This window comes from Streptomyces sp. NPDC007917, from assembly GCF_042959105.1.
Lineage (GTDB): Bacteria > Actinomycetota > Actinomycetes > Streptomycetales > Streptomycetaceae > Streptomyces.
In genome coordinates this window covers 57,672-113,703 of the sequence record NZ_JBIBKK010000026.1, presented here as the reverse complement: position 1 = coordinate 113,703, position 56,032 = coordinate 57,672, and the positions used below count along the sequence as shown (strand labels likewise).

Below are 56,032 nucleotides of genomic sequence, written 5' to 3'. Positions count from 1 at the left end.
GTGGTGCGAGGCGTTCGACTTGCTGATGCCCAGGTCGTTGTAGATCACCGAGCACTCGGTCTCGCCGCGCTCGGCGAGCAGCGCGACGATCCGCAGGCGCAGCGGATCGCTCAGCCCGTGCATCGCCTGGGCCAGGCTGACGTTGGCCAGTTCGGCATGGAATCTGTCCCGCATGGCATCGACCCTACTGCGCCCGTCGGGGCTTCCAAAGGTTCAATGACCCTTGTACCGTTGGACCATGAACCCAAGGATCTACCTCCTGGCTCTTGGCACCTTCACCGTGGGAACCGAGGGATACGTGATCGCCGGCGTACTCCCCGACGTGGCCCACGACCTCCACTCGACGGTGGCCCTGTGCGGCCAGATGGTCACGGTCTTCGCCCTGGTCTACGCCCTCGCGGGACCGCCCCTGATCGGCCAGTTCCAGCACGTGCCCCCCAAACGGCTCCTGGTCTGGGCCGCGTTGGGGTTCGCCGCCGCCAACGTACTCGCGGCCGTCTCCCCCGACTTCGCGACGCTGGCCATGGCCCGCGTCCTGGCCGCACTGGGCGCGGCCCTGTTCGCGGCACCGGCGGCCGCTGCGGCGGCAGCGCTGAGCAAACCCGAGGAGTTGCCACGCGCGATCGCCGTCACCGCCGGCGGCAACGCGGTCGCCCTCACCCTCGGCGCCCCCATCGGCACGGTGGTCGGCGCGGCGCTGGGCTGGCGGGCGTCCTTCGGCTTCGTCGCCGCCTTGGCCCTGGTCACCGCCCTGGCCATCGTGACCTGGCTGCCTGACGTTCCCGGTACGGCGGGCGCGACGGCGGGACGCCTGAACCTGCTGCGCCGGGGCCCGGTCCGCTGGGGCCTGGTGACGACGTTCGGTCTCTTCCTCGCGGCCTACACGATGTACACGTACATCACCCCCATCGCCCACCGGGCGGCCGACCTGGGCAGCACCGGCGTCGCCGCGCTGATGGTGGTGTTCGGCGCGGGCGGCTTCACTGGTGGCCGGCTCATCGGCTCGGTGCTGGCGAAGCACGCGCTGACGAGGGTGCTGCGGACGGCGCTACTGTTGATCACCGTGTTCCTGGCGGTCCTGACGCTGCTGGCGCTGGCCCACATCCCGACGGCGGCCCGAATCATCGCCTTCCCGCTCCTGTTCGCCTTCGGCATGGCCTGGTGGTCGGGCGGCATCAGCCAGCAGACCCGGCTGGCGGGCCTGGCCCCGCAGCAGCGCTCCCAGGCCCTCGGGCTGCACTTCTCGGCCCAGTTCCTGGGCGTCGCGGTCGCCGGTGCGCTCGGGGGCGTGACCCTGTCCGCGGCGGGCGCCGCCGGAGTGCCCGCGGTGGCCGGGGCGATCGCCCTGGCGGCACTGGTGAGCGTGCGTCAGGTGCTGCCGACGGCGAGCGACACCAGCGATGACGGTACGGCGACGGCCGCGCCGGCCGGACGGGGGTCGGCACGGGTGCGGTGAGCGGGTCCGCAGTCGAAATCAGCGCTCAGTGGGCTTGTCCTGCAGTGGCGTCGTCGAGCGTGATGCAGATACCCACCGTGCCCTCCCGGCCACGGCGCAGCACGCTCCCCCACACGGTGAGCCGCCCGGTCAGGCCGTACTTGCGGCGCAGGAGCCCGCGATAGCGCTCGACGTCGGCCCCGTACAGGACCTCGGCGCGGCCGGGGACGTCGTCGCCGCGTCGGTTGCCGCGCAGATCACACGGCGCGACCAGGACATCGCCCCGACTCGTCAGGAGGGGCCGCGGCTTCACCATAGCTGTCCACTTGGCTGTCCCCCTCGGGCGCCGCCCGGCCGATGTGCTCACCACCGTCGGCCCAGGGACCGGCACCGGCGCCGGCCCCTGCCGTGCCCCCCTCGGCGGGCGGACCTCACGCCGCCTGCCTCACCGACATCACCGCCCACGGCGAGAGGTCCACATCGATCTCAAGCACGCCATTGTCAGGCACAGTCAGCGTGAAAGTGCGGAGTGCGTCGGCAACAGCGCTCAAGTAACTGCTCTCCGCCCGAGACAAATTGAGGGGAGATCCGAGCTGGTGCCACGCTTCGGCGACGTTCCCGTGCTCCCAGTCCATGATCTCGACGAGGAACGTGGTCCCCGGCTTGAGTTCACCGATCGAGTGGCGAATCCTTCGGTTCGGCCCCATCCCGGCCAGCGCGCGCGTCGCTGGATACGAGTTCGCCGAGCCGACAGCCCTCATGGCCATCTCATCGGGGTAGTTGAAGAACAGCGCTGACACAGCCGATGTGCGGCTGTCCCGGGTCACGACGCCGTCGGACGTCGCGAGGAGTAGTCGGTCACCCAGCCGTCGGAGCATGGTGAACGCGTGGAATGTCGGTTTGTGAATTCCGGCCTCGTTCACAAGGCCGAACCCGCCGTGAAACGGCCCGAGCCCGGCTCCTCCCTCCTCGAACACGTCCGTGAAGGTCCAGTAGGCGATCGAGTCGGCGAGGGTGGCACATTTCAGGTACGCCCGCGTGATGTACGTCGCCGCGAACAGCGTGTCATGGATGAAGTCGCGGGCAGACGGCGAGGTCGACCACTCCGTGATATGGATCTCCGCGTCCGGATAGGCACTGTTCGCCACGAGATCGCGGAGGAGGACCAGGTCGTCGAACGTCGCATCGGCGTATCGGGCGATGTGGACCGCCTGGCCGTCGGCGCCGTACGCAAAATCGGTCGGGTACAGATGAGTCGAGATGAAGTCGACCGGAAGTTTGCGCTTCGCGCACCAGTCGATGAAGTCTTCGATCCACACCGGGCGCCAGTCGAGGGCGTCCACGTCGGACGCGCTGGCCGTTTCGCGACTCGCCGCACGGTCCTCGACTTCGCCCTTGTAGCGGTCGTCGGGCACGAAGACGCTCGTTGCGGGCCCGCCCACCTTCAATTCGGGATCGATGTTCTTGATCGCCGTCACAGTATGTTCGTAGAGTTCGAAGTACTCCGTCTTCGTTCCCGTCCAAAAATGCGGAACCAGGTTGGGTTCGTTCCACACCTCGAATCGCCATTCACACACCTCCGCGAGACCGTACCGGTCGATCCAGTGTTCGACCGAACGCGTCACCAGCTCGACCCAGCGCGCCATGTCCTTGGGTGGGCTGCAGTGAGCACCCCACCAGAACACCGTCTCGTGTACCGTCGCCAACTCGCGTGGCATGAATCCCAGCTCAACGAAGGGACGGGCGCCGGACTCCAGGATGAAGTCGAACACCTTGTCCACGTAGCTGAAGGTGTACACCGGGGAGGCCAGGGGCGTGTTCGGGCCGAACCCGTGACCATAGGTCTCCCGGTACACGAACATGTCGTCGTGAAAGATGCCGTGGAAGCGGATGTAACGGAATCCGCAGGCGTCGACAGCCTCGCTGAACTGCTGTTGCCAGTCTGCGCGCAGTGCCTCATTCGCTCGTCCGGCGCCGACGCACTCTGCCCAGATGTGCGGCAGCGCGCTCTCGTCGCGCAGGTCGCCGTCGATCCGGAACCGAGGTTCGCTCAGAGCGTCGTTTGTCATGGTCTCATTTCTTCGCAGAGTCGTTCATGGAAAACGGTCGACTTCGCCACGGTGCCGACGTCCGAAGCGTCGCCCTTAGCCCTTGACGGCGCCGAGCGACACGCCTGACTGCCAATACCGCTGCAGACTGAGGAACGCGATGATCAGCGGTATGATCGTCAGCAGCGAGGCGGTGAGCACGAGATTCTGGACGAGAGCGCCGTTCCCCGCGGTCGATCCCAGCTTGTTCCATCCGTTGAGTCCGATGGTCAGTGGATACCAGTTGGGATCCTTGAGCATGACCAGCGGTAGGAAGTAGTTGTTCCAGATCGATACGAACGAGAAGAGCAGGACCGTCACGCTTGCCGGTGCGAGCATCGGGAGCGCGATCTGAATGAAGGTCCTGAGCTCACCTGCGCCGTCGACCTTCGCGGCATCGAGCAGGTCCGTCGGCACGGCTTCGGCCGCGTACACCCACATCAGGTACAGCCCGAAGGGGTTGATGAAACTCGGTATGAGAACGGCCCACGGGGTGTTGGTGATGCCGAGATGCGCGAACAGCAAGAACTGTGGGATCGCCAGGGCGATGCCCGGCACCGCGATCGATCCCAGAATGACGAACAGGAACACGCGCTTGCCGTTGAAGTGGAGCTTCGCCAGGGCATACCCGCCGAGGGCCGCCAGAAACGTCGACACGACCGCGCCCACGACGACGTAGATGACGGTGTTGAGCAGCCACCGGGAGAAAATGCCGTCCTGGTATCTGAACACCTCGACGATGTTGTCCCACAGGGCGAACTTGTGACCGGGCGCGAGCCCGAACGTGGAGACGAAGTCGGCCTGTGACTTGCTCGCGTTGATGACCAGCCACACGAGCGGCAGCAGACAGTACAGGGCGGACAGCCCTGCCATGACAGTGAGAGTTACGCTCTTCTTGGGGTTTTCCACGCTGTAGAGGCGACGGCGGTCGCGGTCATGACGAACCGATGTGCCGGAGGTCGCGACTTCCCTGGATTCAGCTCGCACACTAGTGATCGAAGGCATTCCTCAGTCCTCTGATTTGGACGGCGTAGGCGACCGCGATCGTGATCGCAGCCATGACGAGCGCGAGGGCTGCCGCATAGCCTTGCTGAGATCCGGTGAAGGCCAGGTTGTACGCGTACAGATTGGGCGTGTAGTCGCTAGTGATGCCGCTGTTGGCCACCATGGACGGCAGGATCTGCGGCTCGTTGAAAATCTGGAACGTGCCGATGATCGAGAAGATGATCGCGATGACCAGGGACCGTCGCAGTGCCGGTAGCTTGATTCTGCGGATTACTTGAAACTCGTTCGCCCCGTCGAGTGCCGCGGCCTCGTACAACTCGCGCGGGACGGCCTTGAGCACGGCGTAGAAGATGAGCATGTTGAAGCCGGTGAACGCCCAGGTCACCATCATCCCGATGGAGATGAGCGTGGTACTGGGGGTGAAGGGGTTGAGATCCGTGCCCAGAGCGTTGTTGAGGCTGCCGAACAGGCCATATTTGACGCCCAGCATGAATCCCCACATGAGAGTCGACACGACCCCCGGCACCGCATAGGGGAGGAAGATCGACACCCGCACGAACTTGGTGCCGTGCAGACGCCTGGAGTCCAACGCCAGCGCCAACGCCATGGCGAGGATCAACATGATCGGCACCTGGACGAGTGTGAACCAGAAGACCCGGCCTACACCGTCCCAGAACTGTGCGTCATGGAACAGCTTGGTGTAGTTGGCGAGCCCGGTGAACGTGTTGCCCCCGATAAGCTTCTGCTGGAAGAGGCTGAGGTAGCCGGCGTAGACGATCGGCACTATGTACACGAACAGGAACAGCAGTCCGAAAGGCGCGATGAACGCCAGTCCGATCTGTTTCCTGCCGCGCTTTCCGGCCGGCCCCCGGCGCTGCTTTGTATCTGACGACATCACAGCGGTGACGTCGAGACGGCCTGCGTGGCCCATTCCCGGTGTTCCTTTCGGTGCGCTGCCTACGCTGCCCTGGCGGGGAACCGCTAGTCCACCTCGAAACCCTGCTCATTGCCATACTTGGTCATGCGCTTCCTCCACTCCTCGAGGATTTCCGCGAGTGAGCCCTTTCCTGTGGTGTAGAACTTCGATACGAGGTCGGCGTAGGTCGATCGTGCCCACTCGAAGAACGGTGGGTACTGCCAGCCGCGCGCGACGATCTTCGAGGCCTTTGCCAGCACGGGGCCGACCTTCTGGTCACCGAAGTACTTGTCGACGTTGGTCCGGGAGTCCTTACTCGCCAACACCGACGTGTTCGGGACGAAGGCGCCCGCTTCGACGCGGGAAGAGAGGCCGCCGCCGTGCGTGAAGTACTCGAGGAACTTGAACGCCGCGTCCTTGTGCGCGGCAGCCGCGGGGATACCGAAGCCGCTTCCGCCGTTCTCAGCCCCGACCTCGTCGCCCTGCTTCCACTGCGGCATCAACGCGACTCTGAAGTCACCGGCGACCTTGGGTGCACGCTGAGGCAGTGACGAGGTCAGCCAGCCGCCCATGATCTGCGAGGCAAGGGTTCCGTCGTTGAGGGTGCGGTTCCAGTCGTCGGACCACGCCGTGACCTTGGTGTTGAGCAAGCCCTCGTCGAGCATCTTCTGCCAGAACGCCACGGCCTTGGTTGTGCCGGGATCCGTGAAGTCGATGTGCACCTTGGTGCCGTCCACCTGGAAGGGGCGACCGCCTGCCTGCCAGATGAGCGAGAGCAGGAAGAAGAGGTCCCCGGTGTCCTGGGCGATGTAGTGGTCACCACCGAGCGCGCGAACCTTCTTGGCGTCCTCGTAGTACTCGTCCCACGTGGCCGGAGGTTTCTTCACCCCGGCCTTTCTGAGAGTGGCCTCGTTGTAGAACATGACCGACGGACCGTAATCCGAAGGCATCGCGTAGACCTTGCCATCGACTGTCACGTCATTCCACGCGGCCTCGACGTAGTCCTTCTTGAACTTATCGGCGCCAAATTCCCCGAGATTGTCGAGCTTGCCGGGAATGGCAAAGTAGGGCACCGCGAAGTACTCGAACATCGCGAGGTCCGGCACGCCGGACCCGGCCTGGATCGCATTGTCGAGTGCCGTGTACTCGTCGTATGACGAGCCGGCGTTGACCACCTTGACCTTGATGTCCGGGTTCGCCGCCTCGAAACCGGGCACGGCCTTCGCGACCGTGTCGTCCCAGCTCCAGACGGTGAGGTTCACCCGGCCGTCGCCGCCGTCCGCCGATCCACTCGAGCAGGCGCCCAGTACGAGCGTCAGCACGAGCGCCGCGGAAGAGAGCCTTGCCTTCTTGCGGAGCGTCATGAGCCGCCTCCTCCTTGAGATGACCCGTAACTTTTTCGGAACCTTTTCGGAACTCGCGGCAACGTAATCGCCGCCATCCGCTCACGTCAAGGACTTGGACGTAATCGACACCAAGGTCGGCGCATGTGTAGCGTATGCTTGGGTTCGAAAAAGTTTCGACCACGAAACGGAGTCACGATGAGTCGGCGATCCAGTTCCGAACGAGCCACCCTCGCGGATGTCGCCCGGCTGGCCGGCGTCTCGACGGCGACCGCCTCGAAGGTCCTCAACGGGCGCAGCGACGTGGCGGCGAACACGCGCGACCTCGTCCTTGGCGTCATCGCCGAGCTCGGCTACAAGCCGACGACGGCGCGACGGGATGTGCAGCGGGAGCGCACGCTCGTCACTGTGCTCGACATCGTCGAGTCCCGCTACGCCGGGACGGTGCTCCAAGGGATCCTCGCGGCCGCGACCGCCGCACAGGCCGAGCTCCTCCTGCGCCTGCCGCCCGAAGACTGGATCGACACAAGCCGTACAGCGGCCCGTGCCTGGGTCGCGGACCTGCAGGCGTCCGGCGTCGTCGGCATCATCGTGCTCGCCGCCGCCGTGCCCGACCCGGTGCTCCTCGCCGCGGAGGACGCGGAGCTGCCGGTGGTGACGATCGACCCGATCGACACCACCGACTCGCGTGTCGTCAGCATCGGTTCCACCAACTGGGCGGGGGGTCGCTCGGCGACCGAGCACGTCATCAGGCTGGGCCACCGCAGGATCGCCTGGATCGGCGGCCCGCTGGGTTCCGCCCCCTCGGCAGAGCGCTTCCACGGGTACCAGGCCGCGCTGCACTCGGCGGGCATCACGCCGGACGGCGCGATGATCCGCCACGGCGCGTTCTCCGTCGAAGCGGGACTTCAGCACGCCCATGACATGCTGGCGCTCGACGAGCGGCCGACCGCGATCGTCGCGGGCAACGACGAAATCGCTGTCGGGGTGCTCGCTGCGGCCAATGAGCTCGGCATCACCGTCCCGGGGGATCTATCGGTTACCGGGTTCGACGACACGCCGCAGGCCCAATGGACAACCCCCCGGCTGACGTCCGTCGCGCAGCCTCTCGCCGGCATGGGCCGGATGGCCGTCGAGACCGCCCTCGGCATGGTCAACGGCGTCCAGCCCGCCTCCTGGCACCTCCAGCTGGCGACCACGCTCAATGTCCGTGACTCCACAGGCCCTGCCACATGACCTGATCCGCCCCCTCGGAGATCCATCGCGTCGCTTGCCCTCGACTCCGCCGACGATTCGACAGCGGCCCCCCGGAATCCCCGCCGGAACCCGTGGTCAAGGTCGGGGCCGGTGCGCTCACCACCGGTCCCAGTGCAGGACCTCCTCGCGCGGAATGCGGGGAGCGGGCTTGAAGTCGGTGCCGAGGGTGAAGGCCAGCGGGATGAACGCCGCCAGCATGACCTCCTCGTACGGCACGCCGAGCACCTGGGCCAACTCGCGTTCCAGCGGCCCCTGCGCGGTGGTCCACACCGTGCCCAGGCCGCGCGCCCGGGCGGCCAGCATGAAGCTCCACACCGCGGGCAGGATCGACCCCCACGCCCCCGCCTGCACGGCCACCGGGGCGCGGTCGGTCCGGCCCTCCACCCCGGGGATGACGAACGCGGGCACCCGATGGATGTTGTCGGCCAGGTGCCGCAGTCCGTCGAAGACCCGCTCGGTGGAACGGGCGTGATAGCTCATCCGCCACATGTCGCGCTCGGTCAGCGGCTGCCCGGCGGTCAGGGACAGGGCGCGCAGAAAGATATCGGCCACCGCCCGTCGCTGCTCCGGCTCGGTGACGACGAGGAAGTGCCAGCGCTGCCGGTTGCGCCCGGTGGGCGCCTGTACGGCCAGGTCCACGCACTCCTCGATCAGGGCACGAGGCACCGGGCGAGTGAGGTCCAGGCGCTTGCGTACCGCGCGGGTGGTGCTCAGCAGTTGGTCAGGGGTGAGATCCAGCGTCATGACGCTCCTCAGGAAGGTGAGGTGGTGGGTACGGAAGCGGGCGCGGGGCGGCGCAGGCGCATCGATTGACGGACAGACGATCGGACCGTATGGTCGCCAATCATCTGTTGTCAAACAATCTCTGGGGAGATCGATCTGCGGTAGGCTGACGGCTCACGGAGAAGGAGAGCGATGGCGACCACGAACAGAGCGGCGACCGACCGCACCCGGCCCGCGTACTTCGCGCGGCTCGCCGCCGAGCGGCTGGACATCGCGCTGTGCCGGGCCTCGGCCGCCGTGTCCCGCGCCGCCGACGCGCACGCGACCGAGGAAGGGCTCGGCGTCGGGCAACACCTCGTGCTCCAGATGCTCGACGCCGTCGGCCCCTGCTCCCAGCAGGCGCTCAGCGAGGAACTGCGGATCGACCGCAGCGTCATGGTCAGCATCTGCGACGACCTGGAGCAGTCGGGCCACATCCGCAGGGAGCGCAACCCCCGCGACCGGCGCTCCTACGCGGTCACCATCACCGACCCGGGCCGCCGAAGGCTCGCCGAGGCCCAGGCCTCGATCCCCACGTTCCTGGAGGACACCTTCCGCGTCCTCACCCCCGACGAGCGCGGCCAACTCGGCGCGATCCTCGGCAAACTCCTCCAGCCGGGGGACAGCGGGGAGCAGTAACGTGCCGGTCCATGACGGACGATGACGCGACGAACGCTCTGCTGATCAAGGCCAGTTCGCTGCTCCGCGACTGCGGCGAGCGGCTGATGGACGACGCGGAGACGGACGCGGTCCCGCGCCTGCTTGAGGAGGCGTCCCGCTGCTACGACGCCGTCGCGCGCAAGCTGAGCCCCGACGACGTGGAAACCGCCGTGACCGCCGCCACCGTCGCGGTCGGACGCTCGACGGTGGCGGCGCTGGCCCTGACGCGGTGCGTCCTCGACGAGCTGGACTGCGACTGGTCGTGGGAGGAGGAGAGCGACGGGCCGTACCTGGGCCATATGCGGGAGCTCGACGAGGACGGCATCAGCGAACCACTCGTCGCGCGGGCGATCGAGGCGGCTCGGGAAGCCCTGGACGCCGACCCCGGCGACCCTCTGGTGCCCCTCCAGCTGGCCCATGCGCTGTGCTGGTCCGGCGACCGGGACGGCGCGGTCGCCGCGTACGCCGAGGTGCTGCGGCGCGACCCCGAGGACCGTGTCGCGCGCGACAGGCTCGACGAGCTCGGGGAGGAGGTGCCCGAGGACGACGATTTCGACGGCACCGGGTCCCCGGACCGCTACGCGTTCGCCTTGGTCCGCGCAGAGGCCGGGAACGCGAGCTGGGGATGGTCCTCGACCGCGACCGCTTCCGGCTCGGTCGCCGCCGCGCGGAGCGACGCCGACGCGGTCCTCGGCAGCCTTGCCGACGCGGATCTCACCTGGGAAGAGCTCTCCGAAATGCTGAGGCTGACCCTCGAAATCCACCGTCCGGGCCAGCCGGTCACCCGCTTCGACCTCATCGGCCACGTCCCGGCCGAGCCCCGTAGCGGGTCATTCCTCATCGACTGGCCGGGCATCCCGGAGGGCGAGCCCTTGGACCCGCCCCTTCCGCCCGGACGGCCGGTCCGGATCGGCGGTCAGACCTGCTTCTACGGCGTCAGCGACGCCCCGCGTGGGTGAGGAAGGCGGTCCAGCCTGCCGTGTCGCGGGAGTGCGGGCGCCCCAAGGTGTTCCCGGGCTGACCGCCCGGCGGGCGCCCGCCGCACACGACACGCTTAGCTGTTCGGGCAGGTATCAGCCGAGGGCGGGTCAGCCCAAAGCGGGGTAGTCGGTGTAGCCGCGGTGGTCGCCTCCGAAGGAGGTGGCGCGGTCGGGGGTGTTGAACGGGCCGCCGGCGGCGAGGCGGGCCGGGAGGTCGGGGTTGGCCAGGTAGAGCGCGCCGTAGGCGATCAGGTCCGCCGTGCCGTCCTCCACCAGACCCAGCTCCTCCGGGCCGGTCGGGTCGGTTCCGGTGAACGGGTTGAGGATGAAGGTGCCGGGCCACTCCTTGCGCAGGCGCAGGACCAGGTCCCGTACGCCCGGGGCCTCCAGCTGGTGCAGATAGGCCAGGCCCAGCGGGGCCAGCCGCGCCACCAGGGCGCCGTAGGTCTCGTGAAGGTCGTCCTCGGCGATGTCGTTGTAGGGGTTGCCGGGCGAGATGCGGAAGCCCACCTTCTCCCCGCCGATGGCCTGGGCCACCGCGGTCGCCACCTCGACGGCGAAGCGGATACGGCCGTCGACCGAGCCGCCCCAGGCGTCGGTGCGCCGGTTGGCGTTGGGGGCGAGGAACTGGTGGACCAGGTAGCCGTTGGCGCCGTGGATCTCCACGCCGTCGAACCCGGCGGCGACCGCGTTGCGCGCCGCGGTGGCGAAGTCCTCGACGGTCCGGGCGACCTCGGCGTCGGTCAGTTCCTTGGGGGTGACGAAGTCCTTGGGGCCCTCGTGGGTGAACACCTGCCCCTGCGGCGCCACCGCGGAGGGGGCGACCGGCAGCAGCCCGTCCGGGAGCAGGCTGGGGTGGCCGATACGGCCGGTGTGCATCAGCTGCGCGAAGATCACCCCGTCCTCGCGGTGCACGGCGTCGGTCACCTTCCGCCAGGCCTCGACCTGCTCCTCGGAGTGCAGGCCCGGGGTGTCGGGGTAGCCCTGTCCGACCACCGACGGCTGGGTGCCCTCGGTGACGATCAGCCCGGCGCCCGCCCGCTGCGCGTAGTAGGTCGCCATCAGGTCCGTCGCGGTCGCCCCGGGGCCGTACGCGCGGCTGCGGGTCATCGGGGCCATCACGATGCGGTTGGCCAGGCGCTTGCCGCCCAGGTCGTACGAGTCGAATGCCGTCGGCATGATCACATTCCTTGTTCCCGGAGGGGCGCCGCACCGTGCGACACCATTGCCTGTCCGAACAAGTAAATCGAGGAAGGCCATTCCCGTAAAGCTGTGAGCTACGTCACTCATTCACCCTGTCCTGCCGCGATCTCCAGCGCACACGGGCTCAGTCCGTGCCGGTATCGAGCGCGATAGGCTCGTTCCTGCTCGAGCAGCTACACATCGCAGCGAGGGACGAATGAGTCAGCCGAAGGACACGCCCGGCAGCAAGTCCGGCAGCCAGTCCGACGCCCAGTCGGCCGCCGCCGAAGCCGCGGCGACGGCCGAGATGGCCATGCCGCCCTCCGTCCAGGCCGGCGCCATGACTCACGCGATCTTCCGCGTCGCCCGGCTGCACCGCATGCTCGCCGCGCAGCTCCTGCGCCGCGTCGGCCTCCACCCCGGCCAGGAGCTGGTCATGATGCAGCTGTGGGACCTCGGCCCCCAGCGCCAGGCCGACCTGGTGCGTCTGCTCGGCTCCGACGCGGCCACCATGACCCGCACCGTCCGACGCCTCGAACACGCCGGCTTCGTCCGCCGCCACCCCTGCGCCGCCGACAAACGCGCCTTCATCATCGAACCCACCACCGCCAGCCTCGCCCTGCGCCGCCAGGTCGAGGAGATCTGGGCCGAACTCGAAAGCTCCGTCGCCGACAGCCTGACCCCCGACCAGCAGACGGAAGCCATCGACGCCCTGACCCGTATCGAACGCAGCCTCGTCCACGCCACCGCACGGCACGCCTCCGCCGAGCAGTAACGTGCCGGGCCGGTCCACACGGTGAGACCACGCCGGCCTCGCGCAGCGATCACCGTGGCGTGTGCCGTCAGACGGCCGATGCCGCCTGGGCCCGCTCCCGCACGACACGGCGGCGCAGGGGCCGGACCCCGAACGCCGGGTTGGCAACGCCCCAGGCCGCGCCTTTGCAGATCAGCTCCTTGTAGACGGCGGCGAACCGTCCGGTCAGGGCCGCCCTGACGGCGCGGTCGTCGGCGGAGACGTACTGGATCAGGCCTTCCTTGCGGCCCAGCGAGATGCACTGGTTGAAGTAGCGGAGCGACACGTTCGGGAGCTTCCCGCCGGTCAGCCGCGCCGCGATGGCGTCGGCGGCCTGCCACGCGGTGGGGACGCCCGAGGCGCACGACATACGCAGCGGCTTGTCGCCGGGGCCCATCGCCATGGCCGCGTCGCCGATGGCGTACACGTCCGGGTGCGAGACCGAGCGCATGGTTCGGTCAACGACGATCTGGCCGGTGCCGGTGACCTCCAGGGTGGTGGCCTGCGCGATCGGATGGACCGCGAAGCCGGTGGTCCACACGGTGACCGCGGCCGGGATGGCGTTGCCGTCGGCGGTGAGGACGCGGTCGGCCTCGACGCCGGTGACGGCGGTGTGCTCGTGCGCGGTGATGCCGAGCCTGTCGAAGACCTTCCGCAGGTGCCGGCTGCCTTTGGGCGAGAGCCAGTCGCCGAGGCCGCCGCGGGCGGCAAGGGCGACGTCGAGGTCCGGGCGGGCCTCGGCGATCTCGGTCGCGGCCTCCAGGCCGGTGAGGCCGCCACCGACGACGACCACGGGCTGTCCGGCGTCCAGGCGGGCCAGGCGCTCACGCAGCCGGAGCGCTCCGGGGCGGCCCCCGATCTCGTGGGCGTGCTCGGCGGTGCCGGGGACACCCTGGTCGTTCCAGCCGCTGCCGAGGGCGTACACGAGGGTGTCGTACGCCAGCTCCTCGGCGCCGTTCTCGTCGCTGACGGCGACGGTCTTGCGGTCGACGTCGACGCCGGTGACCTTCGCGAGCTTCAGTTCGACGCCCGTGCCCGCGAACATCTCGTGGAAGGGCCGGGGCTTGAGGTCCTGGCCGACCGCCAGTTGGTGCATCCGGACCCGCTCGACGAAGTCGGGCTCGGCGTTGACGAGGGTGATGGCGACGTCCTCGCGGCTCAGCCGCTTGGCGAGGCGCCCGGCGGCGATGGCTCCGGTGTATCCGGCGCCGAGGACGGTGATGCGGTGCGGCATGTCCGTGCTCCTGTCTGTTCCTGCCTTCAGCGAGTCGCCCCTTGAACCGGGCGGCCCGCCGTTTCCTGACAGGAACGCGATGTGAAGCACCTCACACCGGATCAGAGCCGGGTCAGAACGCTATGAGCAGGGGTTCCCCGTGGTCGGCGGCCGCCCATCGCTCGGTCGCGCGTTCGAGCTTGTCGGGGTTGACCTGGTTACGGAACGCGGCGATGCCCTCGGCCGTGACCTCCAGACACAGGACACCGACGACCTGGCCGTCGACGACCCCCACGACGGCGGGGTCGCCATTGGCGGTCGTGGCGTAGACCTCCATCGATCCGCCCACCAGGTCGCGCTTGGCCTTGCCGGGTTTGAACAGGCCCCACATGAACTTCGCGACCGCGACCGCGCCCTCGAACGCCTTGGCGCGGGCCGGTACCTTCCCGCCGCCGTCGCCGATCGCGATGGCGTCCTGGGTGAGCAGCCGCACCAGCGGCTCGGTCCGGCCGCTGGTGGCGGCGGCGAGGAACTCCTCGACGATCCGCCGGGCGGCGGCCTCGTCGATCTCGGTGCGGGCCCGGCCGTCCGCGACGTGCTTCTTGGCGCGGTGGAAGATCTGCTGACTGGACGCCTCGGTGATGTCGAGGATCTCGGCGATCTCCCGGTGCGGGTAGTCGAAGGCCTCCCGCAGCACGTACACCGCCCGCTCGTTGGGGGAAAGGCGCTCCATGAGGGCGAGGACCGCGTACGACACCGACTCGCGCTGCTCGGCGGTGTCCGCCGGGCCGAGCATCGCGTCCCCGGCGAGCAGCGGCTCGGGGAGCCACTGGCCCACATAGGTCTCGCGCCGCGCGCGGGCCGAGGTGAGCTGGTTGAGGCACAGGTTGGTGAGGACCTTCGTCAGCCAGGCCTCGGGGACCTCGATGCGGTCGACGTCGGCGGCCTGCCAGCGCAGGAACGCCTCCTGCACGGCGTCCTCGGCCTCGCTCGCGGAGCCGAGGAGACGGTAGGCGATGGCCTCCAGACGGGGCCTGGATGCCTCGAACCGGTCCACGTCGCTCATGCTCAGGGGCATGGGCCCGATCCTACTCGCGGCCCTCCGGCGGGCGGCGGCGACCTGGGCCGGCTCACCCGCCCCAGGGCCGCGGAGGTCAGGCCCTCGACGGTCGGCGTCGGTCCTCGACCGTCCATCCGGCCCCCAACTCCCGGCGCAGGGCGCCCAATGCCGACATCTCGCCGCCCCGTGCCGGCAGGTCGCTGGCCTCCCGCCGGACGCGCCGTGAGTCCCGGGCGCGGGCGGCAGGGCGGCGGTCGAGGGTCAGCCGATGCGGTCGGCGGGGGCGTTGGTCAGGTAGGTGAAGCGGGCCTGAAGGGCGCCGGTCCTGGGGGCGGTCTCCGTCTCCTCCAGGAGGTCTCCCGTCTTGGGGTCGACGATCAGGCGGACGGTGGCGGACGTGGTCTTCCACTCCAGGGCCGTGCCGGTGCGGCCGGTGGCGTCCTTGGCGGGGCCGGTGACCTTGACGCCGGGAAGGCCGGCCAGGACGCGGTAGAGCGCGGCGCGCAGGTCGGGGCCGGCCGGGGACTCGCCCAGGAGGGCGGTGGCGTTGTCGAAGGTGCTCTTGGCCTTGCCCTCGGCGGAGTTGGCGGAGGGGAGCAGCGCGGCGAGGGCCTTGGGGTCGGTGGGGAGCTTGTCGAGCTGGTTCCAGCCGAGGGTCCGGTCGCCGACGGTGTACGCGCGGGCCGTGACGGCGACCTTGGTGGACCCGTCCGGGTTCACCTCGGTGGACTTCCCCTTCCGGTCCAGGTACCTGGTGTGCGTGCTCTCCTTCTCGCCGTCCGCCGGGACGGTGAGGTTGAGGGTGGTCTTCCAGTACGGGGCCTCGGTGGCGGGCGCGGAGGCCGCGACCTGAGCCATGTCGTTGAGGAACGCCTTGGCCGAGGCGGCCTGCGGGGGCCGCGCCGGTGCGGCGTCGCCGGAGGTGAGGGCCGGGTACACGACGACGCCGGCGGCCACGGCCGCAGCCACCGCCGTGACGACGACGCGGGGGCGGAGGAACAGCCCGGCGAGGCCCGCGCGGCGGCGGGGGCGCGCGGCCGAGACGGCGGCCTCGACGTCCCGCTCGATCGCCGCGCGGAGGACGGCCCGCGCCGCCGCCACCGTCTCGGCCTTCGGCGGCTCCACCCGGCCGGCGGCCATCAGGGTCTCCGCTCCGGGGAAGTCGAGGTGGTCCTGCGCGTGGTCGGAGTTGAAGGTGTCGGTGCGGGTCATGCGGATTCTCCTGTCTTGGACATCTGGGCGGAGGAGAGGAGGGCGCCGAGCCGCTCGCGCAGCCGGGTACGGGCGCGGTGCAGCCGGGAGCGGGCGGTGCCCGCGGGGACGCCGACGACCGAGGCGGCCTCGGTGGGGGTGAGCTGCTCCCATGCGATGAGCAGCATCAACTCCCGCTCGACGGCGGGCAGCTTGGTCAGCGCGTGGCGCAGCACCGGCGCGACCGCCGCGGCGTCCAGCCGCTGGTCGACGGCGTGCCACGGGTCGCTGGCGATACCCTCCGCGAACTGTGCCGAGCCGGGCGGCGCCTCCGTCTCCAGTCGGCGCCAGTGCGCCGCCAGGACGTGTCGGGCCACCCCGAACAGCCAGGCCCTGGCCGTCCCGCGCGCCGCGTCGAAACCGTGCCGGCCCTCGTACGCGCGCAGCCACAGCTCCGCCAGCAGGTCGTCCGCCGCGCCCGGGGCCCGCCGTACGAGATAGCCGTGCAGCGCCGCCGAGTGGCGGGCCACCAGCGGTTCGAACGCCGTCGGGTCCCGCTGCGAGCGCCGCAGCAGCTCATCGTCCGTATGTACTTCCCTTGTCACAGGGCCTCCGTCTCCGACCGCCGAAGTGGACGGTCACACCCCCTACTTGTCGGGCGGGGCCGAAAGCGTTCGCGCCGGGACACGGGCCTGTCGGAAGCGGGTGTTTGAATGCGGCCATGGATCCAGAGAGCACACTCTCCGCCCTTCGTGACTTCTGCGCCGAGCGCCTCGGTCCGGAGCTCGCCGGCCGGTACGTCGACTTGGCCCGGCCGGGCTTCGCGCTCACGGAGGCCGACGACCCCGGGCAGGCCGCCGGGCTCAGCCGGTTCGGGGGCAGAGCGATGCTGGAACCGGGCACTCCCTGGCCGACCTGTGACGGTTTTCCGCTGAGTCTGATCGCCGTCCTCGACGCCGACGCGCTGGCCCCCTGGCTCGGTGACGTCCTCCCCGCTTCCGGGGCGGGCCTGCTCAACTTCTTCTACCTCGACAGCGACTCCGAGCAGTGCGACCCCGAGTCGTACGACGTGGCGAGCAAGTACGGCTTCTGTGACGCGCAGGTCGGCGGGGTGATCGCGGCCCGCTTCACGCACGCCGTCGAGACCGACGCGCCCGCCCGGTCGAGCGTCTTCGAGCCGGTCCCGTGGGCGGCGAAGCCCGGGTTCGCCTTCCCCGACACCTGGGACCCGGCCTGGAAGGGCTTCGATGTGGGGCCCGACGCCGACGACATGGCCAGGGCCATGCCCGGCAGCCATGTGGAGAACTTGCTCACCGAGTGGTCGCGGCGGCCGGGCGCGCTCGATTCGGAGGACATAGCCTTCGGCTGGCCCCAGTTCCCCACCGGCAGCTCGCCGATGCTGCCGCACGACGAGGACCCCAACCGCCACCACCACCTGCTGCAGCTGTCCGGGCAGGACCAGTGGTCCATCGGCGGCGACGGCGGCTGGATGCACTGGTCGATTCCCACCGACGCGCTGCGCGTCGGCGACTTCAGCCGGGCGGTGCCGGCCCCCGACATCTGGTGACGGGAGGGTGTCCCGGAGTGTCCGGGACAGCTGTGCCCTCTGTACTGATGGCTCCCGCGTCGGTTCTTGATGGCTTCTTCATAGGTTCTTCATAGGGCCCCTCCTACGGTCAAGTCCGCCCGCACGCACCGGCGTTCGGGCGGTCACGAGTGATTGAGGGATCTGTTTCCATGAAGGCATGTGCGCGTCGGCGGTTCGCGGCCCGGGTGTGGCCGGCCGTCGTGGTGTCGGTGGTGGCACTGGGGCTGACCGGCTGCGGCGGGGGCGGCGGGGGCGGGGGCGAGGTGGCCTCGGCCCAGGGCGGCAAGCGCTCGTCGAGTGGGTCGAAGGCGGGTGAGGGCGAGGTCGCGCGGTATGTCGAGGGGCAGCGCAGGTTCGTCAAGTGTCTGCGCGAGGAGGGGCTTGACGTCCCCGACCCCGATGCGAAGGGGCACATCGACTACGGCGACGCGCGGGAGCTGAAAGCGGACCCGAAGTTCACCCGGGCCCAGGTGAAGTGCGAGGAGTTCTTGCTCCCGGTGCCCGAGGAGCTGGAGCGGCAGGAGGCGCCGGAGCTGTCCGCCGAGGAGATCGCGGCCAGGAAGCGCTATGCGAAGTGCATGCAGGAGAACGGGGTTCCCGAGGCCCCGGACGTCAACGACGACGGCTACTCCGACGAGGACTTCCAGAACGACGGGAAGATGGCGTGGGACCCGACGTCGGCACGCGCCAAACGGGCCATCCGCATCTGCGCGCCGATCATAGGAGACCCGGCCGACCCCGGTAAGGGCAAGGGCTGATGGGCGTCGGACGCAGGCCCGTCCTGGTGGCGGCGGGGGCCCTGGCGGTCACCGCCGTGGCGGTGGTCGGCGCGCTGGGGCTCGGCGGCGGGGACGGCTCGGACTCCGGCGGATCTGAGTCCGGGCGCGGTGAGAAGACGGTACGGGTCACCCGCGGCACGCTGGTCGACGAGACCGCGGTCGACGGGACGCTGGACCACGGGCCGGAGGTACCTTTCGAGACACGGGCCGAGGGCACCATCACCTGGCTGCCCGGGGCCGAGAAGACCGTCGCGCGCGGCGAGACGCTGCTGCGGGTGGACGAGGAGCCCGTCGTGCTGCTCTACGGGGACCTGCCGATGTACCGGGAGCTGGCGGTCGGCCGGGACCCGGACCGGCCCCTCCGTGGCCTGGACGTCAAGCAGTTCGAGTCCAACCTGGCGATGCTCGGCTACTCCGGCTTCACGGTGGACGACACGTACTCCCAGCTGACCGCCGACGCGGTCAAGCGCTGGCAGAAGGACCTGGGCAGGCCCAGGACCGGCAAGGTGGGTGTCGGGGACATCGCGTACGTGTCCGGGCCGGTCCGGGTCGCCCGTACGAGCGTCCGGGTGGGCGCCCAGGCCACGGGGAACGTGCTGAGCTACACGAGCACCGCCCGCTCGGTGACCGTCGAGTCACCGGCCGGGGAGACCGGCTGGGCGGAGCGGGGCCGTCAGGTGGACGTCGAGCTGCCGGACGGGCACACGGTCAAGGGCCGGGTGGCGGAGGTCGGGCAGAACGCCTCCCCCGCACAGGGCGCCGAGGGCGGCGAGGGGGACGGCGAGGGGGACGCGGCCAAGAACGCCAAGGTTCCGGTCCTCATCCGCATCAAGGACCAGGAGGCCCTGGGGCGGCTGGACAGTTCCCCGGTGACCGTCCGCTATGTCGGCCGCAAGCGCGAGAACGTGCTGACCGTGCCCGTGGCCGCGCTGGTGGCGCTCGCCGAGGGCGGTCACGGGCTCGAACTCGCCGACGGCGGCGCCGACGGCAGTGGCAGCGAAGGCAGTGGCGGCGGCAAGGGCGGTGGTGACAAGAAGGGCGGTCGCTTCGTCGCCGTCGAGACGGGTCTGTTCGCGAACGGCAAGGTCGAGGTCAGCGGGCCCGCCGTGCGCGAGGGCATGAAGGTGAGGATTCCCGAGTGAGGCCCGTGGTCGTCTTCGAGGGGGTCACGAAGACCTACCCCGGCGGGGTCGCGGCCGTCCGTGACACGGACCTGCTGATCCACTCCGGGGAACTGGTCGCCGTCGTCGGCCCGTCCGGCTCCGGGAAGTCGAGCCTGCTCCACCTGATGGGCACGCTCGACCGGCCGAGCGCCGGGCGGGTCACGGTCGACGGCCACGACGTGGCCCGGCTGTCCGACCGGGAGCTCTCCGCGCTGCGGGCGCAGCGGATCGGCTTTGTGTTCCAGCAGTTCCACCTGGCGCTCGGCGTGCCCGTGCTCGACACGGTGGCCGACGGGCTGCTCTACGCGGGCGTGCCCGTGCGGGAACGCCGGCGCAGGGCGTCGGAGGCGCTGGCCCGGGTGGGCCTTGGCCACCGGTCCGGCCATCTGCCCCATCAGCTGTCGGGCGGCGAGCGCCAGCGGGCCGCCGTGGCCCGGGCGGTGATCGGGGAGCCCGCGCTGCTCCTGGCCGACGAGCCGACCGGCAACCTCGACTCGGCCTCGGGCGCGGCGGTGCTGGAGCTGCTGCGGGAGCTGCACGCGGCCGGTACGACGGTGGTGGTGATCACCCACGACCGTGAGCTGGCCGCGGCGCTCGACCGGCGGGTGGAGATCCGCGACGGGCGGATCGTCGCCGACAGCGGGCCAGTTGCGGCAGACGCGCCGGACGCGGCGAGGCCGGCGGCCCCGGCAGGCACCGCGCACGCGACGGCCCCGGCGGGCGCAGCCCGCCCGGCGGACGCGGCTTCCATCGGCAGGCGGCCATGAGCCGGCGGCAGGGAGGGAACCGGCGGCTGCGGCCCGCCCGGCTGCGCCCCGCGGACTTCGTCCGCCTGGGCGGCACCGGGCTGCGTACCCGCCCGCTGCGCGTGCTGCTGTCCGCGCTCGGCATCGCGATCGGCGTGGCCGCGATGCTCTCGGTCGTCGGGATCTCCATGTCCGGGCGGGCCGAGGTGGACCGCAGGATCGACCGGCTGGGCACCAACCTCCTGCGGGTCGTCCCCGGCCAGGGCGGCCAGTCCGGGCAGGGGGAAAGCGTCCGGCTGCCCGAGGAGGCCCCGGCGATGATCCGGCGCATCGGGCCGGTGCGGCAGGTCTCCGCGACGGGCACGGTCGCGGACGCCAGGGTGTACCGGAACGAGTACATCCCCAGCGGGCGCACCGGCAGCATCGAGGTGCTGGCGGCCGAGCCGCGGCTGCTGGCCGCGGTGGGCGGGAAGGTCCGTACGGGCAGGTGGCTGGACTCGGCCACGGCCGAGTACCCAGGGGTGGTGCTCGGCCGGCAGGCGGCCCGGCGGCTGGACGTGGAGACCCCGGGCACCCGGGTGTGGCTGGGCGGCACCTGGTTCTCGGTGGTGGGCGTGGTGGACCGGGTGCCGCTGGCGCCCGAGCTCGACCAGGCGGCGCTGGTCGGCTGGCCGGCCGCGCGGGAGTACCTGGGGTTCGACGGCCACCCGTCGACCGTGTACGTGCGTACCGAGGACAGCCGGGTGACGGCCGTACGCGATGTGCTCGCGGCGACCGCGAACCCCGAGCACCCGGACCAGGTGGTGGTCTCGCGGCCCTCGGACGCGCTGGCCGCGCGCGAGGCGGCCGAGTCGGCGCTGACGGGGCTGCTGCTGGGGCTCGGCGGGGTGGCGCTGCTCGTGGGGGGCGTGGGGGTGGGCAACACCATGGTCATCTCCGTGCTGGAGCGCCGCCCGGAGATCGGGCTGCGCAGGGCGCTGGGCGCCACCAGCGGGCAGATCCGGGGGCAGTTCGTCACCGAGTCGCTGCTGCTGTGCGCGCTGGGCGGGGCGGCCGGGGCGGTGCTGGGCACGGGCATCACCGCCGTGTACGCGGGGGTGCGGGGCTGGCCGACCGAGGTGCCGCTGTGGGCCACCGCGGCCGGGGTGGGGGTGACGCTCGCCATCGGGGCCCTGGCCGGGCTGTATCCGGCGATACGGGCCGGGCGGCTGACCCCGACCCAGGCCCTCGCCGGGTCCTGAGCGGGCCGGGCCCTGAGCGGAGCGCCCTGATCCTGGGTTGCGGTGAGTATGGGACAGCGACACGCCGCGGCGTCGGCGTGTCGCTGTCCCGTACTCACCGCGAACTCGCTGGGCTCCCGGTCGTGGGGAGCTCGATGGTGAACGTCGTACCGACCCCGACCTCGCTCTCCACCCCTATCGTCCCCTGATGGTCCTTCACGATCTGGCGTGTGATGGACAGCCCGAGCCCGCTGCCGCCGGTGGCCCTCCCCCGCGCGGCGTCGGCCCGCCAGAAGCGGTCGAAGACGTGCGGCAGCTGCTCGGCGGGGATGCCGTGCCCGGTGTCGCTGACCCGCACCAGGGCCCGGGCGTCACCGCGCGCCAGGGACAGCCGGACGGTGCCGCCGGGCCCGGTGGCCCGTACGGCGTTGCTCACCAGGTTGCCGACGGCCTGCCGCAGCCGGTCCGGGTCGGCGTGCGCGGACACGGGGGCGCCGCCCGGCGTCTCGACGGTGAGGGCGACCCCGGCGCGCTCGGCCTGGGCCCGGTGGGAGGCGCGGCAGGTCTCCAGCAGTTCGCTCAGGGAGATGTCCTCGCGGTGGTAGGTGAGCGCGCCCGCCTCGGCGAGCGCCAGGTCCTGCAGGTCGTCGACGATCCGCTGCTGGAGCAGGACCTCCTCGTGGAGCGAGTCCAGCAGCTCGGGTTCCGGGTCGAGGACCCCGTCGCGCAGCGCCTCCAGATAGCCGCGCAGATTGGCCAGCGGGGTGCGCAGCTCATGGGCGACATCGCCGACGAGCCGGCGCTGACGCTCCTCGCTGGCCTGCAGCGATGCGGCCATGCGGTTGAAGGAGCGGCCGAGTTCGGCGATCTCGTCCCGGCCGGTCACGGGCACCCGGCGGGCCAGGTCGCCCTCGCCGAGACCGCGGGAGGCGGCGGTCAGGGCGCTGACGGGGCGGAGCACCGTACGGCTGAGCAGCAGCGCGCCGAGGATGGCCGCCGCCGCGACGGCCAGGGCCACCGTGACCGCGGGCGCGGCGGCGAGGGTGGGGGACGGCTCGTCGAGGGCGCCGAGGCGGACCTGGAGGGGCGGCGGGGCGGCGTCGCTGATCTGTTCGGCGAAGACCCGCTTGAGGCAGGGGGTGATGCCCTCGTCCGTGGCCGACACGCAGGGCCTCGCGACCTTGTCGTACCGGGCGTACTCCGCCGGTGCCGGCTTCGGCCGCCGGCAGGACCCGCGCCCGCCCGGTGTGCCGCCGCTTCCCGTCTTCCGGCCCGCCGCGTACGTGGGCACACCCTGGTCGTCCCGCCCGACCGTCACCTCGAAGCCGTTGCGGGTCAGGCAGGCCGCGTACGCCGTCCCGGAGCGGTATTGGGTGATCTCGCTGACGGTGAGCTTGAACGCCGCCACCGGGACCAGCCCGTCGGGCAGCCGCAGCTCGGGGCGGGGGTCGACCAGGAGCGGCGCGCCCGGGCCGGCCTTGCGGGGCTCACGGCCCATCAGGACGTCCGAGTCGGCCAGCGGCGCACCGGAGCCGGTCGTGGTGGTGACCCGTATCCGCTGCCCGGTCTCGGCGGCCAGCTCGCGCACGGCCGGCGCGACGCCGTCCCAGGTGCCGTGCCGCAGGCCGTACTGGCGCAGCTCGCCGGTGACCCGGTTGATGTCGGCCCGGTCGGCGGCGGCGGTCTCGTTCGCCTGCCGCGTGGCCTGGCGCAGCGTCAGCCAGGCGGTGGCCGCGGTGGCGGCGACCACGAGCAGCATCATCAGGGCGAGCGCCCGCAGCCGGAAGCTCACCGCGCCGGGCCCCGGCCCCGGTCCGGAGCCGTAGCCGGGTCCGGAGCCGGGTCCGGGTCCGGGTCCGCCAGCCGGTAGCCGCGCCCGTAGACGGTCTCCACCCTGCGGGGCGCCCCCGGCCCGCGCTCCAGCTTGCGGCGCAGGTTCATCACATGGGCGTCCACGGTGCGCTCCAGGACATTCTGCTCGAAGCCGAAGACCCGGTCGATGATCTGCGCCCGGGTGAAGGCGCGCCCCGGCTCGGCCGCCAGCAGGGCCAATATGGCGAATTCCTTACCCGTCAGCGCGATCAGCTCGCCCGCGAGCCGCACCTCGAAGCGCGCGGTGTCGACCTCCAGCGCCCCGGCCCGGATGACCGTCGGCTCCTCCGTGGCGGCCCGGGACCGCCGCAGCAGGGCCCTGACGCGGGCGGTCAGCTCCCGGGGGCTGTACGGCTTGGTCATGTAGTCGTCGGCGCCGAGGTCGAGCCCGAGGAGCATGTCCTCCTCGGTGGCGCGCGCGGTCAGCAGCAGGATCGGCACCTGGGACTCGGTGCGCAGGATGCGGCATACGTCCAGGCCGTCGACCTGCGGCATCATCACGTCGAGCACGATGAGGTCCGGGCGGGTGGTCCTGGCCCGGTCGATCGCCGAGCGGCCGTCGTGGACGGTCTGGACGGCGTTCCCCTCCCGCTCCAGATAGATCCGGATCAGCCGCGCCTGTTTCTCGTCGTCCTCGGCGACCAGGATGCGCGCGCCCAACAGCCCCCCTCAGCTCCCCCTCGGCCGTGTTCAGGCTCTGTTGACGACCGCCGACTGCGGCCGGATCGGCAGCCTGTTGACGGGGCGGCCGGATGCCGAGCGGACCGCGGCGGCCACCGCCGCCGGGGTGGTGACCACCGGCACCGCGCTGACGGCCTTGGCGCCGAAGGGGGCGACCACGTCCCGTTCCTCGACGAGTTTGACGATGTGGATGTCGGGGACGTCCACGGCGGTCGGCAGGGTGTAGCCGGTGAGGTCCGGGTGGCGGACCACCCCGCGGGAGGTGCGCAGGTTCTCGGTGAGGGCCGCGCCGATGCCCTGGGCGACGCCCGCCTCGATCCGGGCCGCCAGCTGGCGGGGGTTGAGCACCCGGCCCACGTCCTGGGCGACCGTCATGTCCACCACGCGCACCGCGCCGATCTCGATGTCGACGTCGACCACGGCGCGGATCGCGCAGAACGCCAGGCCGACGAAGGCGTCGCCCTGGCCCGTCTCGTCCAGCGGCTCGGTGGGGTGCGGGCGGCACTGCGCGGTGGCCCACAGCTCCTTGCCCTCCAGGGCCTCGTCGACGGTGGTGGAGAGCACCCCGTCATACGAGGTGATCTTGCCGTCGGCGATGGTCAACAGCTCCGTGGACATGCCGAACTTGTGCGCGAGCGGCTGCAGCAGCTGGGTGCGGACCATCTTCGCGGCCCGCTCGACCGCGCCGCCCGACACCCAGGTGTGGCGGCCGCGCGCCGCGGGCCCGGCCGGGGGCTGGTCGGTGTCGACCGGCGCGACGTGCACCTCCTCGATGCCCAGGACCTCCTGGACGATCTGGCGGGCCAGGGTGGTGAAGCCCTGGCCGGTCTCGACGGCCGCGCAGATGACGGTGGCCACCGAGCCGGTGACCTTGACCGTGGCCGTGGAGACCTCGTCGGCCCCCTCGGCGCCGAGCATGTGCACCATGCCCAGGGCGTAGCCGACGCCGCGCCGCACCGCGCCCGGATCGCCCGCGCCCTCGGGGCCGCCGGGCAGCAGCCACTCCTCCTCGGGGTCGTCCTTGGGCAGCGGGGGCAGCGGGGCGTCCCGTACGGCGCGCAGCAGTTCGGCGACCGGGGCCGGGCAGGTGACGGTCTGGCCGGTGGGCAGCAGATCGCCGGTCGCCATGGCGTTGCGCAGCCGGATCTCGGCCGGGTCGAGGCCCAGTTTGGCCGCCAGCTTGTCCATCTGGCCCTCGTACGCGGCGCACACCTGCATCGCGCCCTCGCCGCGGACATGGCCGGAGGGCGGGTTGTTGGTGCGCACCGCCCAGCCCTCGATGAACGCGTGCGGCACGACGTACGGGCCGCAGGCGAAGGACACCGCGGCGGCCAGCGCGTCGCCGGAGGAGTCGGCGTACGCGCCCGCGTCCAGCAGGATCTGCGCCTCGACCTTCACCAGCTTGCCCTCGGCGTCGGCGTGGTGGCGGTAGCGCAGCAGGGTCGGGTGGCGGTGGGCGTGGCCGAGGAAGGACTCCTCGCGGGTCGCGGCGAGCTTGACCGGGTGGCCGGTGCGCAGCGCGAGCAGGCCCAGCGGCAGCTGCATACCGGGGTCCTCGCGCTCGCCCATGGCGCCGGGCACGCCCGTGACCACGACCTTGACCCGCTCCGGCTCCAGGCCGAAGCAGGCGGCGGCCAGGTCGCGGTCGGCGTGCGGGTCGGTGGAGGCCGTGTAGATCTCCACGCCGCCGTCGGGGCGCGGCACGGCCAGGCCCGCCTCGGCGCCGATGGGCGCCGGGTCCTGACGGCCGATCCGGTACAGGCCCTCGACGATGACCTCGCCGACCACGTCCGGGTCGCCGAAGCGCAGCGGGATGTGGCGGACCAGATTGCCGTCCGGGTGCAGCGGCTCGGCCGCGAACGCCTGCTCGGGGTCGGTGACCGGCTCCAGCACCTCGTACTCGACGGCGATGGCCGCGGCGGCCAGCCGGGCGGTGTCGGGGTGGTCGGCGGCGACCGCGGCGATCGGCTCGCCGTGGTGGCGGACCAGGTCCTTGGCGAAGACGGGGCGGTCGGCGACGCGGCGGCCGTGCGCGGCGTCGCCGGGCACGTCGGCGTGGGTCACCACGGCCCGCACGCCCGGCATCTGGGCGGCGGGCGCGGTGTCGAGGGAGACGATGCGGGCGTGCGGATGCGGGGAGCGCAGCACGGCGGCCCACAGCAGCCCCTCGGCCCACAGGTCGGCGGCGTACGGGAAGGTGCCGGAGGTCTTGGCCACCGCGTCCGCGGGCTGCAGCGACATCCCGAGGCCGATGGTCGGCGGCTCCTTGGGCGTGAGGGGGACCCCGGCGGCGGGGGTGGCGGTGGCGGCGCCGGTGCCGTCCGCGATTCCAGTCATGCCGTCGCCCTCCCGCTGCCGCTGCCGTCGAAGCCGCCGTCGCCGGTGCCGTTCATCCCCGGCGGGCCCGCCTGGTGCGGAATGCGGGCGGTGGCGTCCTGTCCGCCGTCCGGCGCCGCGCCCTCCTCCGCCTCGGCCGCGGCCGCCGCCTCCCGGCCCGCGACGACCTCGCGGACCGCGTTGACCACGCCGCGGTAGCCGGAGCAGCGGCACAGATTGCCGCTGATCGCCTGCCGGGTCTGCAGGTCGGTCGGGGAGTGGTTGCCCTCCAGCAGGTCGTGCACGGTCATGGCCATCCCCGGTACGCAGAACCCGCACTGCACCGCGCCGCAGGCGGCCAGCGCGCGCTGCACGTCCGAGGGCTGCCCGTCCACGGCCAGGCCCTCGACCGTACGGACCTCACTGCCCGCGGCGGTCGCGGCGGGCACCAGGCAGGAGGCGACCAGCCGCCCGTCGACCTGGACGGAGCAGGCCCCGCACTCGCCCTGCGAGCAGCCGTCCTTGGCCCCGGCCAGGCCCAGGCGCTCGCGCAGCACGTACAGCAGCGACTCGCCGATCCAGGCGTCGGTGACGGGGCGGTCGGTGCCGTTGACGTGCAGGACGTACGAGGCGCTGGGGTGCTCGCTGTCGGCCTGGGGGGTCGCGTCGGGGGCCGTGCCGGGGGCCGCCTGGGCGTCTGACGGCTCGATCGGCCCGGCCTCGGCGACGGACGGCGCCTCGGGGGCCGTCGTCTCCGCGGTGGGCCGCTCCTCGCCGTCGGCGGGCTCGGCGGCCTCTCCGTCCGCGGCGCCCGCGGCGCCCTCGGCGCCCTCGAGGTTCTGGGCCTCCTCCGCCACCGGGTCGGCTTCGGCACCGGCTTCGGCTCCGCCGAGGAGCGCGCCGTGGCCGTCCAGCGCCAACTCGGCGGATTCCCCGGCCTGTACGGGGTCGGCGGGCGCCTGGGGGGCCTCGACCGCCTCAAGGGCCTCAGGGGCCGGTCCGCCGGCGTCGGCCACGACGCCGTGCGGCGGGGTCGCCTGGGCCGTGTGACCGCCGTCGGCCCCGGCCATGCCATCGACTGCCAGGCCATCGGCTGCCAGGCCATCGACTGCGGCGCCGCCCGTCGCCGGGTCGCCCGCCGCCGGGTCGTCATGGCCGTCGTAGGCGTCGGCACCGTCATCGACGAATCCGCCGCGGCCGCCCACGGGCGCCACGCCGTGGGGCGGGGTCGACTGGCCCGCGTGGCCGCCGTCGGCCCCGGCCGGGTGGCCCTGGCCGCCGTGCGTCAACTCCTCGGGCCAGTCGTCCACCTCGGGCACCTCGGTGCCCGCCGCCGGGGTGGACAGCGCGCCGGACGCGGCGGCGCTGCCGTGCGGCGGGGTGGGGGCGCCGTGGTGCTCGACGGGCACATCGGCGCCGCCGGGCAGCCTCAGGCGCCGCCGCGCGGGGCCCCTGCCCGGCTGCGCCGGGGCCGCGGGGGGACGGCGGACGGCGTGGTCGCCGAGCGCGTACTCGCCCGATTCGTCGGCGGCGCCGTCGTCACCGGCCACCGGGATCGACCACTGACCGCTCTGGCCGTGCTGCTGACCGGGCTGCCCGGGCCGGCCGCCCTGCCGCTGGTCGTGGTGCGGGCGCTGGTCGTGGTGCGGGTCCTGCTGCTCCGGCGCGCCGTCCGCGAAGGGCATCGTCCACTGCGCGGTGTCATGCGCGGCGTACGGATCCGCCACCCGGCCGGGGTGGTCGTCGACCCGGTATCCGCCGCTCTCGTCGACGCCCTCGTCACCCGCGGCCGGGACAGCCCACTGGCCGTCGGCCGACTCGGGCACCTGCCACTGGGCCGCGGCCGCCGGATCGTTCACCTGGTACACGCCGGTCTCGTCGACGCCGTCGTCGGCGGCGAACGGGATCGACCACTCACCGTTCTGACCGGGACGGCCCTGCTGCCCCGGGTGCTGCCCGGCGTCGGGCAGGTGCCACTGCGCGGTCGTGTGGGGGCCGTGCGGGTCATGCGAGCCGTGCGCGGCGTGCGGGTTCTGGTGTTCCCCGTACGCGTACTCGCCCGAGTCGCCGGACCCGCCCGCCGGGTCGCCGCCCGGCCTGGCCCACTGGCCGGAGTCGTCGGCGCCGGAATCCATGGGCACCGCCCAGTGCCCGGTCGCGGAAGGGTCGCCGGGCGCGTGGGCCGTCGGCTGCCACTGACCGCCCTGCGAGGGCGCGCCCGGACCACCGGTCATGGGCGGCGGGGTGTAGCCGGTGCCGGGGGCCGCGAGCGGGTCCCACCCGCCCCCGAGGGCGGCCGGGTCCTGGTGCGAGTGGTCGGGCGGCAGCTGCACGAAGGCCGTGGCCTCCGCGTCGTACTCGGGGCCGTGCGGCATCGGCTGCCACCCGCTCCCGGGTTCCGGCCGGTGCGGCTGCTGTTCGTCACTCACGCGAGTGCCCTCCCCAATGCTCGGCGGGCCAGAGCTGACACCGTACGCCTCAGATGGATGGCGGCGGGCGGCAGGGGCACCGGCTCGGAGCCGTCCGCCGGCGGAGCCGGGTCGGGAATGCAGGCGGCGGCGACGTACTCGCCGAAGGCCACGGTCACCTGCGGGTCGAGGCGTCCCCGGTCACCGTCCCAGTCGATGAGCGAGGCGACCCAGCGCTCGGCCTCCAGCGGCCGCAGCGGCATGGGCGCGACCGCGCCGACCGCGCAGCGCACCCCCCGCCGCGCCGGGTCCAGGACGACGGCGACCGAGGCCGTGGCCCGGCCCGGGCCGGTGCGCCCGGTGGCCTTGAGGAAGGCCTGGGGCGCGTGCAGGATCGGTACCCGTACGAAGCCGACGAGTTCACCGGGGCGCAGCATCTCGACCCCGGCCAGCAGATGGCTGACCGGGATCTCGCGGCGCGAGCCCTCGGGCCCGGCGATGATGACCGTGGCCTCCAGCGCGGCGAGCACCGGCAGCGCGTCACCCGTGGGGGCGGCGGTGACGATGTTGCCGCCGAGGGTGCCGGCGTTGCGGATCTGCGGCGGCCCGGAGGCGCGCGCCGCGGCGGCCAGCGCCGGGATGAGCGCGGCGAAGTCGGGGCGGCCCATGCGGGCATGGGTGAGTCCGGCGCCGAGCAGGGCGTGGCCGTCCAGGTAGCGCCAGCCGCGGATCTCACTGATCCGGCCGAGGCCGACGAGTGCGGCGGGCCGCAGCAGCCCGGAGTTGACGGCGGCCATCAGATCGGTGCCGCCCGCGACGGGCACGGCGGCGGGCATGGCGGCCAGCGCCGCCACGGCCTCGTCGAGCGTGCCCGGCAACGTCACCGTGTGCGCCGCCTGCGGTGCGTGCGTGGTCAACCCAGCTGCCCCTTCCCCGGTGTCCCGGCTGTTGCGCCGTACGGTACGTGCTGACAGCCCGGACGTGGCAACTCTGGCACATCTTCCGAGTCCGCCGTCGTGAGGGTCCGTGAAGCATGGATCCGTCCCCGACCAGGGGGATGGTACGGGTTTCGGGCGGCGTCTCCGCCAGGTGTGGATTGCCACGTTTCAGGGACCCTTGTGCGACTTGGGGTTGAGCCGGGGACCACGGTCCCAGGGGCGCGCCGCCTCGGGGCGCACCTTCCGGCGTGCCTCACACGATCGGGGGCGACCCGTCGATCGGACGTCCGACAACGCCGGGGCGCCGCTGCCACGGGCGCGGGCCGCCGGGGGGCCGGTAGTCCACGCCGAGCGCGTCCAGACGCGCGTAGTGGGCCGCCATGCGCTCCTGGAAGCCCGTGAAGTCCCGCTCGGGCGGGGGCGGAAGCGGGGACCAGACGGCTTCGGCGAAGGCGGCGAGGCGCGGGAAGGTCTGGTAGTCGACGCGCCGCCGGTCCTCCGTCACCTCCGTCCAGACGTTGGCCTGAGCGCCGAGCACGCGCTCCGCCTCCGCGCCGGTGAGCTCGGGTGGAACCGGCTCGAAGCGGTAGACGTCCTCCAGGGTGCGCACGTAGCCGATGGGGACCGGCTCATCGTCGCCGGCGGCCTGGCGGTAGTCGAAGTAGACCTGCTGTTTGGGACACATGACGACGTCGTGGCCGGCGCGGACGGCGGCGATGCCGCCCGCGTAGCCGCGCCAGGACTGCACGGCGGCGCCCTCGGCCAGGTCGGCCCCCTGGGCGCTGCCTTCCAGGATCTCGTCCCAGCCCATCAGGCGGCGGCCGCGCCCGGTCAGCCAGCGGCCGAAGTGGCCCAGGAGCCAGTTCTGCAGCTCGTCCTCGTCGGCCAGGCCCAGCTCCCGGATGCGCGCCTGGGCGGCCGGGGAGGCCCGCCACTGCTCCTTGGGGCACTCGTCGCCGCCGAGGTGGACGAAGGTGCCCGGGAAGAGCTCCAGGACCTCCTCCAGGACGTTCTCGTAGAAGCGCAGGGTGGTGTCGGCGGGTGAGAGTACGTTCGGGTTGACGCCCCAGGTGGTCCAGACTCCGAGGGAGGCGGTGTCGACGGCGTCGGCGTTGCCCAGTTCCGGGTACGCGGCGATGGCGGCCTGCGAGTGACCGGGGATGTCGATCTCCGGGACGACGGTGATGTGCCGCTCTGCGGCGTAGGCGACGATCTCGCGGATGTCGTCCTGGGTGTAGTAGCCGCCGTGCGGGCGCTCGTCCCACAGCGGTGAGGCGCGGTGCCCGAGTTTGGTGCGCGTCCGCCAGGCGCCGACCTCGGTGAGCCTGGGGTAGCGGCGGATCTCCAGGCGCCAGCCCTGGTCGTCGGTCAGGTGCAGATGCAGCACATTGAGCTTGTGCGCGGCCAAGAGGTCGACGTACGCGAGCACATCGCCCTTGGGCATGAAGTGCCGCGCCACGTCCAGCATCAGGCCGCGCCAGCCGAAGCGCGGGGCGTCCTCGATCAGCGCACACGGCACCCACCACGTCTCCCGGGGCGCGACCGGCGCCCGGCGGAAGGCGTCGGGGCCGAGCAGCTGGCGGAAGGTCTGCGCGCCCCAGAAGACCCCGGCCGGGCCGCCGCCCTCGATCCGGATCGCGTGGCCGTCAACGACGATGCGATACCCCTCGGGGCCGAGCTTCCGCTCGACCTCGGGGCTGATCGAGAGGAAGAAGTCGTGGCCTTCGCCGAGCGGGAGCGGCAGGCCGGTCGCGGCGCCGACGGTGGCGCTCAGCCAACGCGCCGCGGCCTCGGTGCCAGGACCGGCACCGAGCACGGTCTCGGGGTCCACGGGGTAGAGGGCGCCGAACTGCAACTCGCGGACGAGGCGGGGCGCCGGGATCAGATCCGCCGGGTTCACGGCGTACGGCTTCGCGGCGGCTGGGTTCACGGCGGATGACTCCATGGCGGGCGGCTCCATGGGAGGGGGCGAACAGAGGGGTGAGCAGGGGCTTCAGGGCAGGGGCTTCAGGGCGAGGATCACCCTTTCACGGCCCGGCACGGTCCGCGACGTTCAGGCGGACGGCAACTCCTCGGCCGCGCCGATCGGTTCGGGATACGGCACGGCCTCCACGCGCGCACCCGCCGCCGCCAGGCGGACCACCACCTGCTCCCAGTCCGGCCAGGAGCTGCGCATCCGCTCCAGCACCCCGCGGCCGGCGATCAGCACGATCTCGCAGCCCGGCTCGTCGGCCCACTCCAGCAGCCTGGGCAGGGTGGGCTGGGCGGCCGAGACGACACAGCTGCCCGCCGGGCGGTAGCCGCGCTCGGCGGCCAGCCGCTCGCACCGCTCCAGCTGGGCGTCCCAGTCCTTCTCGAACTGGCGGTACCCGCCCGCCCCTTCCCCCTCGGGCCCGTCGGACTCGTCTGGCTCGTCGATGTCTCGCGCCCCGAACACCAGGTAGGCCGCCCGCTCGGCACCGCTCTCCCCGCGCCCGCTCATAAGGCGACCCTAACGGCGGCGACCGCGCCGCCGGGGCCGTACGCGGTCAGGTGCGCGGCATATGCCAAACACGGCGGCGGGGCGTGCGTACGCGGCAGAGGTGTGAACACTCGCCCGGCCCGCCGCCCCTGGTCGAGGGGGTGCGGGCCGGGCGTGCCGCGCGCGGGGCTCCGGCGGGTGGGCCGGGGCGGAGGGGCTACTTCTTGCCGCCGCCGTCCTTGTCCTTGTCGCCGCCGGCACCCATGCCGTCGAAGATCTCCTTGCACATCGGGCAGACCGGGTACTTCTTCGGGTCGCGGCCCGGGACCCAGACCTTGCCGCAGAGTGCGACCACCGGAGATCCGGAGAGCGCGCTCTCCATGATCTTGTCCTTCTGTACGTAATGGGCATAGCGCTCGTGGTCGCCGTCGCCGTGTGACACCTGAGGTGTCGGCTCAACGAGGGTCCCCGTACCTGCCCCGCGCTCGGGCTCAAGAGTGCTCATACAGCCCTAGGGTACCCACGCCCCGGGCGAACGACGGATCAGCGCCTCCGGCGGCGCCGCCCGGTGCGGCCGCCATCCGGCACGCTCCGCCTTCAGTTGAGCGAGGGATCGTCCGGATACGTGGCGACCATCGCCAGTTCGCTGCGCTGGCGGCGCAGCACCGCCCGCCACAGCCGCTCCGGGGCGGGCGAGGAGACATCGCCCGGCTCGGACTCCACGACGTACCAGGCGCCCTCGGAGAGCTCGTCCTCCAGCTGTCCCGGACCCCACCCGGCGTAGCCCGCGAAGATCCGCAGCGAGCCGACCGCGGCGGCCAGCAGCTCGGGCGGCGCCTCCAGGTCGACCAGCCCGATCGCGCCGTGCACCCGGCGCCAGCCGAGCGGGCCGTCCTCGGTCCGCGAGGAGACCTTTCCGGCCTCGGAGGCTCGTCCGGCCTCGCCGGGGACCACGGCGACCCCCAGCGCGGAGTCCAGCGACACCGGGCCGCCCTGGAACACCACGCCCGGCTCCCCGGCCAGCGCGGCCCAGGACTCCAGGATGTCGCCGACCCCCACCGGGGTCGGGCGGTTGAGCACGACGCCCAGCGACCCCTCCTCGTCGTGGTCGAGGAGGAGCACCACCGCACGGTCGAAGTTCGGGTCCGCCAGCGCCGGTGTCGCGACAAGCAGCCGTCCTGTGAGCGAGGACACCTCGGTCATGGACACATGATCCCGCATGTTCGCCCCGGAGGGGGAGTGGAAGACGAGTCCCATGTGAGCGCAGGTCGGGGCGTACGACAGCAGGAACGGCGCACGTAACCGTACGCTTTCCGCTCTGAACCGAACGTGTTGTGACACATTCATGTCCGTTCGGTGGGTACGTCGGTCACACAAAGGCGCTCTCCGCGGCCATTACTCTTGCCTCTTGCCCCCCGACCGTCCCAGGAACGCGAGACCAGATGACCCGCTCGAACGATGTCCTGCTCGTCCATGGCGGCACCCCGCTCGAAGGCGAGATCCGTGTCCGAGGCGCGAAGAACCTCGTGCCGAAGGCCATGGTCGCCGCGCTGCTCGGCAGCGGGCCGAGCCGGCTGCGCAACGTCCCCGACATCCGCGACGTGCGGGTCGTGCGCGGGCTGCTGCAGCTGCACGGCGTCACGGTACGCCCCGGTGACGAGGCCGGCGAGCTGGTGATGGACCCGACCCACGTGGAGAGCGCGAACGTCGCCGACATCGACGCGCACGCCGGCTCCTCGCGCATCCCGATCCTCTTCTGCGGCCCCCTGCTGCACCGCCTCGGCCACGCCTTCATCCCCGGTCTGGGCGGCTGTGACATCGGCGGCCGGCCGATCGACTTCCACTTCGACGTGCTGCGCCAGTTCGGCGCCACGATCGAGAAGCGGGCGGACGGCCAGTACCTGGAGGCCCCGCACCGGCTGCGCGGCGCCAAGATCCGCCTGCCGTACCCGTCGGTCGGCTCCACCGAGCAGGTGCTGCTGACGGCGGTGCTCGCCGAGGGTGTGACGGAACTCTCCAACGCCGCCGTCGAGCCGGAGATCGAGGACCTGATCTGCGTCCTGCAGAAAATGGGCGCGATCATCTCCATGGACACGGACCGTACGATCCGGATCACCGGCGTCGACAAGCTCGGCGGCTACAACCACCGCGCCCTGCCGGACCGCCTGGAGGCGGCCTCCTGGGCGAGCGCGGCGCTCGCGACCGAGGGCAGCATCTATGTGCGCGGCGCCAGCCAGCGCGAGATGATGACCTTCCTGAATACCTACCGCAAGGTCGGCGGCGCCTTCGAGATCGACGACGAGGGAATACGGTTCTGGCACCCGGGCGGCAAGCTCAACGCCATCGCCCTGGAGACCGACGTCCACCCCGGCTTCCAGACCGACTGGCAGCAGCCCCTGGTCGTGGCGCTGACCCAGGCCTCGGGGCTGTCCATCGTCCACGAGACGGTGTACGAGTCGCGCCTGGGCTTCACCTCCGCGCTCAACCAGATGGGCGCGCACATCCAGCTCTACCGCGAGTGCCTGGGCGGCTCCGCCTGCCGCTTCGGCCAGCGGAACTTCCTGCACTCGGCGGTCGTGTCGGGCCCGACCAAGCTGCAGGGCGCCGACCTGGTCATCCCCGACCTGCGCGGCGGCTTCTCGTACCTCATCGCGGCCCTGGCGGCCCAGGGCACGTCCCGGGTCCACGGCATCGACCTGATCAACCGCGGCTACGAGAACTTCATGCAGAAACTGGTCGAGCTCGGCGCCAAGGTGGAGCTGCCGGGCGCCGAGGGAGCCTCCTGAGGGCCCGGGGAAGGCCAGGGGCCCGGAAAGGCCTCCAAGGGCCCGGGAAAGGCCTTCAGAGGCCGTAGGAACGCCGAAAGGGGCGGCCACCCTCCCGTTGGGTGGCCGCCCCTTCGTATGGGGTCTTACTTGCCCTTGGCGGCTTCCTTGAGCTTGGAGCCCGCGGAGACCTTCACGCTGTAGCCGGCCGGGATCTCGATCGGCTCACCGGTCTGCGGGTTGCGCGCGGTGCGAGCGGCACGGTGGGTGCGCTCGAAGGTGAGGAAGCCGGGGATGGTGACCTTCTCGTCGCCCTTGGCGACGACCTCTCCGGTCACCTCGGCGAGGGCGGCCAGAACGGCGTCGGCGTCCTTTCGGGTCACCTCGGCGCGCTCGGACAGAGCGGCCACCAGCTCACTGCGGTTCATGTTGTACTCCCGTGTTCATCTTGCCATTAGGCGTGAGATCGAAGCCGATGCTGCCAGGGCCCTCGGACAGTCCCCGGACCCGGGTCTGCTGTTCAGACCCTCGCGCCCGGAACGCATCCTGCCCCCACCTGTGGCGGGAAAGCCAATCCGGTGCCCTGGTGAGGCGCGCGAAAAGCGCCGTGGCGGCCGTTTCTGCCCGACACCCTATGGGGGCCCGATCGGCTGAACGCCGCGCGACGCGCCGTACGACGCGCCGAGCCCGGCCTAGACCGCCGTGGTACCGGTCACAGCCTTGGCGGCGGCCCGCACCGCGCCGGCGACGGCGCCCGCGACCTTGTCGTTGAAGACGCTCGGAATGATGTAGTTGGCGTTCAGCTCGTCGTCGTGGACGACGTCCGCGAGCGCCCGGGCCGCGGCCAGCATCATGTCGTCGTTCACCGTACGCGACTGGGCGTCCAGCAGGCCACGGAAGACGCCCGGGAAGACCAGCACGTTGTTGATCTGGTTCGGGAAGTCGGAGCGGCCGGTGGCGACCACGGCGGCGGTCTGGCGGGCGATCGCCGGGTCGACCTCGGGGTCGGGGTTGGCCAGCGCGAAGACGATCGCGCCGTCGGCCATGGCGGCCACGTCCTCGCCGGACAGGACGTTCGGGGCGGAGACGCCGATGAAGACGTCGGCGCCGCGCACGGCCTCCTTGAGGGTGCCGGTGACGCCCTCGGGGTTGGTGTTGTCGGCGATCCAGCGCAGCGCGGTCATGTCGGAGTTGCCGTTCGCGCCGGCCAGGTCCTCGCGCCCGGCGTGCACCACGCCGTGGATGTCCGCGACCACCGCGTGCCGTACGCCCGCGGCGATCAGCAGCTTGAGGATGGCCGTGCCGGCCGCGCCCGCGCCGGACATGACCACCCGCACGTCGCCGATCTTCTTGTTGACCACGCGCAGCGCGTTGGTCAGGGCGGCGAGCACCACGATGGCGGTGCCGTGCTGGTCGTCGTGGAAGACCGGGATGTCCAGCGCCTCGCGCAGCCGCGCCTCGATCTCGAAGCAGCGGGGGGCGGAGATGTCCTCCAGGTTGATGCCCGCGAAGCCGGGGGCGATGGCCTTGACGATCTCGACGATGGCGTCGGTGTCCTGGGTGTCCAGGCACAGCGGCCAGGCGTCGATGCCCGCGAAGCGCTTGAAGAGGGCCGCCTTGCCCTCCATGACGGGCAGCGCGGCCTTGGGGCCGATGTTGCCCAGGCCCAGGACCGCGGAGCCGTCGGTGACCACGGCGACGCTGTTGCGTTTGATGGTCAGGCGGCGGGCGTCCTCGGGGTTGTCGGCGATGGCCTGGCAGACGCGGGCGACGCCCGGGGTGTAGACCATGGACAGGTCGTCACGGTTGCGGATCGGGTGCTTCGACGACATCTCGATCTTGCCGCCGAGGTGCATCAGGAACGTACGGTCGGAGACCTTGCCGAGCGAGACGCCCTCGATGCCGCGCAGCTTCTCGACGATCTCGTCGGCGTGCGCGGTGGACGTCGCGGCGATGGTGACGTCGATCCGCAGCTTCTCGTGGCCGGAAGCGGTCACGTCGAGGCCGGTGACCGAGCCGCCGGAGGACTCCACGGCCGTGGTGAGCTGGCTGACCGCCGTACCGCTCGCGGGGACCTCCAGCCGGACCGTCATCGAGTACGAGACGCTGGGCGCCGTTGCCATGGCCGACTTCCTCTGCTTTCCCTTGTGCCAGATTGTCCCGGGGCGCGGTCGTGGTTCGCCGCCCTGCCCTCGGACAGTGGTCTTCAGATGGTTACACCTACCTCGCGGTACGGGGTAACCGGGCTCGACTTTCGGAAATATTGTTCAGCCGGGCGCAGACGCCGAAGAGGCCCGCGTCCTCAACCACTGACGCGGACCTCTTCAAGGTCTCTTCGAAGTTTTTAGGTGGCACCGACCCGCCATGCTCGCCTCGCGGCAAGTGGTCGCTCGAAGCGACGAAGGTTGGGCCCGGGGGCTTGGATCGAGCCGGTGCCACAGCAAGGCTAACAAACCATCCCCGGAAGTGATTCCTCCCCCACGGGTTGTTTTCTCAGTCCCTCAGCAGATCGGGTACGCCGTGCTCGTCCGGGTCGTCCCGCTCCCCCGGCACGACGGTCAGCCGCTGGGTCGCGCGCGTCAGCGCCACGTACAGCACCCGCAGCCCCGCCGGGGACTCGTCGGCGATCTCGGCAGGCGACACCACGACCGTCGCGTCGTACTCCAGCCCCTTGGCCTCCAGGCTGCCCAGCGCCACCACCCGGTCGCCGAGCCCTTCCAGCCAGCGGCGCGCCGCGGCCCGCCGCCGCATGGCGACGACCACGCCGACCGTGCCGTCCACCTCGTCCAGCAGGCGCCCCGCCTCCTCGCGCACCCGCGCCGCCAGGCCCCCTCGGGCCCCGTCGCCCGCCTCGGGCAGCGGCGCGAAGCGCGGCACCAGGCCCGTGGAGCGGACCGCCTCGGGCGCCTGGGCGCCGGGCATCGCGAGCGCGAGGACCTTCGCGGCGAGTTCGGCGATCTCCGCCGGGTTGCGGTAGTTCACGGTCAGCGTGAAGCGGCGGCGCGGGCGGCTGCCCAGCGCCTCGGCGCGGGCCTCGGCCGCCTCCTCCGGGTCCGACCAGGAGCTCTGTGCCGGGTCCCCGACCACCGTCCAGGTGGCGTGGCGGCCGCGCCGCCCGATCATCCGCCACTGCATCGGGGTCAGGTCCTGCGCCTCGTCGACGATCACATGGGCGTAGTCCACCCGCTCCTGCTCCAGCCGGTCCGCACGGGTGCGGCGGGGCGCGGAGCGGTCGGCGAAGGTCGTCAGCTCCTCGAGCCCGGTCAGCTGGTCCAGCGGGTCGACATCGCGGGGCCCCGCGGGCCGGGCCGGGGCGCCCAGGACGGTGTGCAGCTCGTCCAGCAGCGCCACGTCGTGCACGGACAGCGGGCCCTTCCCGTCCGCCCCCACACGGGCCAGCGAGCGGGCCAGCTGACGCGCCTCGCGCTGGCTCAGCACCCGCCGTGACCAGCGGGCCAGCCGCTTCTCATCGGCCATCGCGGCCAGTACGGAGCGCGGGGTGAGCTCGGGCCACCAGGCGTTCAGGAAGCCGAGGAAGTCGTCCTCGGTGGAGATGTCCTCGTCGAACCCCTCACGCGCCTCGGCGGCGAGCTCCGGGTCGGTGTAGCGGCGGGCGCCCCCCGCCTTGGCCCACAGCGCGTCCAGCAGCAGCCGGCGGGCGCGCGGGCGCAGCAGGTTGACGGGCGCGGTGCCGCCCAGCGCGGCCTGCCGGATCCGGTGCAGCTCGTCGGCGTCCAGCTCGATCCGCGCGCCGAACGCCACGACGCGCAGCCGCTCCGGCGGCCCGCCCGCGCGGCCGGGGCCCTCGGGCAGCTCCAGGGCGCCGCGCGCGGCCTTGCGCAGCAGCCGTGTCATCCGCGAGGAGCCCTTGACGCGGGCCACGGCCGGCTCGTCGTACGTGGTGGCCTCGGCGCCGTCCACCAGCGACCCGACGGCGCGGATCGCGACCTGCCCCTCCTCGCCGAGCGAGGGCAGCACGCCCTCGGTGTAGGCGACCAGCAGCGGGGTGGGGCTGACGACCAGGATTCCGCCCGCGTACCGCCGCCGGTCCTGGTAGAGCAGATACGCGGCGCGGTGCAGCGCGACCGCGGTCTTGCCGGTGCCCGGGCCGCCCTCCACCTCGGTGACGGAGGCGGCGGGCGCGCGGATCACCAGGTCCTGCTCGGCCTGGATGGAGGCGACGATGTCGCGCATGGTGTGGCCGCGGGCCTGGCCGAGCGCCGCCATCAGCGCCCCGTCGCCGACGACCGGCAGATCCGCCCCGTCCAGGGTGGCGGTCAGCTCGGGGCGCAGCAGGTCGTCCTCGACGCCGAGCACCCGGCGCCCCTTGCTGCGGATGACCCGGCGGCGCACGACCCGGCCGGGGGCGACGGGGGTGGAACGGTAGAAGGGCGCGGCGGCGGGCGCGCGCCAGTCGATGACCAGCGGGGCGTAGTCGGCGTCCAGGACGCCGATGCGGCCGATGTGCAGCGTCTCGGCGATCTCCGCGCGGCCGCCGCCGTCCGCGCCGTCCTCGACAGGGTGGATCGCGTCGTCGGCGGGCTCGATGGAGGTGTACGCGCCGTCGGGGCCGCGCTCTCCGTCCTTGCCGAGCAGCAGGTCGATGCGGCCGAAGAGGAAGTCCTCGAACTCGCTGTTGAGCCGGTTGAGGTGCACCCCGGCCCGGAAGACCTGGGCGTCCCGCTCGGCGAGCGCGCCGGGCGTGCCGACCTGGACGTGCTTGGCGGCGTCGTTCATCAGGAACTCCGCCTCGTGGATCTTCTCCTCGAGGCGCCGGTACACCCGGTCCAGATGCGCCTGCTCGATCCGGATCTCCCGCTCGCGAATCCCGTCCCCGCCGTCCCGGTCCGCGGCGCCCCGGTTCCGGATGTCCCGGTTCCTGGCGTCCCGTTGCCCGGCGTCGGCTCCCCCGGCTCCGCCGGGTTTCCCGGCTCCGCCGGGGCTGTCCGGTCTCGCCTTCCGGTTCGTGTGCGTGGCGTTGTGCGCGGCCACCCAAGCCCCCTTCTGTGTGCGTAGGGCAGCCGTCAACCGTACACCTTCACAACAGGCTCCAGACCTTCACCGGCCAGACCCTCACCGGCTAGACCTTCACCACCGCCAGCCGCTGGCCGTCCAGGGTGCGGACCTCGAAGCGGTCGATCTCGTCGGGGTTCATGGCCGCGCCGCCCAGGGCGTACAGCGGGTCCTTGCTCCAGCGGGACGCGTCGCCGTCCTTGATGCCGTAGCCGGTGCTGGGCACCGCCCAGGTGGTGACGGTCTCCTCGTGGCCGTCCTTGCCGACGGCGACCAGGTCGCAGGACTTCGGGCCCTTCACATTGCCGAGCTTGAGGGCCACCGAGGTGCCCCAGCCCTTCGCCTGCAGCGAGACGGTGGCGTCGACCTTGGTGGCGGGGTCGACCGAGCCGGTCTTCTGGCCCTGGTCGAACGCCGCCTTCGCGGGACTGGCCACCACCTTGCCGCCGCCCCCGCCGCTGTCGCCGCCGTCGCCGGAGGTCAGCGCGGCACCGGCGAACGGGCCGCCGATGATCAGCGCGGCGGCCGCGGCCACCAGGTACAGCCGGCGCTTGCGGCGCCCGCGGCGGCTCGTGGCGACGTCGTCCATCAGCCGGCCGAGCAGTTCGGGCCCGGGGCGGGCGGTGATGGTGGCGGGGTCCAGCACGGTCCGGCCGTCGGTGGAGGTGGCGAACTCGGCCAGCAGCGGCGGGATGCCCATCAGTTCGTCGAGCTCCGCCGCGCACCGGTCGCAGCCGAGCAGGTGCTCCTCGAAGCGGGCGGCTTCCGCCGGGTCCAGGACACCGAGGGCGTAAGCGCCGACGGCGGTGTGCTGCTGATCCTCCGCTGCAGGCATCATGCCGTAACCCCCCGTTCCTCCAGCGAGAGCCGCAGGGCACGCAGCGCGTAGAAGACCCGGGACCGGACCGTCCCGGGCGGTACGCGCAGCACCTCAGCCGCCTCGTTCACCGTACGCCCCTTGAAGTATGTCTCGACCAGCGCCTCCCTATGCGCATCAGTGAGGTCGGCGAGCGCGTCGGAGATGGTCATCATGCGCAGCGCCCGGTCGATCTCGTCGGCGGCGGGCACGGCGTGCAGCGGCGCCGCGTCCACTTCCTGGGGGCGGGCCCGGCGGCCGCGGTGACCGTCGATGACGATGCGCCGGGCCACGGTCACCAGCCAGGGGCGCAGCGATCCGCCGGTGGTCCGCAGCTGATCGGCGTTGCGCCAGGCCCGCAGAAGCGTCTCCTGGACCACGTCCTCCGCCCGGTGCCGGTCGCCCGCGACCAGGCGCAGGACGAAGGCGAGAAGCGGGCCCGCGTGCTCTTCGTAGAGCGCGCGCATCAGCGCGTCGTCCGGTGTCGTCCTCTCGGTCACGGGAGCATCCTTGCGTAATCCCTACCGCGCGGTCGAGGGGGTACGTGCGGTTACACTTCCAGGTTCAACAAAAACGCCGCGAGGGTTGCTCAATTGCGCTATACAGCAGTCCTGTCGGGCGTACGCCCGCTGGGCTGACCTGGGGTGACGCCCCCGTCAGTCAGGCCCGGGTGACCCGGCGGCGGTGCCGGGCCACGCGCTCGCGGTTGCCGCAGACCTCGCTCGAGCACCAGCGGCGGCGGCGACCGCGCGAGGTGTCGAGGTAGACCAGCGAGCAGGTCTCCCCCTCGCACTGCCGCAGCTGCCCGCGCGCCACCGGATCGGTCAGCAGCTCCACGGCGTCCCGCGCCACCTGCGCCAGCAGCGCGCCGCAGTCGGGCACGGCGGCGAATCTGCGCACGAGGCTGCCGTCGGCGGTGCGCACGGCCCGCACGGCGGGCGGGGCGGTGGCGGCCAGCGCGTTCACCCGCTCCAGGTCGGCACCCGCGGCGCGGCCCTCGACCTCGGTGTGCACGATGCGGTGGAGCAGGTCGCGGGCGGCGCGGAAGCGGGCGAGCCAACTGCCGTCGACGACATCGAGGGCGGTGCCGCGGGGCACCAGACCGGCGCCGACGAGCCACGCCCTGAGCCGCTCCACCCCGTCCAGCCGCTCGACCGGCGCCTCGCTCAGCCGCCCGCCGACCGTGGCCACCAGATCCAGACAGAGCCGCCCGGAGTCGAACCGCAGGTCGTAGGCCGACGCCGACGCCATGTTCCTGTCACTCCTTCGGGCCGGGGGCTGACCGGGCACGCGCACACGTACCGGCCGCGGACACGCACGCGGCCTCGGACACGTACCCACCGCGGACACGTACGCGACCGCCGAGACGTACGCGACCGCCGACACGTGCGCAACCCCAGAGTGCCCGCCCGGGCCCGAGCCCGGAACCCCCGCGGACCCGGCCATCACCCCACGGCCACAAGGGAGTTGGGCCCGGCGGCCGGTCACACGTCGGCGTACTTGGTGTCCGCGACCGGATCCAGCGCCAGCCGGTAACCGCGCTTGACGACCGTCTGGATCAGCTTCGGGGCGCCGAGGGCCGTACGCAGGCGGGCCATCGCCGTCTCGACGGCGTGCTCGTCGCGCCCCGCGCCCGGCAGGGAGCGCAGCAGGTCGGCGCGGGCGACGACCCAGCCCGGGCGGCGGGCCAGGGCGCGCAGCAGGGCCATGCCGGCCGGCGGTACGGCGCGCAGCTCGCCGTCCACCAGCACCGCGTGGCCGCGGATCTCCAGCCGGCGCCCGGCCACCGGCAACGGCCTCACGCGGCCCGGCAGTTCATGGGTCAGCAGCTGTACGAGCGGGCCGAGGCGGAAGCGTTCCGGCTGGCTGGTGGGGATGTCATGGGCCTCGAGCGGCAGCGCGGTGACCGGCCCGACGCAGGCGGGCAGCACATCGTGGCGCAGCGCGTCCAGCAGCTCCGCGCGCATACCGCGCCGCTCGGCCCGGTCCAGCAGGCTCGCGGCGGCGGGGGCGCTGGTGAAGGTGACGGCGTCCAGGGCGCGGGCGACGGTCGCGTCCAGGAGACGGTCCACGGGGCCGATGTCCTCGGGCGGCATCCACCGGTACACCGGCACGCCGACCACCTCCGCGCCCGCCGCGCGCAGCGACTCCACGAAGCCGGGCAGCGGCTCGCCGTGCAGCTGCACCGCGATCCGGCTGCCGTCGACCCCCTCCTCCAGCAGCCGGTCCAGCACCTCGGCCAGCGACTCGGACGCCGGGAACCACTCCTCGGTCAGCCCGGCGGCCCGGATCGCGCCCCGCACCTTGGGCCCGCGCGCCAGCAGCCGGGCGCCGCGCAGCCGGGCCAGCAGCGAGTCCCCCAGGCCCCATCCGTCGGCGGCCTCGACCCAGCCCCGGAAGCCGATGGCGGTGGTCGCGATCACCATGTCGGGGGCGTGGTCGAGCAGTTGCTTGGTGGCGGTGAGCAGTTCCGCGTCGTCGGCGAGCGGCACGATGCGCAGCGCGGGCGCGTGCATGACGGCCGCGCCCCGCCGCCGCAGCAGCGCGGCGAGCTCGTCGGCGCGGCGGGCGGCGGTGACGCCGACGGTGAACCCGGCGAGCGGCCCGATGGCGGCGGGCGCCCCTGACTCCTGCGCCTCCCGCGCCTCCTCTGGCCCCTTCGGCTCCTCTGGCCCCTCCGGCTCCTTCGGGGCCGTGGTCGCGGCGTTGTGGTCTCGGTGCATGGTTCTCGTCCCGATCCGCTGTCGTATGGGCGCCCTCCGCGACCTCATCTCGACGGCCATCCTGTGGCCCCCCGGTGACGGTCACGGTTCGCGGAGGTTTCCCGGGTGTAACGGAGCGTACGGCCGGGGAGCGTGCGCCTTGTGCGCCGTACGCTCCCCGCCCGACCGCCCCTCCAGGGCCGCTCCCGCCCGGCTCAGACGTCCGCGTACGCGGGCTGGGGCGCGCCCTGCTGCTCAGGCGCCTCCGCCGTGGCGGTCCGGTCGGCCGACCGGGCCCCGCGGAGGTATACGGCCCAGGTTACGGCGGAGCACAGGGCGTAGAAGGCCAGGAAGGACACGAACGCCGGGGTCCCGGTGTGCGCGTTCAGGAAGGACTCCCGGAACGCCAGGTTGATACCGAGCCCGCCCAGCGCGCCCACCGCGCCGATCAGCCCCATCGCGGCGCCCGACAGCCGCCGCCCGTACGCCGCCGCCTCCTCGCCCGCGAGGCCCCGCGCGACCGCCTTGGCCTGGAAGATGCCGGGGATCATCTTGAACGTGGAGCCGTTGCCGAGCCCGCTGAAGACGAACAGGGCGATGAAGCCGACGAGGAAGACGGACAGGGACTTCTCCGCGGAGGCGTAGACGACCACCACGGCCGCGACGGACATGGCGGCGAAGTTCCCCAGCGTGATCCGCGCGCCGCCGTAGGCGTCGGCGAGACGGCCGCCGATGGGGCGGATGAGGGAGCCGAGCAGCGGGCCGATGAAGGTGAGCGAGGCGGCCTGAAGCGGGGTGCGGTCGAACTGGTTCTGGAGTACCAGCCCGAAGGCGAAGCTGTAGCCGATGAACGACCCGAAGGTGCCGATGTACAGGAACGACATGATCCAGGTGTGCGCGTCCCGGGCCGCCTCCTTGGCGGCCCCGGTGTCATTCCGCACCGGCGCCAGGTTGTCCATGAACAGCGCCGCGAGCAGCGCGGCGACCACGATCAGCGGGATGTAGACCCCCAGCACCACGCGTGGGTGGGCCGCGCCGGCCGTGCCGATGACCAGCAGGCCGAGCAGCTGGATGACCGGTACGCCGATGTTGCCGCCGCCCGCGTTGAGGCCGAGCGCCCACCCCTTCTTCCGCAGCGGGTAGAAGGAGTTGATGTTCGTCATGGAGGAGGCGAAGTTCCCACCGCCGACGCCGGTGAGCGCCGCGACGACCATGAAGGTGGTGTACGAGGTTCCGGGCTTCATCACCACGGCGGCGGCGACGGTCGGCACCAGCAGGAACATGGCGCTGAGGATCGTCCAGTTGCGGCCGCCGAAGCGGGCGACGGCGAAGGTGTAGGGGACCCGCAGGATCCCGCCGACCAGGGTGGGCATCGCGACCAGGAAGAACTTCCCGGCCGGGTCCACCCCGTACTCCGGCCCCATGAACAGGACCATCACCGACCACAGGCTCCAGATGGAGAAGCCGATGTGCTCGGAGAGGATCGAGAACAGGAGGTTGCGGGTGGCGATCTTCTCGCCCTTCTCCTTCCAGAAGGTCTCGTCCTCCGGGTCCCACTGCTCTATCCAGCGGCCCCCCTTGCGAGCGGTGGGTGTGGTCGGGGCAGTCATCACGCCTCCACAGTTCTCGGGTGTCGCCCTGATGCGCGGGTTCGCTGTCCGACGACGGTAGGAAGTACGGATTTCCGGGCTGTGGCGGCACGTGACGCGGACGAAACCTTGCTCTCACCCGGGGGTGGGGGGCGCGGTGAGGGTTTCCACCAGGGCTGTCACCTGGTTCGCCTCCGCCGCCTCCGGGCTCGGCAGCCAGCTGCCCGGCGGGACGTCGAGCCAGCCCCCGGCCGCGCCGAGCGCCGCGGCGGCCGCCCGCAGGGCGTCCAGGCCCGGGTGGCGCAGCCCGCGGCGCCAGACCATGGAGACGGGCGACAGCGGCACGGGGCCGGTCAGGGGCCTCAGCACGGTGCCGGGCATCGTGATGAACACCGTGCTCGCCAGCACCGACCAGCGCCGCTTGGCCACCACCCGGGTGAACTCCTCGACGCCCTCGATCTGCGGAAACGGTTCGGCCATCGCGATGCCGCCCCCCGCGAACAGCTGCGCGGCCAGGTCCGTCCACTCGGCGGTGGCCTCGTTGCCCGCGGCCGCGTACAGCACCTCCCCCGCGAGCGCGTCCAGAGGCACCTCGGGGAGCCGGGCGAGCGGGTGGTCCTCGCGCAGCACCACGGCCATCCGCTCATACCGGACCAACTGGTGGTCCAGGCGCGCGAGCACGGCCGGGTCCAGCCCGCCGACCCGGCCGAACGACACGTCCAACCGCCCCGCGAGCAGTTCGGCGGCGGCCCCGGTCAGCCCGCTGTGGAAGTGCGCCACCAGCTCCACCTCGGGCGCGACCCGCCCGCGCGCCTCGGCCAGCACCTCGCTCCCGGTGGACACCGGCGCACTGATGTCCACGACCAGCGGCCGCCCCGCCCCCGCCCCACCGCCCCCGAACGCGGCGGCCAGCTCCTCCTGCGCCGCCAACACCCGCCGCGCGTACGGCAACAGCCGCGCCCCCTCGGCGGTCAGCGCCACCTGCCGGGTCGTCCGTACGAACAGCTCGACGCCCAACTCGCGCTCCAGCCGCCGGATGTCACGGCTGAGCGCCTGCTGTGCGACGTACAGCCGGGCGGCGGCCCGGGTGAAGTGCAGCTCGTCGGCGACGGCGGCGAAGGCGCGCAGCAGGCGCGGCTCGATGTCCTGGGGCATACGGTGCACTGACGTCCTCCCTGCCCTGAAGCAGGGCTCCTGCCACCCACGTGTGTGGGTCTCGGGGGGTTCCTGTTTCAACGCCCACTGCCCCGGCTTGCGAGGTCTTACGCGGGCTCCACAGGCGTTTCACCTCTCCGCTCGTCCTTCGGCGAGGATGCGCCGTCCTTCGGCACGCAAGTTGATCTCGGCGTTCCCGTCCCGGTCGTGCACGGCTCCGCAGTCGCACCTCCAGGTGCGGATCTTGAGCCCGGCCTTCCCCTTCGGGCCGGTGAGGGCGCCGCAGGCCGAGCACAGTTGCGTGCTGGGGAAGAACCGGTCGACCTTGACGAAGGTCCGTCCGTACCGGGCGCACTTGGCTTCGAGGGTACGGGCGAACATGCCCAGGCTCTGGTCGTGCAGGCTTTTGCCGAAGCATTTGGCCATGCCTTTGACGTTCAGGTCCTCCAGATAGACCGCTTGGCTCTCGCGGGCTATCCGGGCGGTTTCCTGCTCGATGAAGTCGCGCCGCTGGTCGGCGATGCGGGCATGGATCTTTGCTACGGCCAGCTTGGCCTTACGGCGGTTGTTCGATCCCTTCGCGCGCCTTGAGAGCGTGCGCTGGGCGCGGCGGAGCTTCTTCTCCTGGCGGCGGAAGAACTTCGGGGACGCGATCTTCCGGCCCCGCAGCACCGCGTAGGGGGACAGGCCAAGGTCGATACCGGTGTCGGTCTCTTCCCAGTCCAGCTCGGGCAGCCGCTTGTCGTCGGTCTCGACGACAAAGGATGCGAAGTAACGTCCTGCCGGGTCCTTGATGATCGTGACCGAGGACGGTTCGGACGGCAGTGGCCGGGACCAGGCAACCTTGATGTTGCCGACCTTCGCGATGAACAGGGTGCCGTCCTCGCGGAGAATGAACCCGTTGCGGGTGAAGCGTGCGCTCTGCCGCCCGGTCTTCTTCTTGAGTTTCGGCGGGTTCATCCTGGGGCCTTTCCGGTCCCCGCGCCGCCAGGCGAAGAAGTTCCGGTATGCCGCGTGCAGGTCCCCCAGGGACTGCACCAGCGCGACCGAGGACACCTCCTTCAGCCAGGCCCGCTCCGTCGTCTTTTTGCCCGCGGTGATGATGAGCTTCTGCAATTGGGCGTCCGTAATGAACGGCTCGCCCCGCTTGTATGCCTCGTTCCGCAGCCTGAGCCCGTCGTTGTAGACCACACGAGCGCACCCGAAGGTACGTGCGAGCATGAGCTGCTGACCGCTGGTCGGGTAGACCCGTTCGTTATAGCGCAGCTTCACAGCTCACCTCCTCTGGGCGGTCTCGGACATCGCCGTAAGCGTGATCGCCCCGGTTGACAATTGTCAACTTGATGATTGGCTGCCTCGTCTACGGGCAGTCACCGCGCCAATCCCACCGCACGCGACATGACGTGGGCCCTTCACGACTCAGTCAACAGCGCGCGGCTTTGACAACAAGGGCGTGTGAATAGCCGCGCATCAGGTGTTGGACCAGTCGCGGGCCCGCCCGCGACCGTGGAGGGGTGATCCTCTTCCTCGCCTCCAGGCCAGTAGTGCCGACCGCGCGCCGTACGCCGAGCGGTCCGGCGCGCGGCGGTGACCCGAGCGCCGTGCCGGGCGCCCACCCGCCCCACCTACCCCGCCGCTCATTCCTCTCCCCCTACCGCCAGCTCTTCGCCGCGCCCGGAACGGTCGCGTTCACGCTGGCCGCGTTCTTGGGGCGGGTGGCGGGGGCGATGCTGGGGGTCAGCATGGTGGTCATGATCGCCACCGTTCGCGACTCGTACGCCCTGGCGGGCGCCGTCTCGGCCACCGGCCTCGCGGTGACGGCCCTGACCGGGCCGCTGCTGGGGCGGCTGGTGGACCGCCACGGACAGGCGCGGGTCGCGGTACCGGCGGTCGCCGTGTTCGCGCTGGGGGCTGCGGCGACGCTGCTGTGCGTCCGCCACGGGGCGCCCGCGTGGGCGCTGTTCCTCTGCGCGGCGGGCTCCTCGGGCGTGCCCAGCCTCGGCTCGATGACGCGTGCCCGCTGGGCTGCCGTCCACCGCGACGACGCGGCCGCCCGGCACACCGCCAACTCCTTCGAGCAGGTCGTCGACGAGGTCTGCTTCATGGCCGGCCCGGCGCTCGCGATGGTGCTGTGCACGGCGGTGTTCCCGGAGGCGGGGCTGGCGACGGCGGCGGCGCTGCTCGTCGTCGGCACCCTCCTCTTCGCGGCCCAGCGCCGCACCGAGCCCCCGCCGCATCCGCGGCCGTCCTCCGCCGGCCGGGAACCGCTGACCCGCTCGCCGGGGCTGCGGGTGGTGGTGATCACCTTCCTGGCGACCGGCGCGGTGTTCGGCTCGATGGAGGTCGCGACGGTCGCGGCCGTGGAGTCGTACGGCCACACCTCCGCGAGCAGCGCGGTCCTCGCGCTGCAGGCGGCCGGGTCCTGCGCGGCGGGCCTGGTCTTCGGCGCGCTGCCGCTCCGCGGCTCGGCGGCGGCGCGCTTCCTGGCGGGGGTGGCGGCCATGGCCGTGGCCGTCCTTCCCCTGCTGACGGCGACCGGACTGGCGACGCTGGCACCGCTGCTGTTCATCGCGGGCATGGCGACCGCGCCGACGATGATCAGCGGCATGACCCTCGTCCACCGGCTGACCCCTCCCGCCCGCCTCAACGAGGGCATGACCACCGCGTACACCGGCCTCCTCGTCGGCATCTCAGCGGGCGCTGCGGCGGCCGGCTGGACGGTCGACCACCTGGGCCCGACCGCGGGCTACGCGGCGCCCGCCACGGCCGCGGCACTGGCCCTGCTGGCGGCGGCGACCGGCTCGGGACGGCTGCGGCGGTCGCTGGGCGGGGCCTGACGCCTCACCCGCGAGGCACACCGCGGGCGGGCCCGTCGTCCGGCCGGGCCGCGCCGAGGAGCCGGGCGCGCAGTGCGGCGGCACCGGATTCCGCGAGCCAGTCCGTGAGGGTACGCAGTCCGGGGTGGACGACGCGCAGTACCTCGATGTCGGCGTGCCAGCGCGCGCCGGCTGTCCACCGCTCCCTGGCGTGGGCGATTTCCGGGCTGAGGGCGACGGCTTCGTCGTGGGTGAGCTGCTCGTAGCGCACGGCCGTGCCGGTGGCCGCGCTGATCGCGGCGACCGCCTCGGTCGGGGTCGGGGCGTCCCCGGCCAGCTCCAGGGTCCGCCCGGCGAACCGGTCCGGCTCGTCGAAGGCCATCATCGCGAATTCCGCGATGTCCTCCAGCGCGATGATCTGCACAGGTTCATCCGGCGGGAAGATGTGCCGGTGCACGCCTCCCGCGATGCCGTCAAAGCCGATCGCCGGCGATGCCAGAAAGTTCGACATGAACCTCACCGGGCGCAGGACGGTCACCAGCCGAATCCGTTCACGCAGGTAGTCCTCGATGCGCCGCTTGCCCAGGGAAGCGGCCAACGGGTCGGGCGTGGACGCGATGCCGGTGAACACGACGTGCTCGACTCCCGCGGCGGACGCGGCATCGGCCAGCGCCCGTCCGCGGGCGAGCTCCCGTTCCGCGTCGGGGCCGGCCGGTCCGTACACCACCGGCGGCACGGCGAACAGTGCCGCGGCTCCCTCCAGCGCCGCCGGCAGGCTGGGCGGGTCGTCGAAGTCGGCGCGGACGATTTCGGCCCCGGCGGCCTCCAGCGCCGTGGCGGCGGGGGCGGTCGCGTCACGCACCAGCGCACGCACCGGTCTGCCGGCCGCCAGGAGCCGGCGTGCGGTGGCGCCGCCCTGCCGGCCGGTCGCACCGGTCACGACGACCGGACGATCATCGAAGGGCCCGCCGGGCGTGGCAGCGGGGCGTACCGGCTGAGTGGTCATGTCGTTCCTCCGCCCCGGGGGTGTCGATGGGCACGGTCAGCGTGGACCCGGGGTCGATGTGGAATGCTCCACCCGGTTAGGCGCGACGGACAAGGATTACGTGACATGACGACAGCTCTCCATGACACCGGCCGGGCCGACGCGCGCCGTAACCGCGCGAAGGTGCTCCTCGCCGCGGTGCGGGCGTTCACCGAGCACGGCCTCGATGTCTCGCTCGGCGAGATCGCGCGTCAGGCGGGGGTGGGCACCGGCACCGTGTACCGGCACTTCCCGAGCAAGGAGATCCTGCTCGAGGCCGTACTCGTCCAGCATGTCGACGACCTGGTCGCCGCGGCTCGGCGATGGGCCGCCCAAACCTCCCCCACCGCCGCGTTCTTCGGGTTCCTCCTCGAGGTCGTCGACAAGTCGTCCGGACGCAAGCACGTCTGTGACGTCGTGGTCTCCGACGCGAGCTGGCCGCGGCCGATGCTCGCCGCCTCGGTGCGGCGCTTCCGCCGAGCACTGGAGGAGTTGCTCCGCGCGGCCCAGCAGGCCGGCGGGGTCCGCGCCGACGTCGGCCCGGATGACGTCGCCGCGCTCACCGTCGGGTGCGCGACGATACGGGCCACCCATCGCGACCGGGCCAGTGGCACCCGGATGGTGCACCTGGCACTGGAGTGCCTGCGGCCTCCCACGCCCGTCACGAAAGAGCCGGGGTTCCGTGACGTACCGGGTGGTCGTCACGGAACCCTGCCGAGGTGCGAGGAGTGCGGGGCCCGGCTCGACGCCCGGACCACCGGCCGCCCCGCCCGCTACTGCGGCGCGACCTGCCGGCAACGAGCCCACCGCCGTCGCGTCGGACGATGACGCCGCGGCCCGACTGGTGATGCGGCCAGACCCACCCGCCCATTTCGTCAACGCCATTGACGTACCCGTAGGGCCCCACCTACCTTCCTCCATCGAAGCGCTTCGACGATCGTGCGTGTCCCCTCCACCCCTCCCGGAGGCAGCGGATGTTGAAGGCACGGAAACGGACGGCAGCCCTCCTGGCCGCCGCCCTGGTGGGAGCCGCGGCGCTCACCGGATGCGGCTCGGACAGCGGGGACGGCGACGGCAAGACGCTCAAGCTCTGGCACTACGAGGCCGCCAACAGCGCGATGGGCGCGGCCTGGAAACAGGCGATCGAGGAGTTCAAGAAGAGCCACCCGGGCGTCACGGTGAAGTTCGAGGAGAAGGGCTTCGAACAGATCCAGAAGACCGCCTCGATGGTGCTGAACTCCAACGACGCCCCGGACGTCCTGGAGTACCCCAAGGGCAACGCCACAGCCGGCCTCGCCGCCAAACAGGGTCTGCTCACCGACCTCACGCCCGAGGTCACCAAACGCGGCTGGGACAAGCCGCTGAGCGCCGGGGTCCAGACCGCCAGCCGGTACGACGCGCAGGGCGCGATGGGCTCCGGAAACTGGTACGGGGTGCCCAATTACGCCGAGTACACAATGGTCTTCTACAACAAGGACCTCTTCGACAAGTACAAGGTGAAGGTCCCGTCCACCTTCGAGGAGTTCACCACCGCCCTGGACACCTTCACTGCCAAGGGCATCACCCCGCTGGCGAACGGGGGTGCCGAATACCCCGCCCAGCAGTACCTCTACCAGCTCGCGCTGAGCAAAGCCGACCGCTCCTGGGTGGACTCGTACGAGCTGTACAAGGGCAAGCCCGACTTCCATGACGCGGCGTGGACCTACGGCGCCGAGACCTTCGCCGACTGGGTGAAGAAGGGCTACATCGCCAAGAGCTCCAGCGGCGCCAAGGCCGAGGACGCGGGGACGGCGTTCCTCTCGGGCAAGAACCCGATGTTCTTCTCCGGCAGCTGGTGGTTCGGCCGCTTCAAGTCGGAGATGAAGGACCAGTGGGGCACCTTCCTGTGGCCCGGCTCCAAACTGACGCTGGGCTCCGGCGGCAATCTGTGGGTGGTCCCCAAGGGCGCCAAGAACAAGGAACTCGCCTACGACTTCATCGACATCACGATGAAGAAGGGCATCCAGAACCTGCTCGGCGACAAAGGCGGCGTGCCCGTGGCCGCCGACTCCTCGGCCATCACCGACCAGCAGTCGAAGAGCCTGATCGAGAACTTCGACACGCTCGCCAAGAACGACGGGCTCGCCTTCTACCCGGACTGGCCGGTGCCCGGCTTCTACGACACCCTCGTCTCCGAGACACAGAAGCTGATCACCGACAGCACGGATCCCGACGACTACCTGGACGCGCTGAAGAAGGCGTACGAGTCGGGCGCGCCGAAGGCATGAAACCCGCCGAAGGCATGAAACCCGCCCACGGCACCAAGGGTCCGGGACGACGGCGCGAGTATCCGTACGCGTTGTTCCTCATCCCCGGCGCACTGGCCTTCCTCACCGTGATCGTCGTCCCGTTCCTGATGAACACGGGGCTGAGCCTCACCCACTGGCAGGGGGTCGGCACCCCGTCCTGGGCCGGGCTCGACAACTACCGCACGCTGCTCGACGACTCCGCCTTCTGGGAGTCCTTCCGGCACAGCCTCGCGATGGTCCTGGCGATGGCGGTGATCCCCACCGCCATCGGCCTGGTCCTGGCCGCCGCGCTGTTCGACTACATCGCCAAGCACATCGGCACCCGTGTCGCGACCGTGCTGCGCGCCTGCTTCTATCTGCCGCAGGTGCTGCCGATCGCGGTGGCCGGGATCGTCTGGAGCTGGATCCTGGCCCCCGACAACGGCGCGCTGAACGAACTGCTGAACGCGGTCGGCCTCGGCTCGCTGCGCCACGACTGGCTGGGCGACCCGGACTTCGCGCTCTACAGCGTGATGGGCGTGATGGTCTGGGTGCAGCTCGGCTTCCCGCTGGTGGTCTTCATGGCCGGGATGCAGCGCGCCGACCCGGCCCTGCACGAGGCCGCCGAGCTGGACGGCGCCTCCTGGTGGCGGCGGCTGTGGCATGTGACGCTGCCGCAGATCCGGCCCGAGATCTACGTCGTGCTGCTCTGGTGCACCATCGCCGCGCTCAAGGTCTTCGGCGCCGTGTACGTACTGACCAAGGGCGGGCCCGGCGGGGCCACCAATGTGCCCTCGTACTTCTCCTTCCAGAGCTTCTTCGAGAAGACGCAGATCGGCTACGGCTCGGCGGTGTCGACCGTGCTGACCGTACTCATCCTGGCGCTGGCCCTGGTGGCGTTGCGTCTGCAGACCCGGGCGGAGGACCAGGACCGGTGAAGGCCGTCACGCGATACCCGGTACTGGTCGCGCTGGTCGTGGCGGCCCTGTTCATGGTGGCGCCGTTCGTCATCGTCGCGCTCAACGCCGTCAAATCACCCGCCGAGTACTCCGCCCACGGACCGCTGAGCCTGCCCGACGGGCTGTATCTCGACGGGCTGAAGGACTTCTGGGAGCGGGTCGACTTCGGCCAGAAGCTGATCAACTCCGTGCTGATCTCCGGCTCGGTGGCCGTGCTCGCGGTGGTCCTGTCGGTGCTCAACGCGTACGCGATCGGCATCGGCCGGATCAAGGGCCGCCCCTGGGTGCTGGCCTTCTTCGTCCTGGCGAACATGCTGCCGCAGGAGGCCCTGGTCTACCCCGTCTACTACCTGCTGAAGGAGGTGGGCCTGTACGACACCCGGCTCAGCGTCATCCTCGTCTTCACCGTCATCCAGTCCGCCTTCGGCACGTATCTGCTCTCCTCCGTCCTCGGCGCCTTCCCCAAGGAGGTCATCGAGGCGGCCAGGATCGACGGCGCGAACAAATGGCAGGTGCTGTGGCGGGTCGTGGTGCCGGTCAGCCGGCCCACGATCGGGGTGCTGCTGGTCTTCTTCTTCATCTGGACCTGGAACGAGTTCCTGCTGCCCCTGGTCATGCTGATCTCCAACGACAACCAGACGGTGTCGGTGGCGCTCGGCGTCCTCCAGGGCCAGCGGCTGATGGACGCCACCATGACCAACGCGGCCGCCCTGCTCGGGGTCCTGCCCGCGTTCCTGTTCTTCCTGATCTTCCAGCGGACGCTGGCCCGCGGCATCGCCGTGGGCGCGGTCAAGTGACCGCCCGTGCGTTTGTGGTGGATACAGGACAGCGACACGCCGATGCCACGGCGTGTCGCTGTCCTGTATCCACCGCACAGCCGGCGCCACAGTGCCGAGAAGGGGGCTCCATGGTCAGGATCACGGACGTGGCCAAGCACGCCGGGGTCTCGCCCAGCACGGTCAGCTACGCCCTCAGCGGCAAGCGGCCGATCTCCGAGGCCACCCGGCGGCGAATCCACGCCAGCATCCACGAGCTCGGCTACCGCCCGCACGCCGGAGCCCGCGCCCTGGCCGGCAGCCGCACCCGGGTCCTGGCCCTGGTGACCCCGCTGCGCGAGGGCGACGACATCACGGCCGCGATGCGGTTCGCCGCCCACCTCGTCACCGCCGCCCGGCGCCACGACCACGACGTCCTGCTCCTCACCCAGGAGGAGGGCGCGGAGGGGCTGCGCCGGGTCGCGGACAGCGCCATGGTCGACGGCATCATCATCATGGCCACCCACCGCCCCGGCGACCCCCGCCTGCTGCTGCTGCGCGACCTGGGGCGCCCCTGCGTCCTGGTCGCCCCCCTGGACGGCGCCACGGCCCCGACCAGGCCCCTCTGCGTCGGCTTCCCGGACCCGGCCGCCCCGACCACCTCCGCCGACGGCCCGCCGGACGCCCACCCCGGACCGCCCGAGCCCGACGACCTCGCCGAGCTGTGCGTGGCCCTGCTCATGGCAAGGCTCGGCGCCGTCCCCCAACGCGACGAGGGCCCCGCGGTCGGCTGACCGTCGGCTACCTGGGTACGTCAGACCGAGCCGGGCGGCATCATCCTCACCACCCTCGCCCCCGGCTCGTGGGCGTACGGCACCGGCCTCGCCAAAGTCACCGTGAACGACGACGGCACGGCCGACGGGCGGATCATCGGGGAGTCGTCGTTCATGCAGGCGCGCTCCCAGGCCGCCGCACCGCTCGCGGGGGATCTGTCGGCGCGCACCGCCTACGCCGACCGCGAGTCCTTCGCCGCGTTCGCCGAGCACGGCTCCGGGTGGACCGTCCGGCAGGGCGGACCGGTGGCGCTGTGGGACGACATCGAGCAGGCACTCACCGCCTGGCAGGACGCCGGACACCCGGACATCAGCACCGTGCGGTTGCGCCTCACCCCCCGCTCCCACACGTACTGGATCGGTGACGGTCCCGCGTTGCGCTGGGAACACCGCCTCGTCTGAGTCCCGCACGACGAGGGCCCCGCCGCCAGCTGACCAAAATCCACGACCGGCCGCCGACGCCCGCCTATGGCGCACGTCACACAGGTGCGCTGTCACAGGGATCGGATTGCCGGTGTCTCAGGGGCAATCACGTACCTGGTGCAGCAGCCACCAACGACAGAACGGAACGACATCGTGAGCAAGATCTGGTTCGTCACCGGTTCCTCGCGCGGCCTGGGCCGCTGCTTCGTCGAGGCTGCCCTGTCCCGCGGCGACAAGGTGGCCGCGACCGCCCGGACCGCCGAAAGCCTTGACGACCTGGTCGCCGCCTACGGGGACGCGGTGCTCGCGCTCCCGATGGACGTGACCGACAAGGCCGCCGTCTTCGAGAGCGTGAAGCGGGCCAAGGAACACTTCGGCCGTCTCGACGTCATCGTCAACAACGCCGGCTACGCCCAGATCGGCGCGATCGAGGAGCTGACCGAGCAGGATCTGCGCGACCAGCTGGAGACCAACCTGTTCGGCCCGGTGTGGGTCGTCCAGGCCGCGCTGCCCCACCTGCGCGAGCAGGGCTCGGGGCACATCATCCAGCTGTCCTCGGCGGCCGGGCTCATCGCCATGCCGCTCGGCGGCGCGTACCACGTCTCCAAGTGGGCCGTCGAAGCCCTGAACGAAACCCTCGCCCAGGAAGTCGCCGGCTTCGGCATCAAGGTCACCGTCATCGAGCCCGCCGGGTTCGCCACCAGGGACGGCAAGAACCCCGACCCCCTCGCCAACGGCCACATGTCCGAGCCCAGCCCGGTCTACGACGGCCTCCGCCAGCGCCTCGCCGGCGTCATGGGCAAGCAGCCCTCCGGCGAC

At 71.9% G+C, this 56,032-nt stretch carries 49 protein-coding genes and 2 pseudogenes (2 of these 51 only partly in view); 19 read left to right on the top strand and 32 right to left on the bottom strand.

Annotated features, from left to right (window positions below):
- Window positions 1-174 carry the 5' portion of a metalloregulator ArsR/SmtB family transcription factor gene (locus ACFZDL_RS36620; protein WP_353594873.1) on the bottom strand. 156 nt of this gene lie to the left of the window's left edge, so only the first 174 of its 330 coding nucleotides appear in the window; it begins with the start codon at window positions 172-174; its stop codon lies off the left edge, out of view.
- Between the two features lie 64 nt (window positions 175-238).
- On the opposite strand from ACFZDL_RS36620, the gene ACFZDL_RS36615 reads away from it, so the two are divergent.
- On the top strand, window positions 239-1,456 hold the full coding sequence (locus tag ACFZDL_RS36615) for an MFS transporter (protein WP_353594874.1): 1,218 nt from the start codon (window positions 239-241) through the stop codon (window positions 1,454-1,456).
- A gap of 25 nt (window positions 1,457-1,481) precedes the next feature.
- Here the strand turns inward: ACFZDL_RS36615 and ACFZDL_RS36610 are convergent, their stop codons facing one another.
- The 5 genes from ACFZDL_RS36610 to ACFZDL_RS36590 form a co-directional block, all read right to left on the bottom strand.
- The gene (locus tag ACFZDL_RS36610) at window positions 1,482-1,751 is read right to left on the bottom strand and encodes a hypothetical protein (protein WP_391193417.1); all 270 of its coding nucleotides are present in this window, start codon (window positions 1,749-1,751) and stop codon (window positions 1,482-1,484) included.
- 115 nt (window positions 1,752-1,866) lie between these two features.
- Complete coding sequence (locus ACFZDL_RS36605; protein ID WP_353594875.1) at window positions 1,867-3,504, bottom strand: beta-xylosidase; 1,638 nt, start codon at window positions 3,502-3,504, stop codon at window positions 1,867-1,869.
- A gap of 75 nt (window positions 3,505-3,579) precedes the next feature.
- Entirely contained in the window at window positions 3,580-4,527 is a 948-nt protein-coding gene (locus ACFZDL_RS36600; RefSeq protein ID WP_391193415.1) for an ABC transporter permease subunit, read from the bottom strand.
- Window positions 4,511-5,422, bottom strand: coding sequence for an ABC transporter permease subunit (locus ACFZDL_RS36595; protein ID WP_391193435.1), 912 nt, complete (start codon window positions 5,420-5,422; stop codon window positions 4,511-4,513). The genes ACFZDL_RS36600 and ACFZDL_RS36595 overlap by 17 nt, the downstream gene beginning before the upstream one ends.
- Before the next feature lie 86 nt (window positions 5,423-5,508).
- Complete coding sequence (locus ACFZDL_RS36590) at window positions 5,509-6,807, bottom strand: sugar ABC transporter substrate-binding protein (RefSeq protein WP_353594879.1); 1,299 nt, start codon at window positions 6,805-6,807, stop codon at window positions 5,509-5,511.
- 177 nt (window positions 6,808-6,984) lie between these two features.
- On the opposite strand from ACFZDL_RS36590, the gene ACFZDL_RS36585 reads away from it, so the two are divergent.
- Complete coding sequence (locus ACFZDL_RS36585; protein WP_353594880.1) at window positions 6,985-8,022, top strand: substrate-binding domain-containing protein; 1,038 nt, start codon at window positions 6,985-6,987, stop codon at window positions 8,020-8,022.
- A 117-nt stretch (window positions 8,023-8,139) separates the two neighbouring features.
- Here ACFZDL_RS36585 and ACFZDL_RS36580 read toward each other — a convergent pair whose 3' ends face one another.
- Window positions 8,140-8,787: a nitroreductase family protein gene (locus ACFZDL_RS36580; RefSeq protein WP_353594881.1), complete on the bottom strand. Its 648-nt coding sequence runs from the start codon at window positions 8,785-8,787 to the stop codon at window positions 8,140-8,142.
- 171 nt (window positions 8,788-8,958) lie between these two features.
- On the opposite strand from ACFZDL_RS36580, the gene ACFZDL_RS36575 reads away from it, so the two are divergent.
- Both ACFZDL_RS36575 and ACFZDL_RS36570 read left to right on the top strand, forming a co-directional pair.
- A complete protein-coding gene (locus ACFZDL_RS36575) occupies window positions 8,959-9,444 on the top strand; it encodes a MarR family winged helix-turn-helix transcriptional regulator (protein ID WP_353594882.1) in 486 nt (161 codons plus the stop codon).
- 11 nt (window positions 9,445-9,455) lie between these two features.
- Window positions 9,456-10,424 (top strand): tetratricopeptide repeat protein, encoded by a 969-nt coding sequence (locus tag ACFZDL_RS36570; RefSeq protein WP_353594883.1) that lies wholly within the window; start codon window positions 9,456-9,458, stop codon window positions 10,422-10,424.
- Between the two features lie 129 nt (window positions 10,425-10,553).
- Here ACFZDL_RS36570 and ACFZDL_RS36565 read toward each other — a convergent pair whose 3' ends face one another.
- Entirely contained in the window at window positions 10,554-11,624 is a 1,071-nt protein-coding gene (locus ACFZDL_RS36565) for an alkene reductase (RefSeq protein WP_353594884.1), read from the bottom strand.
- A gap of 316 nt (window positions 11,625-11,940) precedes the next feature.
- On the opposite strand from ACFZDL_RS36565, the gene ACFZDL_RS36560 reads away from it, so the two are divergent.
- Entirely contained in the window at window positions 11,941-12,402 is a 462-nt protein-coding gene (locus ACFZDL_RS36560; protein WP_353594957.1) for a MarR family transcriptional regulator, read from the top strand.
- A 67-nt stretch (window positions 12,403-12,469) separates the two neighbouring features.
- On the opposite strand, the gene ACFZDL_RS36555 is transcribed toward ACFZDL_RS36560, so the two are convergent.
- From ACFZDL_RS36555 to ACFZDL_RS36540, 4 genes are all read right to left on the bottom strand, one after another.
- The gene (locus ACFZDL_RS36555) at window positions 12,470-13,654 is read right to left on the bottom strand and encodes an FAD-dependent oxidoreductase (RefSeq protein ID WP_353594886.1); all 1,185 of its coding nucleotides are present in this window, start codon (window positions 13,652-13,654) and stop codon (window positions 12,470-12,472) included.
- Between the two features lie 112 nt (window positions 13,655-13,766).
- Window positions 13,767-14,711: an RNA polymerase sigma-70 factor gene (locus tag ACFZDL_RS36550; protein ID WP_353594887.1), complete on the bottom strand. Its 945-nt coding sequence runs from the start codon at window positions 14,709-14,711 to the stop codon at window positions 13,767-13,769.
- A 243-nt stretch (window positions 14,712-14,954) separates the two neighbouring features.
- Window positions 14,955-15,905, bottom strand: a complete 951-nt coding sequence (locus ACFZDL_RS36545; protein ID WP_353594888.1) for a CU044_5270 family protein — start codon at window positions 15,903-15,905, stop codon at window positions 14,955-14,957.
- A complete protein-coding gene (locus tag ACFZDL_RS36540) occupies window positions 15,902-16,489 on the bottom strand; it encodes an RNA polymerase sigma factor (RefSeq protein ID WP_353594889.1) in 588 nt (195 codons plus the stop codon). The genes ACFZDL_RS36545 and ACFZDL_RS36540 overlap by 4 nt, the downstream gene beginning before the upstream one ends.
- Window positions 16,490-16,605: 116 nt before the next feature.
- Between ACFZDL_RS36540 and ACFZDL_RS36535 the strand changes: the two genes are divergently transcribed.
- The 5 genes from ACFZDL_RS36535 (at window position 16,606) to ACFZDL_RS36515 (ending at window position 21,401) form a co-directional block, all read left to right on the top strand.
- The gene (locus ACFZDL_RS36535) at window positions 16,606-17,451 is read left to right on the top strand and encodes a DUF1963 domain-containing protein (protein ID WP_353594890.1); all 846 of its coding nucleotides are present in this window, start codon (window positions 16,606-16,608) and stop codon (window positions 17,449-17,451) included.
- A gap of 170 nt (window positions 17,452-17,621) precedes the next feature.
- A complete protein-coding gene (locus tag ACFZDL_RS36530) occupies window positions 17,622-18,230 on the top strand; it encodes a hypothetical protein (RefSeq protein WP_353594891.1) in 609 nt (202 codons plus the stop codon).
- Complete coding sequence (locus ACFZDL_RS36525) at window positions 18,230-19,393, top strand: peptidoglycan-binding domain-containing protein (protein WP_353594892.1); 1,164 nt, start codon at window positions 18,230-18,232, stop codon at window positions 19,391-19,393. The genes ACFZDL_RS36530 and ACFZDL_RS36525 overlap by 1 nt, the downstream gene beginning before the upstream one ends.
- Window positions 19,390-20,181 carry an ABC transporter ATP-binding protein gene (locus ACFZDL_RS36520; protein ID WP_353594893.1) on the top strand — a complete coding sequence of 264 codons (792 nt, stop codon included), beginning with the start codon at window positions 19,390-19,392 and terminating at the stop codon, window positions 20,179-20,181. The genes ACFZDL_RS36525 and ACFZDL_RS36520 overlap by 4 nt, the downstream gene beginning before the upstream one ends.
- Window positions 20,178-21,401 carry an ABC transporter permease gene (locus ACFZDL_RS36515; protein ID WP_353594894.1) on the top strand — a complete coding sequence of 408 codons (1,224 nt, stop codon included), beginning with the start codon at window positions 20,178-20,180 and terminating at the stop codon, window positions 21,399-21,401. The genes ACFZDL_RS36520 and ACFZDL_RS36515 overlap by 4 nt, the downstream gene beginning before the upstream one ends.
- 94 nt (window positions 21,402-21,495) lie before the next feature.
- On the opposite strand, the gene ACFZDL_RS36510 is transcribed toward ACFZDL_RS36515, so the two are convergent.
- The 9 genes from ACFZDL_RS36510 to ACFZDL_RS36470 form a co-directional block, all read right to left on the bottom strand.
- The gene (locus ACFZDL_RS36510) at window positions 21,496-23,172 is read right to left on the bottom strand and encodes an ATP-binding protein (RefSeq protein WP_353594895.1); all 1,677 of its coding nucleotides are present in this window, start codon (window positions 23,170-23,172) and stop codon (window positions 21,496-21,498) included.
- Window positions 23,169-23,912, bottom strand: coding sequence for a response regulator transcription factor (locus ACFZDL_RS36505; protein WP_353594896.1), 744 nt, complete (start codon window positions 23,910-23,912; stop codon window positions 23,169-23,171). The genes ACFZDL_RS36510 and ACFZDL_RS36505 overlap by 4 nt, the downstream gene beginning before the upstream one ends.
- A 30-nt stretch (window positions 23,913-23,942) precedes the next feature.
- Window positions 23,943-26,270, bottom strand: coding sequence for a molybdopterin cofactor-binding domain-containing protein (locus ACFZDL_RS36500; protein ID WP_353594897.1), 2,328 nt, complete (start codon window positions 26,268-26,270; stop codon window positions 23,943-23,945).
- Window positions 26,267-28,678, bottom strand: coding sequence for a 2Fe-2S iron-sulfur cluster-binding protein (locus tag ACFZDL_RS36495; RefSeq protein WP_353594898.1), 2,412 nt, complete (start codon window positions 28,676-28,678; stop codon window positions 26,267-26,269). The genes ACFZDL_RS36500 and ACFZDL_RS36495 overlap by 4 nt, the downstream gene beginning before the upstream one ends.
- A complete protein-coding gene (locus ACFZDL_RS36490) occupies window positions 28,675-29,574 on the bottom strand; it encodes an FAD binding domain-containing protein (protein ID WP_353594899.1) in 900 nt (299 codons plus the stop codon). Before ACFZDL_RS36490 ends, ACFZDL_RS36495 begins: the two co-directional genes overlap by 4 nt.
- Before the next feature lie 274 nt (window positions 29,575-29,848).
- Entirely contained in the window at window positions 29,849-31,540 is a 1,692-nt protein-coding gene (locus tag ACFZDL_RS36485; RefSeq protein WP_353594900.1) for a beta-N-acetylhexosaminidase, read from the bottom strand.
- Between the two features lie 108 nt (window positions 31,541-31,648).
- Window positions 31,649-32,077 carry a hypothetical protein gene (locus ACFZDL_RS36480; protein WP_353594901.1) on the bottom strand — a complete coding sequence of 143 codons (429 nt, stop codon included), beginning with the start codon at window positions 32,075-32,077 and terminating at the stop codon, window positions 31,649-31,651.
- Between the two features lie 196 nt (window positions 32,078-32,273).
- On the bottom strand, window positions 32,274-32,561 hold the full coding sequence (locus ACFZDL_RS36475) for a DUF3039 domain-containing protein (protein WP_353594903.1): 288 nt from the start codon (window positions 32,559-32,561) through the stop codon (window positions 32,274-32,276).
- Between the two features lie 92 nt (window positions 32,562-32,653).
- On the bottom strand, window positions 32,654-33,259 hold the full coding sequence (locus ACFZDL_RS36470) for a YqgE/AlgH family protein (protein ID WP_353594904.1): 606 nt from the start codon (window positions 33,257-33,259) through the stop codon (window positions 32,654-32,656).
- A gap of 239 nt (window positions 33,260-33,498) precedes the next feature.
- Here ACFZDL_RS36470 and murA point away from each other — a divergent pair, with 239 nt between their 5' ends.
- Window positions 33,499-34,842, top strand: coding sequence for a UDP-N-acetylglucosamine 1-carboxyvinyltransferase (gene murA / locus ACFZDL_RS36465; protein ID WP_353594905.1), 1,344 nt, complete (start codon window positions 33,499-33,501; stop codon window positions 34,840-34,842).
- Between the two features lie 125 nt (window positions 34,843-34,967).
- On the opposite strand, the gene ACFZDL_RS36460 is transcribed toward murA, so the two are convergent.
- The 10 genes from ACFZDL_RS36460 to ACFZDL_RS36415 all read right to left on the bottom strand — a co-directional run bounded on the left by ACFZDL_RS36460 (window position 34,968) and on the right by ACFZDL_RS36415 (window position 47,408).
- A complete protein-coding gene (locus ACFZDL_RS36460; RefSeq protein ID WP_009717479.1) occupies window positions 34,968-35,249 on the bottom strand; it encodes an HU family DNA-binding protein in 282 nt (93 codons plus the stop codon).
- A 264-nt stretch (window positions 35,250-35,513) separates the two neighbouring features.
- Complete coding sequence (locus ACFZDL_RS36455) at window positions 35,514-36,944, bottom strand: NAD-dependent malic enzyme (protein WP_353594906.1); 1,431 nt, start codon at window positions 36,942-36,944, stop codon at window positions 35,514-35,516.
- A 370-nt stretch (window positions 36,945-37,314) separates the two neighbouring features.
- Complete coding sequence (locus ACFZDL_RS36450) at window positions 37,315-39,648, bottom strand: UvrD-helicase domain-containing protein (RefSeq protein WP_391193433.1); 2,334 nt, start codon at window positions 39,646-39,648, stop codon at window positions 37,315-37,317.
- A gap of 253 nt (window positions 39,649-39,901) precedes the next feature.
- Window positions 39,902-40,672, bottom strand: a complete 771-nt coding sequence (locus ACFZDL_RS36445) for a zf-HC2 domain-containing protein (RefSeq protein WP_353594907.1) — start codon at window positions 40,670-40,672, stop codon at window positions 39,902-39,904.
- Window positions 40,669-41,157: a sigma-70 family RNA polymerase sigma factor gene (locus tag ACFZDL_RS36440; protein ID WP_055414278.1), complete on the bottom strand. Its 489-nt coding sequence runs from the start codon at window positions 41,155-41,157 to the stop codon at window positions 40,669-40,671. Before ACFZDL_RS36440 ends, ACFZDL_RS36445 begins: the two co-directional genes overlap by 4 nt.
- A 193-nt stretch (window positions 41,158-41,350) precedes the next feature.
- The gene (locus ACFZDL_RS36435) at window positions 41,351-41,941 is read right to left on the bottom strand and encodes an ABATE domain-containing protein (RefSeq protein ID WP_353594908.1); all 591 of its coding nucleotides are present in this window, start codon (window positions 41,939-41,941) and stop codon (window positions 41,351-41,353) included.
- A gap of 233 nt (window positions 41,942-42,174) precedes the next feature.
- Complete coding sequence (locus ACFZDL_RS36430) at window positions 42,175-43,413, bottom strand: uroporphyrinogen-III synthase (RefSeq protein WP_353594909.1); 1,239 nt, start codon at window positions 43,411-43,413, stop codon at window positions 42,175-42,177.
- A gap of 194 nt (window positions 43,414-43,607) precedes the next feature.
- Window positions 43,608-45,002 (bottom strand): nitrate/nitrite transporter, encoded by a 1,395-nt coding sequence (locus ACFZDL_RS36425; RefSeq protein ID WP_353594910.1) that lies wholly within the window; start codon window positions 45,000-45,002, stop codon window positions 43,608-43,610.
- A 114-nt stretch (window positions 45,003-45,116) separates the two neighbouring features.
- Window positions 45,117-46,136, bottom strand: a complete 1,020-nt coding sequence (locus ACFZDL_RS36420; RefSeq protein ID WP_353594959.1) for a LysR family transcriptional regulator — start codon at window positions 46,134-46,136, stop codon at window positions 45,117-45,119.
- Between the two features lie 129 nt (window positions 46,137-46,265).
- On the bottom strand, window positions 46,266-47,408 hold the full coding sequence (locus ACFZDL_RS36415) for a transposase (protein WP_353594911.1): 1,143 nt from the start codon (window positions 47,406-47,408) through the stop codon (window positions 46,266-46,268).
- 479 nt (window positions 47,409-47,887) lie between these two features.
- On the opposite strand from ACFZDL_RS36415, the gene ACFZDL_RS36410 reads away from it, so the two are divergent.
- The gene (locus ACFZDL_RS36410; RefSeq protein ID WP_353594912.1) at window positions 47,888-48,973 is read left to right on the top strand and encodes an MFS transporter; all 1,086 of its coding nucleotides are present in this window, start codon (window positions 47,888-47,890) and stop codon (window positions 48,971-48,973) included.
- A gap of 4 nt (window positions 48,974-48,977) precedes the next feature.
- Here the strand turns inward: ACFZDL_RS36410 and ACFZDL_RS36405 are convergent, their stop codons facing one another.
- Window positions 48,978-49,958, bottom strand: coding sequence for an NmrA family NAD(P)-binding protein (locus ACFZDL_RS36405; RefSeq protein ID WP_353594913.1), 981 nt, complete (start codon window positions 49,956-49,958; stop codon window positions 48,978-48,980).
- Window positions 49,959-50,063: 105 nt separating this feature from the next.
- On the opposite strand from ACFZDL_RS36405, the gene ACFZDL_RS36400 reads away from it, so the two are divergent.
- The 7 genes and pseudogenes from ACFZDL_RS36400 to ACFZDL_RS36370 form a co-directional block, all read left to right on the top strand.
- Window positions 50,064-50,804, top strand: coding sequence for a TetR/AcrR family transcriptional regulator (locus tag ACFZDL_RS36400; protein WP_353594914.1), 741 nt, complete (start codon window positions 50,064-50,066; stop codon window positions 50,802-50,804).
- Window positions 50,805-50,950: 146 nt separating this feature from the next.
- On the top strand, window positions 50,951-52,243 hold the full coding sequence (locus ACFZDL_RS36395; RefSeq protein WP_353594915.1) for an extracellular solute-binding protein: 1,293 nt from the start codon (window positions 50,951-50,953) through the stop codon (window positions 52,241-52,243).
- Window positions 52,244-52,257: 14 nt separating this feature from the next.
- Complete coding sequence (locus ACFZDL_RS36390; RefSeq protein WP_353594961.1) at window positions 52,258-53,181, top strand: sugar ABC transporter permease; 924 nt, start codon at window positions 52,258-52,260, stop codon at window positions 53,179-53,181.
- Window positions 53,182-53,234: 53 nt separating this feature from the next.
- The gene (locus ACFZDL_RS36385) at window positions 53,235-53,999 is read left to right on the top strand and encodes a carbohydrate ABC transporter permease (RefSeq protein ID WP_353594962.1); all 765 of its coding nucleotides are present in this window, start codon (window positions 53,235-53,237) and stop codon (window positions 53,997-53,999) included.
- Window positions 54,000-54,109: 110 nt separating this feature from the next.
- Window positions 54,110-54,562 (top strand): annotated as a pseudogene (locus tag ACFZDL_RS36380) (LacI family DNA-binding transcriptional regulator); the annotation flags it as partial.
- Window positions 54,563-54,760: 198 nt separating this feature from the next.
- Window positions 54,761-55,192: pseudogene (locus ACFZDL_RS36375) on the top strand (methyltransferase); the annotation flags it as partial.
- A gap of 174 nt (window positions 55,193-55,366) precedes the next feature.
- Window positions 55,367-56,032: the 5' portion of an SDR family NAD(P)-dependent oxidoreductase gene (locus ACFZDL_RS36370; protein WP_353594916.1), read on the top strand. It continues 186 nt past the right edge of the window; only the first 666 of its 852 coding nucleotides appear in the window; its start codon is at window positions 55,367-55,369; its stop codon lies beyond the right edge, outside the window.

Bases quoted from the DNA above. Each gene is read 5' to 3' on its own strand.
- ACFZDL_RS36615 (WP_353594874.1), top strand. From the start codon at position 239: ATGAACCCAAGGATCTACCTCCTGGCTCTTGGCACCTTCACCGTGGGA.
- ACFZDL_RS36610 (WP_391193417.1), bottom strand. From the start codon at position 1,751: ATGGTGAAGCCGCGGCCCCTCCTGACGAGTCGGGGCGATGTCCTGGTC.
- ACFZDL_RS36605 (WP_353594875.1), bottom strand. From the start codon at position 3,504: ATGACAAACGACGCTCTGAGCGAACCTCGGTTCCGGATCGACGGCGAC.
- ACFZDL_RS36600 (WP_391193415.1), bottom strand. From the start codon at position 4,527: ATGCCTTCGATCACTAGTGTGCGAGCTGAATCCAGGGAAGTCGCGACC.
- ACFZDL_RS36595 (WP_391193435.1), bottom strand. From the start codon at position 5,422: ATGTCGTCAGATACAAAGCAGCGCCGGGGGCCGGCCGGAAAGCGCGGC.
- ACFZDL_RS36590 (WP_353594879.1), bottom strand. From the start codon at position 6,807: ATGACGCTCCGCAAGAAGGCAAGGCTCTCTTCCGCGGCGCTCGTGCTG.
- ACFZDL_RS36585 (WP_353594880.1), top strand. From the start codon at position 6,985: ATGAGTCGGCGATCCAGTTCCGAACGAGCCACCCTCGCGGATGTCGCC.
- ACFZDL_RS36580 (WP_353594881.1), bottom strand. From the start codon at position 8,787: ATGACGCTGGATCTCACCCCTGACCAACTGCTGAGCACCACCCGCGCG.
- ACFZDL_RS36575 (WP_353594882.1), top strand. From the start codon at position 8,959: ATGGCGACCACGAACAGAGCGGCGACCGACCGCACCCGGCCCGCGTAC.
- ACFZDL_RS36570 (WP_353594883.1), top strand. From the start codon at position 9,456: ATGACGGACGATGACGCGACGAACGCTCTGCTGATCAAGGCCAGTTCG.
- ACFZDL_RS36565 (WP_353594884.1), bottom strand. From the start codon at position 11,624: ATGCCGACGGCATTCGACTCGTACGACCTGGGCGGCAAGCGCCTGGCC.
- ACFZDL_RS36560 (WP_353594957.1), top strand. From the start codon at position 11,941: ATGCCGCCCTCCGTCCAGGCCGGCGCCATGACTCACGCGATCTTCCGC.
- ACFZDL_RS36555 (WP_353594886.1), bottom strand. From the start codon at position 13,654: ATGCCGCACCGCATCACCGTCCTCGGCGCCGGATACACCGGAGCCATC.
- ACFZDL_RS36550 (WP_353594887.1), bottom strand. From the start codon at position 14,711: ATGCCCCTGAGCATGAGCGACGTGGACCGGTTCGAGGCATCCAGGCCC.
- ACFZDL_RS36545 (WP_353594888.1), bottom strand. From the start codon at position 15,905: ATGACCCGCACCGACACCTTCAACTCCGACCACGCGCAGGACCACCTC.
- ACFZDL_RS36535 (WP_353594890.1), top strand. From the start codon at position 16,606: ATGGATCCAGAGAGCACACTCTCCGCCCTTCGTGACTTCTGCGCCGAG.
- ACFZDL_RS36530 (WP_353594891.1), top strand. From the start codon at position 17,622: ATGAAGGCATGTGCGCGTCGGCGGTTCGCGGCCCGGGTGTGGCCGGCC.
- ACFZDL_RS36525 (WP_353594892.1), top strand. From the start codon at position 18,230: ATGGGCGTCGGACGCAGGCCCGTCCTGGTGGCGGCGGGGGCCCTGGCG.
- ACFZDL_RS36515 (WP_353594894.1), top strand. From the start codon at position 20,178: ATGAGCCGGCGGCAGGGAGGGAACCGGCGGCTGCGGCCCGCCCGGCTG.
- ACFZDL_RS36500 (WP_353594897.1), bottom strand. From the start codon at position 26,270: ATGACTGGAATCGCGGACGGCACCGGCGCCGCCACCGCCACCCCCGCC.
- ACFZDL_RS36485 (WP_353594900.1), bottom strand. From the start codon at position 31,540: ATGGAGTCATCCGCCGTGAACCCAGCCGCCGCGAAGCCGTACGCCGTG.
- ACFZDL_RS36480 (WP_353594901.1), bottom strand. From the start codon at position 32,077: ATGAGCGGGCGCGGGGAGAGCGGTGCCGAGCGGGCGGCCTACCTGGTG.
- ACFZDL_RS36475 (WP_353594903.1), bottom strand. From the start codon at position 32,561: ATGAGCACTCTTGAGCCCGAGCGCGGGGCAGGTACGGGGACCCTCGTT.
- ACFZDL_RS36470 (WP_353594904.1), bottom strand. From the start codon at position 33,259: ATGACCGAGGTGTCCTCGCTCACAGGACGGCTGCTTGTCGCGACACCG.
- murA (WP_353594905.1), top strand. From the start codon at position 33,499: ATGACCCGCTCGAACGATGTCCTGCTCGTCCATGGCGGCACCCCGCTC.
- ACFZDL_RS36460 (WP_009717479.1), bottom strand. From the start codon at position 35,249: ATGAACCGCAGTGAGCTGGTGGCCGCTCTGTCCGAGCGCGCCGAGGTG.
- ACFZDL_RS36455 (WP_353594906.1), bottom strand. From the start codon at position 36,944: ATGGCAACGGCGCCCAGCGTCTCGTACTCGATGACGGTCCGGCTGGAG.
- ACFZDL_RS36445 (WP_353594907.1), bottom strand. From the start codon at position 40,672: ATGATGCCTGCAGCGGAGGATCAGCAGCACACCGCCGTCGGCGCTTAC.
- ACFZDL_RS36440 (WP_055414278.1), bottom strand. From the start codon at position 41,157: ATGCGCGCGCTCTACGAAGAGCACGCGGGCCCGCTTCTCGCCTTCGTC.
- ACFZDL_RS36435 (WP_353594908.1), bottom strand. From the start codon at position 41,941: ATGGCGTCGGCGTCGGCCTACGACCTGCGGTTCGACTCCGGGCGGCTC.
- ACFZDL_RS36430 (WP_353594909.1), bottom strand. From the start codon at position 43,413: ATGCACCGAGACCACAACGCCGCGACCACGGCCCCGAAGGAGCCGGAG.
- ACFZDL_RS36425 (WP_353594910.1), bottom strand. From the start codon at position 45,002: ATGACTGCCCCGACCACACCCACCGCTCGCAAGGGGGGCCGCTGGATA.
- ACFZDL_RS36420 (WP_353594959.1), bottom strand. From the start codon at position 46,136: ATGCCCCAGGACATCGAGCCGCGCCTGCTGCGCGCCTTCGCCGCCGTC.
- ACFZDL_RS36410 (WP_353594912.1), top strand. From the start codon at position 47,888: ATGATCGCCACCGTTCGCGACTCGTACGCCCTGGCGGGCGCCGTCTCG.
- ACFZDL_RS36405 (WP_353594913.1), bottom strand. From the start codon at position 49,958: ATGACCACTCAGCCGGTACGCCCCGCTGCCACGCCCGGCGGGCCCTTC.
- ACFZDL_RS36400 (WP_353594914.1), top strand. From the start codon at position 50,064: ATGACGACAGCTCTCCATGACACCGGCCGGGCCGACGCGCGCCGTAAC.
- ACFZDL_RS36395 (WP_353594915.1), top strand. From the start codon at position 50,951: ATGTTGAAGGCACGGAAACGGACGGCAGCCCTCCTGGCCGCCGCCCTG.
- ACFZDL_RS36390 (WP_353594961.1), top strand. From the start codon at position 52,258: ATGAAACCCGCCCACGGCACCAAGGGTCCGGGACGACGGCGCGAGTAT.
- ACFZDL_RS36385 (WP_353594962.1), top strand. From the start codon at position 53,235: ATGGTGGCGCCGTTCGTCATCGTCGCGCTCAACGCCGTCAAATCACCC.